Source organism: Patulibacter americanus DSM 16676 (assembly GCF_000420025.1).
GTDB lineage: Bacteria > Actinomycetota > Thermoleophilia > Solirubrobacterales > Solirubrobacteraceae > Patulibacter > Patulibacter americanus.
Genome location: NZ_ATUD01000003.1, coordinates 169,625 through 225,059, shown reverse-complemented (window position 1 = coordinate 225,059; position 55,435 = coordinate 169,625). Strand labels below are relative to the sequence as shown.

At 76.3% G+C, this 55,435-nt stretch carries 55 protein-coding genes, 2 tRNA genes and 1 pseudogene (2 of these 58 cut by a window edge); 34 read left to right on the top strand and 24 right to left on the bottom strand.

Features of this window, described 5'->3' with window-relative positions:
* A protein-coding gene (locus F593_RS0107470; RefSeq protein WP_022928137.1) for a TetR/AcrR family transcriptional regulator crosses the window boundary here: on the top strand, positions 1-515 show its 3' portion. It extends 178 nt beyond the left edge of the window; 515 of the gene's 693 nt are visible here — the last part of the coding sequence; the start codon falls outside the window, past its left edge; it ends in the stop codon at positions 513-515.
* A gap of 2 nt (positions 516-517) precedes the next feature.
* Here the strand turns inward: F593_RS0107470 and F593_RS0107465 are convergent, their stop codons facing one another.
* Positions 518-2,092, bottom strand: coding sequence for a zinc ribbon domain-containing protein (locus tag F593_RS0107465; protein ID WP_022928136.1), 1,575 nt, complete (start codon positions 2,090-2,092; stop codon positions 518-520).
* Positions 2,093-2,280: 188 nt separating this feature from the next.
* Here F593_RS0107465 and rpsD point away from each other — a divergent pair, with 188 nt between their 5' ends.
* The 3 genes from rpsD to F593_RS0107450 all read left to right on the top strand — a co-directional run bounded on the left by rpsD (position 2,281) and on the right by F593_RS0107450 (position 4,576).
* A complete protein-coding gene (rpsD, locus tag F593_RS0107460) occupies positions 2,281-2,919 on the top strand; it encodes a 30S ribosomal protein S4 (RefSeq protein ID WP_022928135.1) in 639 nt (212 codons plus the stop codon).
* A 272-nt stretch (positions 2,920-3,191) separates the two neighbouring features.
* Positions 3,192-3,674: a hypothetical protein gene (locus F593_RS0107455; protein ID WP_022928134.1), complete on the top strand. Its 483-nt coding sequence runs from the start codon at positions 3,192-3,194 to the stop codon at positions 3,672-3,674.
* A gap of 119 nt (positions 3,675-3,793) precedes the next feature.
* Positions 3,794-4,576, top strand: coding sequence for a YaaA family protein (locus F593_RS0107450; protein WP_022928133.1), 783 nt, complete (start codon positions 3,794-3,796; stop codon positions 4,574-4,576).
* 10 nt (positions 4,577-4,586) lie between these two features.
* Here F593_RS0107450 and F593_RS0107445 read toward each other — a convergent pair whose 3' ends face one another.
* Positions 4,587-5,243: a TetR/AcrR family transcriptional regulator gene (locus F593_RS0107445; RefSeq protein ID WP_022928132.1), complete on the bottom strand. Its 657-nt coding sequence runs from the start codon at positions 5,241-5,243 to the stop codon at positions 4,587-4,589.
* A 123-nt stretch (positions 5,244-5,366) separates the two neighbouring features.
* Positions 5,367-6,938, bottom strand: a complete 1,572-nt coding sequence (locus tag F593_RS0107440) for a glycerol-3-phosphate dehydrogenase/oxidase (protein ID WP_022928131.1) — start codon at positions 6,936-6,938, stop codon at positions 5,367-5,369.
* 32 nt (positions 6,939-6,970) lie between these two features.
* On the opposite strand from F593_RS0107440, the gene F593_RS23310 reads away from it, so the two are divergent.
* The 3 genes from F593_RS23310 to F593_RS23305 are packed head-to-tail and all read left to right on the top strand — an operon-like array spanning position 6,971 to position 10,170.
* Positions 6,971-8,731, top strand: a complete 1,761-nt coding sequence (locus tag F593_RS23310; protein ID WP_245540787.1) for an FAD-binding oxidoreductase — start codon at positions 6,971-6,973, stop codon at positions 8,729-8,731.
* A 10-nt stretch (positions 8,732-8,741) separates the two neighbouring features.
* Positions 8,742-9,239 carry a hypothetical protein gene (locus F593_RS0107430; RefSeq protein WP_022928129.1) on the top strand — a complete coding sequence of 166 codons (498 nt, stop codon included), beginning with the start codon at positions 8,742-8,744 and terminating at the stop codon, positions 9,237-9,239.
* Position 9,240: 1 nt separating this feature from the next.
* On the top strand, positions 9,241-10,170 hold the full coding sequence (locus tag F593_RS23305; protein ID WP_022928128.1) for a CpsD/CapB family tyrosine-protein kinase: 930 nt from the start codon (positions 9,241-9,243) through the stop codon (positions 10,168-10,170).
* A gap of 63 nt (positions 10,171-10,233) precedes the next feature.
* Here F593_RS23305 and F593_RS0107420 read toward each other — a convergent pair whose 3' ends face one another.
* Positions 10,234-11,202 carry a hypothetical protein gene (locus tag F593_RS0107420; protein WP_022928127.1) on the bottom strand — a complete coding sequence of 323 codons (969 nt, stop codon included), beginning with the start codon at positions 11,200-11,202 and terminating at the stop codon, positions 10,234-10,236.
* Between the two features lie 306 nt (positions 11,203-11,508).
* Here F593_RS0107420 and F593_RS0107410 point away from each other — a divergent pair, with 306 nt between their 5' ends.
* The 3 genes from F593_RS0107410 (at position 11,509) to F593_RS0107400 (ending at position 13,328) form a co-directional block, all read left to right on the top strand.
* Positions 11,509-11,955 carry a universal stress protein gene (locus tag F593_RS0107410; protein ID WP_022928125.1) on the top strand — a complete coding sequence of 149 codons (447 nt, stop codon included), beginning with the start codon at positions 11,509-11,511 and terminating at the stop codon, positions 11,953-11,955.
* A gap of 85 nt (positions 11,956-12,040) precedes the next feature.
* The gene (gene tadA, locus F593_RS23300) at positions 12,041-12,589 is read left to right on the top strand and encodes a tRNA adenosine(34) deaminase TadA (protein WP_051160455.1); all 549 of its coding nucleotides are present in this window, start codon (positions 12,041-12,043) and stop codon (positions 12,587-12,589) included.
* Positions 12,590-12,599: 10 nt separating this feature from the next.
* Entirely contained in the window at positions 12,600-13,328 is a 729-nt protein-coding gene (locus tag F593_RS0107400) for a hypothetical protein (RefSeq protein ID WP_022928123.1), read from the top strand.
* A gap of 71 nt (positions 13,329-13,399) precedes the next feature.
* Here the strand turns inward: F593_RS0107400 and cobT are convergent, their stop codons facing one another.
* Both cobT and F593_RS0107390 read right to left on the bottom strand, forming a co-directional pair.
* Positions 13,400-15,382 (bottom strand): nicotinate-nucleotide--dimethylbenzimidazole phosphoribosyltransferase, encoded by a 1,983-nt coding sequence (cobT, locus tag F593_RS27930; protein WP_022928122.1) that lies wholly within the window; start codon positions 15,380-15,382, stop codon positions 13,400-13,402.
* 59 nt (positions 15,383-15,441) lie between these two features.
* Positions 15,442-15,852 carry a RidA family protein gene (locus tag F593_RS0107390; protein ID WP_022928121.1) on the bottom strand — a complete coding sequence of 137 codons (411 nt, stop codon included), beginning with the start codon at positions 15,850-15,852 and terminating at the stop codon, positions 15,442-15,444.
* 101 nt (positions 15,853-15,953) lie between these two features.
* Here F593_RS0107390 and F593_RS23290 point away from each other — a divergent pair, with 101 nt between their 5' ends.
* The 4 genes and pseudogenes from F593_RS23290 to F593_RS23285 all read left to right on the top strand — a co-directional run.
* Positions 15,954-16,328, top strand: coding sequence for a winged helix-turn-helix transcriptional regulator (locus F593_RS23290; protein ID WP_022928120.1), 375 nt, complete (start codon positions 15,954-15,956; stop codon positions 16,326-16,328).
* 113 nt (positions 16,329-16,441) lie between these two features.
* On the top strand, positions 16,442-17,212 hold the full coding sequence (gene cobS / locus F593_RS0107380; protein WP_022928119.1) for an adenosylcobinamide-GDP ribazoletransferase: 771 nt from the start codon (positions 16,442-16,444) through the stop codon (positions 17,210-17,212).
* Positions 17,213-17,273: 61 nt separating this feature from the next.
* Positions 17,274-17,363: transfer RNA gene (locus tag F593_RS0107375), tRNA-Ser, on the top strand.
* 203 nt (positions 17,364-17,566) lie between these two features.
* Positions 17,567-19,411: pseudogene (locus F593_RS23285) on the top strand (acyl-CoA carboxylase subunit beta); the annotation flags it as partial.
* Positions 19,412-19,426: 15 nt separating this feature from the next.
* Here F593_RS23285 and F593_RS0107365 read toward each other — a convergent pair.
* On the bottom strand, positions 19,427-19,777 hold the full coding sequence (locus F593_RS0107365; protein ID WP_022928117.1) for a DoxX family protein: 351 nt from the start codon (positions 19,775-19,777) through the stop codon (positions 19,427-19,429).
* A gap of 115 nt (positions 19,778-19,892) precedes the next feature.
* Complete coding sequence (locus F593_RS23280) at positions 19,893-21,548, bottom strand: MFS transporter (protein ID WP_022928116.1); 1,656 nt, start codon at positions 21,546-21,548, stop codon at positions 19,893-19,895.
* A gap of 101 nt (positions 21,549-21,649) precedes the next feature.
* Between F593_RS23280 and F593_RS27925 the strand changes: the two genes are divergently transcribed.
* On the top strand, positions 21,650-22,270 hold the full coding sequence (locus tag F593_RS27925; RefSeq protein ID WP_022928115.1) for a TetR/AcrR family transcriptional regulator: 621 nt from the start codon (positions 21,650-21,652) through the stop codon (positions 22,268-22,270).
* 145 nt (positions 22,271-22,415) lie between these two features.
* Here F593_RS27925 and F593_RS0107350 read toward each other — a convergent pair whose 3' ends face one another.
* Positions 22,416-24,338, bottom strand: a complete 1,923-nt coding sequence (locus F593_RS0107350; RefSeq protein WP_022928114.1) for an ArnT family glycosyltransferase — start codon at positions 24,336-24,338, stop codon at positions 22,416-22,418.
* A gap of 96 nt (positions 24,339-24,434) precedes the next feature.
* On the bottom strand, positions 24,435-25,109 hold the full coding sequence (locus F593_RS0107345) for a metal-dependent transcriptional regulator (RefSeq protein ID WP_028721511.1): 675 nt from the start codon (positions 25,107-25,109) through the stop codon (positions 24,435-24,437).
* Between the two features lie 501 nt (positions 25,110-25,610).
* Between F593_RS0107345 and F593_RS0107340 the strand changes: the two genes are divergently transcribed.
* The 8 genes from F593_RS0107340 to F593_RS0107305 all read left to right on the top strand — a co-directional run bounded on the left by F593_RS0107340 (position 25,611) and on the right by F593_RS0107305 (position 33,438).
* Positions 25,611-26,048 (top strand): Ohr family peroxiredoxin, encoded by a 438-nt coding sequence (locus F593_RS0107340; RefSeq protein ID WP_022928112.1) that lies wholly within the window; start codon positions 25,611-25,613, stop codon positions 26,046-26,048.
* Positions 26,049-26,294: 246 nt separating this feature from the next.
* A complete protein-coding gene (locus F593_RS0107335; protein ID WP_022928111.1) occupies positions 26,295-27,521 on the top strand; it encodes an aminopeptidase in 1,227 nt (408 codons plus the stop codon).
* A 170-nt stretch (positions 27,522-27,691) separates the two neighbouring features.
* Positions 27,692-28,954: an NHL repeat-containing protein gene (locus F593_RS0107330; RefSeq protein ID WP_022928110.1), complete on the top strand. Its 1,263-nt coding sequence runs from the start codon at positions 27,692-27,694 to the stop codon at positions 28,952-28,954.
* 144 nt (positions 28,955-29,098) lie between these two features.
* Positions 29,099-29,185: transfer RNA gene (locus F593_RS0107325), tRNA-Ser, on the top strand.
* Positions 29,186-29,348: 163 nt separating this feature from the next.
* A complete protein-coding gene (locus F593_RS0107320; protein ID WP_022928109.1) occupies positions 29,349-30,002 on the top strand; it encodes a TetR/AcrR family transcriptional regulator in 654 nt (217 codons plus the stop codon).
* Positions 29,999-30,637 (top strand): histidine phosphatase family protein, encoded by a 639-nt coding sequence (locus F593_RS23270; protein WP_022928108.1) that lies wholly within the window; start codon positions 29,999-30,001, stop codon positions 30,635-30,637. Before F593_RS0107320 ends, F593_RS23270 begins: the two co-directional genes overlap by 4 nt.
* Entirely contained in the window at positions 30,634-31,623 is a 990-nt protein-coding gene (locus tag F593_RS0107310; protein WP_022928107.1) for a CobD/CbiB family cobalamin biosynthesis protein, read from the top strand. The genes F593_RS23270 and F593_RS0107310 overlap by 4 nt, the downstream gene beginning before the upstream one ends.
* Positions 31,624-31,767: 144 nt before the next feature.
* On the top strand, positions 31,768-33,438 hold the full coding sequence (locus F593_RS0107305; protein ID WP_022928106.1) for a cobyric acid synthase: 1,671 nt from the start codon (positions 31,768-31,770) through the stop codon (positions 33,436-33,438).
* A 35-nt stretch (positions 33,439-33,473) separates the two neighbouring features.
* Here F593_RS0107305 and F593_RS23265 read toward each other — a convergent pair whose 3' ends face one another.
* On the bottom strand, positions 33,474-34,772 hold the full coding sequence (locus F593_RS23265; protein ID WP_022928105.1) for a cation:proton antiporter: 1,299 nt from the start codon (positions 34,770-34,772) through the stop codon (positions 33,474-33,476).
* Between the two features lie 79 nt (positions 34,773-34,851).
* Here F593_RS23265 and F593_RS0107295 point away from each other — a divergent pair, with 79 nt between their 5' ends.
* The 3 genes from F593_RS0107295 (at position 34,852) to F593_RS0107285 (ending at position 39,604) form a co-directional block, all read left to right on the top strand.
* Positions 34,852-36,654 carry a nitrilase-related carbon-nitrogen hydrolase gene (locus F593_RS0107295; protein WP_022928104.1) on the top strand — a complete coding sequence of 601 codons (1,803 nt, stop codon included), beginning with the start codon at positions 34,852-34,854 and terminating at the stop codon, positions 36,652-36,654.
* 107 nt (positions 36,655-36,761) lie between these two features.
* Positions 36,762-38,102 (top strand): Trk system potassium transporter TrkA, encoded by a 1,341-nt coding sequence (trkA, locus tag F593_RS0107290; RefSeq protein ID WP_022928103.1) that lies wholly within the window; start codon positions 36,762-36,764, stop codon positions 38,100-38,102.
* 35 nt (positions 38,103-38,137) lie between these two features.
* Positions 38,138-39,604: a TrkH family potassium uptake protein gene (locus F593_RS0107285; protein WP_157251650.1), complete on the top strand. Its 1,467-nt coding sequence runs from the start codon at positions 38,138-38,140 to the stop codon at positions 39,602-39,604.
* A gap of 19 nt (positions 39,605-39,623) precedes the next feature.
* Here F593_RS0107285 and F593_RS0107280 read toward each other — a convergent pair whose 3' ends face one another.
* Positions 39,624-40,658: an MBL fold metallo-hydrolase gene (locus F593_RS0107280; protein ID WP_022928101.1), complete on the bottom strand. Its 1,035-nt coding sequence runs from the start codon at positions 40,656-40,658 to the stop codon at positions 39,624-39,626.
* Positions 40,659-40,755: 97 nt separating this feature from the next.
* Entirely contained in the window at positions 40,756-41,241 is a 486-nt protein-coding gene (locus tag F593_RS0107275; protein ID WP_022928100.1) for a MarR family winged helix-turn-helix transcriptional regulator, read from the bottom strand.
* A gap of 72 nt (positions 41,242-41,313) precedes the next feature.
* On the opposite strand from F593_RS0107275, the gene F593_RS0107270 reads away from it, so the two are divergent.
* Complete coding sequence (locus F593_RS0107270) at positions 41,314-42,276, top strand: EamA family transporter (RefSeq protein WP_022928099.1); 963 nt, start codon at positions 41,314-41,316, stop codon at positions 42,274-42,276.
* Positions 42,277-42,278: 2 nt separating this feature from the next.
* Complete coding sequence (locus F593_RS0107265; protein ID WP_022928098.1) at positions 42,279-42,920, top strand: NAD(P)-dependent oxidoreductase; 642 nt, start codon at positions 42,279-42,281, stop codon at positions 42,918-42,920.
* A 145-nt stretch (positions 42,921-43,065) separates the two neighbouring features.
* On the opposite strand, the gene F593_RS0107260 is transcribed toward F593_RS0107265, so the two are convergent.
* The 4 genes from F593_RS0107260 to F593_RS0107245 form a co-directional block, all read right to left on the bottom strand.
* Positions 43,066-44,334 carry an MFS transporter gene (locus tag F593_RS0107260; protein WP_022928097.1) on the bottom strand — a complete coding sequence of 423 codons (1,269 nt, stop codon included), beginning with the start codon at positions 44,332-44,334 and terminating at the stop codon, positions 43,066-43,068.
* Positions 44,331-44,798: a MarR family winged helix-turn-helix transcriptional regulator gene (locus F593_RS0107255; RefSeq protein WP_022928096.1), complete on the bottom strand. Its 468-nt coding sequence runs from the start codon at positions 44,796-44,798 to the stop codon at positions 44,331-44,333. Before F593_RS0107255 ends, F593_RS0107260 begins: the two co-directional genes overlap by 4 nt.
* Positions 44,799-44,940: 142 nt before the next feature.
* Positions 44,941-45,195, bottom strand: a complete 255-nt coding sequence (locus F593_RS29805; protein WP_157251648.1) for a hypothetical protein — start codon at positions 45,193-45,195, stop codon at positions 44,941-44,943.
* The gene (locus F593_RS0107245; RefSeq protein WP_022928094.1) at positions 45,188-45,655 is read right to left on the bottom strand and encodes a hypothetical protein; all 468 of its coding nucleotides are present in this window, start codon (positions 45,653-45,655) and stop codon (positions 45,188-45,190) included. Before F593_RS0107245 ends, F593_RS29805 begins: the two co-directional genes overlap by 8 nt.
* Positions 45,656-45,960: 305 nt before the next feature.
* On the opposite strand from F593_RS0107245, the gene F593_RS0107240 reads away from it, so the two are divergent.
* The 4 genes from F593_RS0107240 to F593_RS0107225 all read left to right on the top strand — a co-directional run bounded on the left by F593_RS0107240 (position 45,961) and on the right by F593_RS0107225 (position 48,531).
* The gene (locus F593_RS0107240; RefSeq protein ID WP_157251646.1) at positions 45,961-46,347 is read left to right on the top strand and encodes a hypothetical protein; all 387 of its coding nucleotides are present in this window, start codon (positions 45,961-45,963) and stop codon (positions 46,345-46,347) included.
* Positions 46,341-46,985 carry a hypothetical protein gene (locus F593_RS30300; protein ID WP_022928092.1) on the top strand — a complete coding sequence of 215 codons (645 nt, stop codon included), beginning with the start codon at positions 46,341-46,343 and terminating at the stop codon, positions 46,983-46,985. The genes F593_RS0107240 and F593_RS30300 overlap by 7 nt, the downstream gene beginning before the upstream one ends.
* 83 nt (positions 46,986-47,068) lie before the next feature.
* Complete coding sequence (locus F593_RS30295) at positions 47,069-47,629, top strand: RNA polymerase sigma factor (protein ID WP_022928091.1); 561 nt, start codon at positions 47,069-47,071, stop codon at positions 47,627-47,629.
* Positions 47,626-48,531 (top strand): hypothetical protein, encoded by a 906-nt coding sequence (locus F593_RS0107225; protein WP_022928090.1) that lies wholly within the window; start codon positions 47,626-47,628, stop codon positions 48,529-48,531. The genes F593_RS30295 and F593_RS0107225 overlap by 4 nt, the downstream gene beginning before the upstream one ends.
* 229 nt (positions 48,532-48,760) lie before the next feature.
* Here F593_RS0107225 and F593_RS0107220 read toward each other — a convergent pair whose 3' ends face one another.
* Entirely contained in the window at positions 48,761-49,615 is an 855-nt protein-coding gene (locus tag F593_RS0107220) for a S1 family peptidase (RefSeq protein ID WP_022928089.1), read from the bottom strand.
* 146 nt (positions 49,616-49,761) lie between these two features.
* Between F593_RS0107220 and typA the strand changes: the two genes are divergently transcribed.
* Positions 49,762-51,606: a translational GTPase TypA gene (gene typA, locus F593_RS0107215; RefSeq protein ID WP_022928088.1), complete on the top strand. Its 1,845-nt coding sequence runs from the start codon at positions 49,762-49,764 to the stop codon at positions 51,604-51,606.
* Positions 51,607-51,626: 20 nt separating this feature from the next.
* Here typA and F593_RS23255 read toward each other — a convergent pair whose 3' ends face one another.
* Positions 51,627-52,190 (bottom strand): OmpA family protein, encoded by a 564-nt coding sequence (locus tag F593_RS23255; RefSeq protein WP_084629642.1) that lies wholly within the window; start codon positions 52,188-52,190, stop codon positions 51,627-51,629.
* On the bottom strand, positions 52,187-52,624 hold the full coding sequence (locus tag F593_RS0107205) for a hypothetical protein (RefSeq protein ID WP_157251642.1): 438 nt from the start codon (positions 52,622-52,624) through the stop codon (positions 52,187-52,189). The genes F593_RS23255 and F593_RS0107205 overlap by 4 nt, the downstream gene beginning before the upstream one ends.
* Before the next feature lie 364 nt (positions 52,625-52,988).
* On the opposite strand from F593_RS0107205, the gene F593_RS23250 reads away from it, so the two are divergent.
* Positions 52,989-53,261 carry a DUF3253 domain-containing protein gene (locus tag F593_RS23250; protein ID WP_022928085.1) on the top strand — a complete coding sequence of 91 codons (273 nt, stop codon included), beginning with the start codon at positions 52,989-52,991 and terminating at the stop codon, positions 53,259-53,261.
* Positions 53,262-53,355: 94 nt separating this feature from the next.
* Here F593_RS23250 and F593_RS23245 read toward each other — a convergent pair whose 3' ends face one another.
* The 4 genes from F593_RS23245 to F593_RS27920 form a co-directional block, all read right to left on the bottom strand.
* Positions 53,356-53,562: a DUF6458 family protein gene (locus tag F593_RS23245; RefSeq protein ID WP_022928084.1), complete on the bottom strand. Its 207-nt coding sequence runs from the start codon at positions 53,560-53,562 to the stop codon at positions 53,356-53,358.
* Positions 53,563-53,636: 74 nt separating this feature from the next.
* Positions 53,637-54,632, bottom strand: a complete 996-nt coding sequence (locus F593_RS23240; RefSeq protein ID WP_022928083.1) for an SDR family NAD(P)-dependent oxidoreductase — start codon at positions 54,630-54,632, stop codon at positions 53,637-53,639.
* A 34-nt stretch (positions 54,633-54,666) separates the two neighbouring features.
* Positions 54,667-55,263 carry a dihydrofolate reductase family protein gene (locus tag F593_RS0107185; RefSeq protein ID WP_022928082.1) on the bottom strand — a complete coding sequence of 199 codons (597 nt, stop codon included), beginning with the start codon at positions 55,261-55,263 and terminating at the stop codon, positions 54,667-54,669.
* Between the two features lie 146 nt (positions 55,264-55,409).
* Positions 55,410-55,435, bottom strand: partial view of a cupin domain-containing protein gene (locus F593_RS27920; protein ID WP_022928081.1) — the end only. The gene runs 403 nt beyond the window's last position; only the last 26 of its 429 coding nucleotides appear in the window; its start codon lies off the right edge, out of view — the gene reads right to left on this strand; the stop codon is at positions 55,410-55,412.

The following is a 55,435-nucleotide window of genomic DNA, read 5'->3' as shown; positions in this document are numbered from 1 at the left end:
GGCACTTCAGCGGCAAGGACGAGCTCTTCGCGCTCGTGATCGTCTCCTACGTCGACGACTTCCTCCGCGACGTCGCCGAGTTGCCGGACGAGGGCTCCGCCACGGACCGGGTCGCCGCGTTCACGGAGACGTTCCTCGACTTCTGCCTGACCCATCCCGCGTTCCTCGACTGCGCGATGACGATGCTGCGCCAGCCCGGCACGGAGCTGCTCGAGCGGATCAGCGAGGGCGCGATGCTGCAGATGGGCCGCGCCGTGGCGAGCGCGCTGCACCGCCCGATCGAGCTGCTGCGCGAGGGCGACGCCGCGGGCGAGTTCCAGATCGCCGACCCGGACTACACGGCCAACGCGATGTACGTCCAGGTGCTCGGCCTGGCGCACCTCGCGCGCGTGGGCAGCGCCATCAAGGAGCTGCCCGGCGGGATGCCGTGGTTCTTCCCCGTCGAGGCGGACCAGATCCGGGCGTCGGTGCGCGCGCTCGTCCTCGCGGTCCTGCGGCCTACGAGCGTCGCGTAGCCCTACAGGCGGGCGCGAGCGGCCGGCAGCCCCGCCGCGGTGCGCACCGGGCGGTAGGCCGCGGCCCAGGCGCGCACGGCCCGCACCTCCGCCGCCGACTGCGGCCCCACGCCCTCGAGGCACTGGCGGGCGATCCCGTCCGCTCCCGTGTTCTGGAAGGACGCGATGCAGCCCGTGAGCTTGCGGGCCGTCGCCGCCCCGGCGTCGAACGCGGTCGCGAGGGTGCGGGTGACCTCGCGCTGGGCGGCGGTCGACGCGTCGATCTCCCGCGCCCGGCCGGCGGACGTGGCGCGGGAGGCCGCGATGCGGGTGAGCTCGCGCTCGGCCTGGTCGACGGCGGCGGCCGCCGAGGCCGGGCGGTCGCCGGGGCCGTCCCACGTCCCCACGCCGTCGCGGGCGGCGCGCAGCAGCGCGAACGTGCGCGTGACGCGGGTGCGGGCGACGGAGGCGTCGGCGACGGCGCGGTCGACGTCGCGGACGAAGGCCGGACGGGGCTTCGCGGCCGTGTCCCCGCCGGCGGACGGCGAGGCCGCGGCCCGGGCGCGGGCGTGGGCGCCGAGCGCGGCCGACCCGGCGATCGCGTCGTCCGTGTCGACGATGTCGTCCACCGCGTCCAGCGCGGCGACGGCGCGCGCCGACCGGCGGCCGAGCGCGCTGAGCTCGGAGGCGCGGGGGTTCGCCAGGATCGCGACGACGGCGTCGACGTACGCCCCGTCGGCCGCGACGGCGGCGCGGGCACGGGTGGTGGGGCCCGTCTCTCCCGTGGCGATGTCGGACGCCGAGAAGCGCCGGTCGACGCGGGCGATCGTGCGGTCGGCGGCGCGGGCCGCGTTGACCGCGGCGGCGGGCGAGGAGCCGGGGCGCAGCGCGGTCAGGCGGGCGGAGAGGTCGCGGTTGGCGGTCACGACGCTCCCCAGGCCGGCGGCCAGCTCGTCGCGGGCGTCGGCCGCCGGGTCGTGGGTGACCACGAGCAGGGTGGCGACGAGCACGCCGACGAGGACGACGGGCGCGCCGAAGCGGATCGGGGCGGGCGCGGCCCGGCGGGTCCGCGAGAGCGCGGCCGCCGCCTGCTCGCCCGAGCGCACGAGCGGCGTGCCGCAGCTCGGGCAGTAGCGCGAGCCCATGACGACGCGGGCGTCGCAGCGCGTGCAGCCGATGACGGGCGGATCGACGGGGTCGTCGTCGCCGGGGAACGGGTCGCGCGGAGCGACGCCCTCCGCCGGGGCGTCGTCGACGGCCGGGGCGTCGTCGACGGCCGGGGCGTCGTCGACGGCCGGGGCCGACTTCACGGGCGCCGCGGCTTCCACGGGCGCCGCGGCTTCCACGGGCGTCGCGAATTCCGCGGGCGACGCGGGCTTCACGGGCTCCGCGGATGCGTCGGGCGCCTCGGCCGCTGCCTCCTCCCGGACGGGCGGGCCCGGACGGCTCGTCGCCCCGGGCCGGCGGACGGGGCGCTCCGCGAGCGCGGCGGCAGCCCGCGCACGCAGGCGTTCGGCGAGCCCCTGGCGCGTTCCGGCGCTCGCGGGTTGCCGCGGCTCGGCGGTCTCGGGGAGGTCGTCGGTCGGGGAGTCGCGCATGTCGGCTGGCGTTCGCGGGGCGCGGGCTACGGGAGCGCGCGGCGGGCGTCGTCCTGCCAAGATTGGCCGCGGCACGGGGTGTTCCTCCCGTGCGCGACGGCCGATCTTCGCATGGCGCCCGACATCGGGTGGGCAAGCCCCGATAGGATAAGTCGTCGTTTCGTCGGAGTAGGACCACAGGAGGCCCAATGGGTCGTTACACCGGGCCGGTCGAACGGCTCTCGCGGCGCGAGGGCGTCGACCTCGAGTTGAAGGGCGCACGTCGCCTCGCAGGCAAGGGCGCTCTCGAGCGTCGGGGCGCACTGCCCCCCGGACAGCACGGCGGTGGCCGTCGCGTCAAGACGTCCGTCTACGCGCAGCAGCTGCGTGAGAAGCAGCGCGCCAAGCGCTACTACGGGATTCGCGAGAAGCAGTTCCGCAACCTCATGTCCGAGGCCAGCAAGCGCAACGCCGAGGGCACCGTCACGGGTGAGCGGATGCTGCAGCTCCTCGAGCTGCGCGTCGACAACATCCTCGTGCGCCTCGGCTTCGCGTCCACGCGGGCCCAGGCCCGCCAGTTCGTCTCGCACGGCCACGTCATCGTGAACGGCCACCGTCACACGGTCGCGTCCGCGCGCCTGTCGCCGGGCGACGTCGTGACGATCAAGGACGGCAGCCCCGTCCGGAACATCGCCACGGAGTCCACCGAGCTCATCGCCGTCGTGCCCGCGTGGCTCGAGGCCGACCACGACGGCCTCTCGGGTCGCGTCCTGCGCGTGCCGGACCGTCACGAGATCCAGGTGCCGATCACCGAGCACCTCATCGTCGAGCTCGCCGGCCGCGGCTAGCCCGCTCGGGGCCGCCCTGGCGGCCCCGGACCCGGAGCGCTCCGCGCTCCACCCCGGGGGTGGCCAACCCACCCCCACCCCACCGGAACCTCCGGTCACCCGATTCGACGACCCGCCCGCCGCGCTCCTCCCGAGCGCGGCCGCGGCGGGGTCGGGATCGACCCTCGCCGTCCGCCCCTCGGGGCAGCAGCGCGCCTCAGCACCCGCCGCGTCCCGCGCGTCCGGGCGGCCCGTGCGCGGTGACGCTCCATATGGCGTAGCGTGCGCGGTGCATGAGCAGCGACTCCGATCCCGTCCCGACGCACGAGCCGTCCGTGCCCCTGCACCTCGACCAGCTGCTGGAGCAGCGGGCCGTGGCCGCCGGGCTCGAGGCGTTGGCGCGGCGCAACGCCCACCACCTCGCCGACATGGACGACGAGGAGCGTGAGGATGCGCGCGTCCTCTGGACCGAGATGGTGGCCGAGATCCTCGGCTCCGTCCGCGACGCCCTCGGCGGCCGCGTGGTCCCGGACGGCCCCGGTCGCGCCGTGATCATTCTCTCCGACCATCCGCAGGAGCCCGGCGAGGTCCAGGCCGAGGCGATCTTCTCGCCTCAGATCCAGGAGGTCCCGGGCGAGGACGGCGAGAACCAGGTTGTCGCGACCTTCGCCCAGGTCCTCGGCATGCAGGTCGCCGACCTGCTGCCCCAGCTCGCCGAGCAGATGGCCTCCGACGTCCAGCAGGGCGAGGACGGCCCGGAGCTCGACCAGAGCTGAGGCTCGCGCCGGCTCCGGTCGGCGCCCCCGCCCCGCGGCGACGGGCGCCTCGCGCGCCCTCCCGCGGGTGCGCCCCCGCGCACACCGTCCGCCGCGAGCGGTCCTCTACCGTCTCCGCGGTGCTGATCCTGGTTCCGCCGTCGGAGGGCAAGACGGCCCCGGTCGCCGGCGCTCCCCTCGACCTCGAGGCGCTGGCCTTCCCGGCGCTCACCCCGGTCCGCGAGGCCACCCTCGCCGCGCTGCAGGAGCTCTCCGCCGGCGACGAGGCCCGCGCGCTGAAGGAGCTGAAGCTCGGCCCCAAGAGCCGCGAGGCGCTCCGCGACAACCACACCCTGCGCACCGCCCCGGCCGCGCCCGCTGCCGAGGTCTACACCGGCGTGCTCTTCGATCGCCTCGGCCTGGGCACGCTCGATCCCGCCGCGCGCGCCCGCGCCGACGCCCACCTGCTGGTGATCTCCGCACTCTGGGGCGCGCTGCGGCCGACGGACCGCATCCCCGCCTACCGCTTGGCCGCCGCCGCGCGGCTCCCCGGTCGCCCGACGGCGAAGCGGGTCTGGCGCCCGGCGCTCGACGCGGTGCTGCCGTCGGACGGGCTCGTCCTCGACCTGCGCTCTGGCGCCTACCGCGACCTGTGGGCGGGGCCGGCCCGGGGCACGACCGTACGCGTCGGCGTCGTCCGCGAGGCGGCGGGCAAGCGCACCGTCGTCAGCCACGATGCCAAGGCGACGCGCGGCGCCGTCGCCCGCACCCTGCTGTCCGACGCCGCCGCGTGGGAGGGCGGCCTCGAGACGCCCGAGGCGCTCGCGGCCCGCCTGCGCACCGAGGGCTGGGAGACCGAGCTCGGCGAACGCGGGCCCGCCGGGGCCCTCGACCTGACGATCGTGGAGCGGCCGGCGGACTGAGGTCCCAGCCTCAGGCCGCGGGGGCCGGGCGCAGCTGCGCGTCGAACATGTCCGACGCCACGTCGAGGATCGCGTCCTCCATCGCCGGGTCCTCGTCGGAGACCGCGCCGAGGGACACCACGAGGGACTGCACCTGCAGGAGCAGGAGCCGGGAGATGGCGCCGGGGTCGCCCGCCCGCACCGAGCCGTCGGCCTGACCGGCCTCGACCCCGCCGGAGAGCAGCGTGAGCACGACGCGCTGCGAGACGCCGAGGCGGGCCGTGACGTACGGGAGCACGAACTCGGGGTCGACGTCGAGGATCTTGCGGAAGAGCGCGTCGCGGCGCAGGATCCGGCAGCCGTTCACGATGGTGCCCGCGAGCCGCTCGCGCGCCGTCGGAAGGTGGTCGACGGCGTGCTTGGCCTCGAGCACGGCGCGGCCGAAGTCGAGCGTCACCAGATCGCGCAGGACGGTCTCGACGTCGGGGTAGTGCCGGTAGAGCGTGGTGCGGCTGACGTCGGCGCGGCGGGCGACGTCGCTCATCGTCACCCGCGAGATGCCGCGGTCGAGTGCGCAGGTGCGGGCGGCGGCCAGCAGCCGCAGCGCGACGGGCGGGCGGTCCAGGAGCGCCTGGACGACCGCCTCGGGCGCGTCGTCCAGCCGGGTGTGCTCGTCCGCAGCCGCCATGCGGAGCATTCTGGCGTGCGCGTCGGCGCTTCGCACGAGAGCACGACGACACCCACGACGGCGTGCGCCGCCGGACGGGCCGATCCGGGGCGGGCGACCGGCTTCGCGCCCGGGCCCGCAGACTCAGGTCGCCGCCACCACCGCGGCCTGCTCCAGCGCCCGCTCGGCCGCCGCGACGGCCCGCTCCCGCACCGCGGGGCGCAGGCCCAGGCGGGTGCGGCGGTCGAGCAGGTCGCCGACCGTGCGGGCACCCTCGTGACGGACGGCCCAGATCAGCTCGCAGGCCAGGACGTCCTCGCCCGGGACGACGGGAGCGTGCAGCTCGGGCTGCGCGTCGGCGAGGGCGGCGACCTGCGGGGCCTCGGCGCCGTGGCGGTCGACGAGCCGCGGCGGTTGACGCAGCGCCCGCAGCGCGTCGCACGGCGCGGCGCCGAGCAGGGGCAGGTCCGTCGTGCGGCAGGGCCGCGCCGACAGGCCGGCCGTGGCGACGGCCAGGTCGACCGCGTCCTCGGCCATCCGCCGGTAGGTCGTGAGCTTGCCGCCCGTGACGGTCACGAGCCCGCTGTCCGCCCGCCGCACGACGTGGTGGCGGGAGAGGTCGGCCGTGGCGTCCGCGCCCCCGGCCACGAGCGGGCGCAGGCCGGCGAACGCGCCCTCCACGTGCTCGGGCAGCAGCGGCCGGCGGAACGCCCTCGATCCACCCTCGAGCAGCGCGGCGATCTCGGCGTCCGCCGGCTCCGGCACGTCCGGGATCGGCCCGTCCACGGGCTCGTCCGTGAGCCCGAGGATGACCGTGCCGTCGGGCCGCGGGATCGCGAGCAGGAAGCGGCCGAACGCACCGGGGACCGGGATCGACACCTGGGCGCGCAGCGCGCCGCCGAACGCGGCGGGCGAGAGCACGAGGTGGCTGCCGCGGCTGGGCCGCAGCGCCACGCCGTCGTCCAGGCCACCGGCCCACACACCCGTCGCGTTGACCACCGCGCGCGGCGCGAGCGTCACGGTCTGCCCCGTCTCGGCGTCGCGCAGGCGGACGTCCCCCGGCGCCGCGTGCTCGACGGCGGCGCCCGTGATCACCCGCGCGCCGTGGGCGGCGGCGGTACGGGCGAGGGCGACGACGAGGCGGGCGTCGTCCTCGAGCCGGCCGTCCCAGCCCAGGAGCGCCCCGCCCCGCAGCGACGTCGCGAGCCCGGGCGCCAGCGCCTCGGCGGCCGCGGCGTCGATGCGGTGGCTGCGCGGCAGCGCCCGGCGGGGTGTGCGCGCCAGCGCCCGGAGCCCGTCGCCCAGCAGCAGACCCGCCCGCATGGCGGCGGCCTCGCGCCCGCCCGCACCGCCCGGCCCGCCGACGGGCAGCAGGTACGGCAGCGGATGGACCAGGTGCGGTGCGGTGCGGGTGAGCAGCACGTGGCGCTCGCGGGCCGACTCGAGGGCGAGCCCCAGGTCGCCCGACGCGAGATACCGCAGTCCACCGTGCACCAGCTTGCTCGACCACCGGCTCGTCCCCGACGCGAGGTCGTGGCGCTCGAGGAGGACGGTGCGCAGCCCACGCGACGCGGCGTCGAGCGCCACGCCGGCGCCCGTGACCCCGCCGCCGACGACCACGAGGTCCACGGGCGCGCCGTCGCCCAGGGCCGCGAGATCGCGGGCGCGCTGGGCGGCGTTCAGGGAGCCGGGGACGGCCTCGCGCGGGAGGGGCATGGGTCCAGCGTACAGTCAAGTTGACACTCTTCGTGCAACTGTTCACCTCCATGAGCTCGTCCCCCGGCCCGCCCCCCATCGCGTCGGCCACCGATCCCGCCGCGCCGACCGCCGCCCCCGTCGCCCCGGCCGGGCTCCCGGCCGCGCCGCCGACCGGGCGCGAAGCCTTCCCGGTCTCGTGGTCCGGCTGGGCCGACCCCGACCACGTCGAGCCCCTGGGCGCCGGCCTGCTCGAGCTGCTGCGTGGCGCGTTCGGCGTGACGGGCGAGACCGTCGCCACCCCCGGGGACCCGGACGCCGTCGTCCTCCCCGCCCCCGCGCTGCCCGCCGCGGCCCGCGAGGCGCTCACGGGGATCGTCGGGGACGACCACGTTCGCGACGACCACGCGACCCGGCTGGCGCACGCCGCCGGGAAGAGCACGCTCGACCTCCTCGCCGCCCGGGCCGGTCGGCTGCCCGAGGCGCCCGACGCCGTCGTCACGTCGGGATCGCCGGAGGAGACGCAGGCCGTGGTCGAGGCGTGCGCGGCGCTGCGGATCGCCGTCGTCCCCTTCGGCGGCGGCACGAGCGTCGTCGGCGGCCTGCGCGCGCTACGGGGTGACCTGGACGGCGTGGTCGCGCTGGACCTGCGGCGACTCGACCGCCTCGTGCGGGTGTCGCCGGAGGACCGGATCGCGACCCTGCAGGCCGGGCTGCTGCTGCCGCAGGCCGACGCGCTGCTCGCCGTCCACGGCCTCACCCTCGGCCACCTGCCGCAGTCCTACGAGCGGGCCTCGGTCGGCGGCTGCGCGGCGACGCGCTCCAGCGGCCAGGCGTCCTCGGGCTACGGGCGCTTCGACGCGATGGTGGTCGGCCTCCGGGTCGCCACCCCGTCGGGCGAGCTGCGGGTCGCCGAGCGACCGCCGAACGCCGCCGGCCCCGACCTGCTCGGCGTCCTCCTGGGCAGCGAGGGCACGCTCGGGGTCATCACGGAGGTCACGGTGCGCGTGCAGCCGGTGCCCGCGGCCGCGCGCTACGAGGGGTGGACCCTGCCCTCCTTCGCGGCCGGCGCCGCGGCGCTGCGCGACCTGGCGCGCTCGGGGGAGCGCCCGACCGTGATGCGGATGTCGGACGAGGTCGAGTCCGCGATGCGCCTGGCGACGGTCACGCAGGACGACGGCGCCACCGCGCCGCGCACGGAGCCCGTCGCGGGCCAGTGCCTCGTGGTCGTCGGGTGGGACGGGCCGGACGGGGCGGCGGTGAACAGCCGCGCCGAGCGCGCGGGCCGCATCCTCGCGGCGCACGGCGGCGTGCCGGACGGCCCCGCCCCCGGCGAGGCCTGGCGGCGCGGCCGGTTCGAGGCTCCGTACCTGCGCGACGCCCTGCTCGACCTCGGCGTGCTCGTCGAGACCCTCGAGACGACGACCCTGTGGTCGCGCCTGCCGGAGCTCCGCGCCGGCCTGACCGCCGCCCTGCAGGAGGCCCTGGCCGACGGGTCCGGCGCGCCGGTGATCGTCATGGGCCACGTCAGCCACGTCTACGCGGAGGGCGCCTCCCTCTACCTCACGGTCGTCGCCCGGGGCGGGGACGATCCGGGCGCGACGGCCACGCGCTGGGCCGGCGCGAAGCGGGCCGCCGGCGACGCGATCGCCGCCCGCGGGGCGTCCATCACCCACCACCACGCGGTCGGGACGGACCACGCCCCCTGGATGACGGACGAGATCGGCCCCCTCGGCGTGGAGGTCGTCCGGGCCGTCCAGGCGCGGCTGGACCCGGCCGGGGTGATGAACCCGGGGAAGCTGCTGCCGGGGTAACGTCCGCCACGTGACCGGACGCGCGCGCACAGCCCTCCGTCCGCGCGCGCTGCTGGCGGCCGTCGCCGTGACGACCGCCCTCGCGGGCTGTGGCGGCCAGGCGGCCGAGGTCCGCGACGCCGGGGCCTACGCCGACCGGGTCAACCAGGTGCAGACGCGGTTCGAGCAGGATCTCGCGGGCCTCGACAAGGCGGCCGTCGCGGCCCAGGACCGCCGTGACGTGCAGCGCGCGGTGCAGCGCCTGAGCGAGCGCATCGACGGGGTCCAGCGCGAGCTGCGGAGCATCCGCCCGCCGGCCTCCGTCGCCCCGAACCACGCCCGCCTGATCGCCGCCTTCGGGCGCTGGAACGCGCCACTGCAGGCGTTCCGCCGGGCGCTGCGCGATCGTGACTCCTCCGCGACGCTGCGCGCGAAGACGGCCTTCAGCACCGAGACCGCCACGGTCGAGCAGGAGGTCAACGCCGCCGCCCGCGCGATCAACGACCGCCTCCGCAGCCTCGCCGACTGACGTGCCCCGCCTCCCCGCCCTGCTCCTCGTCCTGTCCGCGGCGCTCGTCGGCGCCGCGATCGGTCTGCTGGTCGGCGACGACCGCGCCTGGGTGACCGGGGCCGGCGCCGCCGCCGGGCTCCTCGTCGGCGCCTTCGGCGCCTGGCTGCTGCTGCGCCGCCCGCGACGCCTGACGGGCGGGGCCGACGCGCAGGCCGTGGCCGACCTGCCCCTGGTCGCGCACGTGCCGCCGCCCGGGGGCGACGAGGCCGACCGCCGCCGCGCCGAGGAGGCGTTCCGGATGCTGCGGGCCGCGCTCTCGCCCGTGCGGGACGGGGACACCCCCGCCCGGCCGGTGCTCGTCACCTCGGCGGCGCCCGGCGAGGGCAAGACGACCGTCGCGGCGGGCCTGGCCCGCGCGCTCGCCCGGGCCGGCCGGCCCGTGGTCGCCGTCGAGGCCGACCTGCGGCGCCCCGGCCTGGCCGCCGCGCTCGGCCGCGACGACGCGGGCGGGGCCGGACCCAGCACGGTCGGCGCACCGCTGCGCGGCCTGACCGCCGCCATCGTCGGCGGGGTGCCCGTGGCCGACCTGCTCGTCGAGGTCGAGCCGGGCCTGCGGCTCCTGCCCGCCGGCGAGCTGCCGCCCAACGCGCCCGAGCTCCTCGGCGGACCCGACGCGCGCCGGGTCCTGGACGAGCTCCTGGCCCTCGGCGTCGACGTCGTCCTCGACACCGCCCCGCTGCTGCCGGTGGCCGACACCCGCGAGCTCCTCGCCCGCGCCGGCGACGTGCGCGTCGTGCTCGTCGCCCGCCCGGGCGTGGCCGACCGCGACGAGCTGCGGGGCGCCGCGGCCCTGGTCCCGGCCTCCACCGCACCGATCCTCGTCGTGTCGGGCCGCGCGAAGGCGCCGCGCTCCTACGACCAGTACCTCCGCGACGGCGCGGGGGTCTGAGGGACGGTCCGGCCGCGGCCGGACCGTCGGGCGGGTGCGCCTGGCCCGGGCGTGGAGCGGCGCTCAGCGCCCGAGGGCGGCCAGGACGGCGTCGGGGTCCGCCACGCCGTAGCCGTCGCGCAGCCGGCTGCGCACGCCTTCCGTGGCCATCCCGCGCGCCAGGAGCTCGCGGGCGACCAGGACCGCCGGACCCGACGGGCGGCTCCCGACCCGCGCCGGGGTCACGGTCGGAGGCGCGTCCGCGGCGGGCTCGGGAACGGGGGCGGTGGGCGCGTGCGCCGGTGTGACGGGCGCGTGCGTCGGTGTGACGGGCGCGTGCGTCGGCGTCGCCGGCATGGGCGTCGGTGTGACGGGCGTGGGCCTCGGTGTCGCGGGCTCGGGGACCGGAGCCGTGGCGGCGGGGCGCAAGGCCGCGATGCCTGAGGACGCCGCGGCCGCGAGCCCGGAGACCGCGGAGCCCCGCAGACCCGAGAGACCGGCCGAGGGGAGCCCCTCCCCCGTCTCGTCCTCGGCCGACGGGGCGTGCGGCACCTCGTCGGCGAGCTCGAGCAGGCCGTCGACGCGCTCGCGGAGCGCGTCGATACGGGAGACGAGGACGTCCGCGGGCTCAGGATCGGCGCGGCGGGTCGGCGTCCGGTCGGACTCGAGCGTCGGCGCAGGCTCGACCGTCGCTGCGGGTGCGGGCGTCGGCTCGGGCGTGGGCTCGGGCTCCGGCGTCGGCTCAGGCGGCGTGGGCTCCGGCTCCCGCACGGGCGCGGCGGGCGTGTCCGGCACGGCGGGCCGGGTCGGCTCGACCGCCTCCACGGGCGCGACCGCCTCCACGGGCTCGACGGTCTCCGCGGTGGGGGCCGGTGTCGGCGCGGCCGGTACGGACGCGGCGGCGTCGGCACGGCCGGGCGGGCGGGCGTCGCCCTCGGACGGGCCGTCCGGGGTGGGCAGGCCGAGGGCGCCGGCGAGGGCCTCCTCGGCGCGGCGGGCGGCCTGGCGCGCCTTGCCCTTGCCCTTCTTCTCCTTCTTGGCCGGACCGATCATCGCCGTCGGGGCCGAGGGGTCGCGGGGTCCGCGAGGGCTGGATGCCGTCCGTGCATGCGTCGCCGCCCATCCTCGCACGCACGCCGTACCCTTGCCCGATGCCGCCGACGTGGTTCTGGATGCAGGTCCTGCTGGTCGCGTGCGTGCTCGTGAGCATCGTCATCGCGGCCGTGAAGCTCTGGGCCTGACGCCACCTGGGACCCGCTGCCTCGGGCGGCGGGCCGTGTGCGATGATCGGCGCCGCCGCGCCCGGACACCGTCCGCAGCGGCAGAGACGCCAGTCTTCCACCCCGCCCAAGGAGTTCCATGTTCGGCTCGATCGTGGTCGGAACCGACGGTTCCGAGACCGCCAACCAGGCAGTGAAGGAGGCGATCGGGATCGCCAAGGCCCTCGGCGCGCGGATCGAGATCGTGTCCGCCTACGAGCCCGTCTCCGGCACCCGCCTGCGCGAGGAGGCCAAGCAGGCCCCGGCCGACCTCGAGTGGATGGTCAACGAGCGCGCCGACGTGGAGGTCACGCTGAGCGAGGCCAAGGAGCGCGCCACGAACGCCGGCGTCACCGACGTCCGCACGTACGCGCGTCAGGGCGACCCGGCCGACGCGATCCTCGACGTCGCCGAGGAGTTCGGCAGCGACCTCATCGTCGTCGGCAACAAGGGCATGACGGGCGCCAAGCGGTTCCTGCTCGGCTCCGTGCCGAACAAGATCAGCCACCACGCGCCCTGCTCGGTGCTCATCGTCCGCACCACCTAGGAGCGGACACCCCCTCCGTTGCGACGGGCGCCCACGGGCGCCCGTCGTCGTTCCGGGGCCGGGCGTCCCGCACCCGGCGCCTGGGATGATCGCCCCCGTGCCCGCCCCGGCCGCCACGCCCCCGGCCCTGCCGCCCCTCGACCACGAGCGGTGGATGCGCGAGGCGATCCTGGAGGCCCACCAGGCCGAGCGCCACGGCGACGTCCCGATCGGCGCGGTGGTCGTCGCGGACGACGGCACCGTCCTGGGCCGCGGGCGCAACGAGCGCGAGCACGACGAGGACCCGACCGCCCACGCCGAGATCCTCGCGCTGCGCCGCGCCGCCGCCGCACTGGGCACCTGGCGGGTGCACGACGCGACGCTCTACGTGACCCTGGAGCCGTGCGCGATGTGCGCCGGCGCCACCGTGCTGGCCCGCATCCCCCGCGTCGTCTACGGCTGCACCGACCCGAAGGCGGGCGCGTGCGGGAGCGTCCTGGACGTGACGGCCGAGCCCCGCCTGAACCACCGGCCGCAGGTGCTCGGCGGGATCCTGGAGGACGAGTGCGCCGAGCTGCTGCGCGCGTTCTTCCGCGCTCGCCGCGGTCGCCGACCCGCCGGACGGCCGGTCGTGGCCCCTCCCCCCGAGCGGTAGCGTCCAGGGAGTGTCGCCCAACCCCTTGAAGCAGATCCAGGAGGCCCTCGAGAAGGTCCTCCACGAGACGGGGGTCACCGACTTCGGTCGGAGCATGTCGTCCATCGACGACCTGACGGCCGAGGTCCAGCACGTCTACAAGCGCGTCGACGACATCGAGCAGCGGATGGAGACGATCGTCCCGTTGCTCGAGCGGCTCGTGAACGTCGCGGAGGGCCTCGAGCGCGAGATCCAGCCCATCAGCTCGCTCGCGGCCAAGGTCCCCGGCTCGGGCGAGCGCAAGCGCCGTCGCCAGGAGGCCGCGGCCGCCCTCGGCGCCGGGTCGGGTGACGCGGCCGCGGAGGACGTCGTCGCCGACGAGGCGCTGCACGGAGGGGGCGCCCTGCAGGGCGCCCCCGGATCGCCCGGCGTGGTCGCCACCCCGGGCCGGCCCGCGCCCCCCGGATCCACCACGACGCCCGCACAGGGCCCCGGGGGCGCGCTCACCCCGGAGAACGGCGCGTGGCCCGGCACCCGCCCGACGACGCCCGGGGCCACCGCCACGCCGGGTGCCGTCAGCGCCGGGCCGCCCGCGCACCGCGACGCGACGGCGGGCACCCCGCGGGTCCCGCCGGCCGTGCGGCCCGACGCCCCCGTCTCCCCCGGTCCGACCACCGACCTGCCGTCCGGCGGCGCCGTGCGGCCCGGGGCGACGGGCTACGCACCGCTGGGCAACCGGCCCCGCGACGAGCGCGGCTAGACCGCACGCCAGCCGCCGACCGCCCGGGAGCGGCCCCCCGCGCCCGCGACCCCGCGATCCGCCGAGTGGTGTCAGCGCGCGGGCATCGGCCCGTCGACGCCCGCCTCGGCGAAGGTCTCCATGTCGCGGTGCAGACGACCCGCCTGCTCGAGCAGCGGCAGCGCCAGCGCGGCGCCCGACGCCTCGCCGAGCCGCAGACGCAGGTCGAGCAGCGGCTCCAGGCCGAGCTGCGCGAGCACCGCGCCATGGGCCGGCTCGGCGGAGCGATGACCGGCCACCAGTCCTTCCCGCACGCCGGGAGCCAGCCGCACCGCGGCGAGCGCGCAGACGCCGACGGCGAAGCCGTCCAGCACGACCGGCACCCGTCGGCGGCCGGCCTCGAGGATCGCTCCGACGACACCCGCGAGCTCGAGTCCTCCGAGCTCGCGCAGCGCGGGCAGCGGCTCCGTGGGGCGGCCCGCCCGCTCCAGCGCGTCGCGGACGACGGTGCGCTTGCGTTCGAGCCCCGCGGCATCGGCACCCGCACCGCGGCCGACGGCGAGCTCCGGCGTCAGGCCCGTCAGGGCGCAGGCCAGCGCGGCGGCGCTCGTGGTGTTGCCGATCCCGATCTCGCCCGGCAGCAGGCAGCGCGCGCCGCGGTCCAGCAGCTCGCCGGCCAGGGCGGCCCCGGTCGTGATCGCGCGCTCGAGCTCGTCGGGCGTCATCGCCGGCCCGGCCCCGAGGTCGGCCGTTCCGCCGTCGCGCACCCGGGCCGGGCGGACACCGGGGGGCGTGGGGCCGCGCAGACCGAGATCGGCGACGGCCAGCAGGCCCGCGTGGTGGCGCGCCAGGACCCCGATCGCCGTGCCGCCGCGGGCGGCGGCCGCCGCGATCTGGCCGGAGACGTTCCCGCCGTAGAGCGAGGTGCCGCGGGCCACGTGGCCGTGGTCGGCGGCGAGGATCAGCATGCCGGGGCGCAGCGGGCTCGGGGGCACGTCGCCACTCCAGGCCGCCCAGCGCTCGACGATCGCCTCGAGCGCACCCAGGCTGCCCGCGGGCTTGACGAGCTGGTCGGCGCGGTCGCGGACGGCGACCGCCACCCGCTCGTCGGGCGTCGCGACGCCGGCCACGAGCGCGGCGACCGCGGGAGGGAGCGACTCGGCGTCGACCGGGGCCGCCCGGAGCCGGCCGGCGTCGGTCGGCGTCGGGCCGCCGGGGGCCGCGGTCACCGGGTGGCGGGCGGCGTCCGTCGGCGCGACGCCGAGGTGCGCGCGGGGAGGGCCCGCCGCACCGAGGTCCTCGGCGCCGGCGACCGGCACCGCCCCGCCCAGCGGGAGCAGGTCCTCGGCGGGCCAGCGGTCCTCGACCACGACGGCCGAGAGCGGCGCGCGCTGCGCCCAGCCCTGGGCCTCGAGGCCGGGCCGCACGGGGCGCTCGTCGGGCCAGCCGACGCAGAGCCACGCCATCGGGTCGACGCGGTCCGGGATCCCGAGCAGGCCGCGCAGGTCCTCGCGGCGGTAGAAGCTCACCCAGCCGACGCCCAGCCCCTCCGCGCGCGCCGCGAGCCACAGGTTCTGGATCGCGCAGGCGGTCGAGTGAACGTCGGTCTCCGGGATCGTCCCGCGGCCGAGCACCTCGACGTCGGGGCGCCCCGGGTCGCAGCAGACGACGATCCCCATCGGCGCGTCGACGATGCCCTCGATCTTCTGGTCGAGGAAGTGCCGCGCGCGGTCGGAGAACCGCTCCGCCTGCCGCAGGCGCTCGCGCTGGGCCAGGCCGCGCATCGCCACCCGGGTCTCGTCGTCGCGGACGAGCAGGAACCGCCACGGCTGCATGAGCCCGACGGACGGGGCGCGGTGCGCGGCCGACAGCACGCGCTGGAGCACGTCCGCCGGGACGGGATCGGGACGGAAGCGCCGGATGTCGCGCCGCGCGCCGATGATCTCGCTCAGCGCGTCGCGCGCGGCGTCGGGGAACCGCCAGCCCGTCGGGTCGTCGGCCCGCTCGGCCGCGCGCGAGGCGTCGAAGCCCTCCGGCGTGGCGGGCCGGACGTAGCCCTGGGTCCCCTCGCTCATGGCGACAGCTTGGCGGACCGGGGCGATCGCGGGCGGCTCGCGACGCGGCGGCGCGGTCGTCAGTCGAGCACGGCGTAGGCCTCGACCTCGACGAGGAACTCCGGCATGTTCAGGATGTCGACGCCGATGAGCGACGTCGGAGGCAGCGGCTGCGGGATCCCGAGCTCGGTGGCGACCGCCTCGACGCCCGCCAGGAATGCGTCGATCTTCTCGGGAACCCAGTCCGTGACGAAGAACCGGAGACGTACGACGTCCGAGAACGTCGCGCCGGCGCCGGCGAGGCCGCGGGCGGCGTTGCGCAGGGCCTGGGCGGTCTGGCCAGCGAGGTCGCCGGGGGCGACGACCGCGCCGTCGTCGTCCCACGCGATCTGGCCGGCGACGTGGACGTGGCGGGTGCCCGAGGCGACCGAGACGTGGTGGTAGGGCTGGGGCTGGAGCAGGCCCTCGGGGTTCAGGAACTGGACGGTCATGGGTGTCCTCGCTGCGTCGTCGTGTCGACGCGTCGGTGTGATTCGGGTGGTATCCGGCTTATACCTAGTATTCCGCGGGCACTTCAACGAGACTAGGTGGCGTGCGCGATACCGAGCAGCCCCATGTCGACCCGAGCGTCATCGCCCCGGCGCACCGGGAGCTGCTCGCGCAGGTGCTCGACCGCTGGTCGCTCCAGGTCCTCGACGAGCTCTGCGACCGGACGCTCCGGTTCAACGAGCTGCGGCGCGCGGTCCCGGGCGTCACACAGAAGTCGCTGACCACGACGCTGCGGCGCCTCGAGCGCAACGGCATGGTCCAGCGCGTCGTCACCTCCACCCGTCCGGTCGCCGTCGAGTACCGCATCACCCCGCTCGGCAGCACGCTGCAGGACCTGATCGACGCGCTCCTGCGCTGGACGACGGGCGCCATGCCGGCCGTGGACGACGCGCGGGCGCGGTTCGACAGCGAGGAGTGACGGACGCCGGCCGGCTCGCGAGACGTCGGTCCCGCCCCGTGGCGCCCGGGACGCCACGCGGGCGTCGCCGCGTCGCACCGCGGGCGGCCGGGCCCACGGCTAGCCTCCGCGCGATGCCGACCGCGCCGTCCCCGAGCAGCCCGCTGGACGGCCCCCGGCACGCGGTCGGGTTCCTCACGCGCGTGCCCGTGCCGTTCGGGCCGGACGAGGCGCCGCGCCTGGCCGCCGCGGCCCCGTGGTTCCCGCTCGTCGGCGCGGGCGTCGGGGCGGTCTCCGGCGGCGTGCTCGCGCTGGCCGCGCTGCTGCCCGGGGCCGGGGTCGCGGGCGTCGCCGCTGCGCTCGCGCTCGCCGCGGGCGCCGCCGTCACGGGCGCGCTGCACGAGGACGGCCTGGCCGACACCGCGGACGGCCTGGGCGTGCTCGGCGACCGCGAGCGGCGGCTCGCCGTCATGCGCGACTCACGGCTGGGCACCTTCGGCGCCCTCGCCCTGCTCGTCTGGCTCCTCGTGGCCTGGAGCGCCCTGCGACCGCTGCCCACGGGCGAGGCGGTCGTGGCCCTGGTCGCCGCCGGCGCGCTCTCCCGGTGGGCGATCCTCGTTCACGCCACCCTGGGCCGGCCCGCGCGGCCCGACGGCGCCGTCCACGCCCTGCGCGTCGGGCCGGTCGCCGCGGTCGCAGCCACCGCCGTCGCGCTCGCGGCCGCGCTCCTGGCCCTCGGCGTCGTGGCCGGGCTCGTCGCGGCCGGCGTCGCCGTGGTCGTGGGCGCCCTCGTGGCCGCCGGCGCGCGGCGGGCGATGGGCGGAATCACGGGCGACACGTGCGGCGCGACCGCGGCGCTGACCCAGGCCGCCGTCCTCGTCGTCGCGCTCGCGTTCGCCGTCTGACCGGGGGACGTCGCCTTTGCGCGCGACGCGATATCCTGCCCGTTCCGCCACGGCGGACGTTGGAGAGGTGCCAGAGCGGTTGAATGGGGCAGTCTCGAAAACTGTTGTAGGGGTACCCCCTCTACCGAGGGTTCGAATCCCTCCCTCTCCGCTGCGCGTCGCATGACGCACCACGACGGGTCGCCCACGGGCGGCCCGTCGCCGTTCCCGGGGCCGTCGCCGTTCCCGGGCCTCTCGCCGTTCCAGGGCCCGTCGCCGTTCGGAACCCCGGGCCGCGCGCACCGTCGTCCCCGCCCTGCGGGTCGGTACGGCCGGCGCTCGCCGCCGTCGGCCGCCCTTGCGACACTGCGGCCGATGAGCAACGGCACGGACGCGCAGGACCTCGGAGCCCCCGTCGACGGCACGCTGTCGCGGATCGACGTGGCCGTCGGCGACCGCGTCGCGCCCGGGGACGACCTCGGGGCGGTGCACGCCGACGGGACCGAGGTGCGGCTCGTCGCGGCGGTCGCCGGAGCGGTCGCGGCGCTCCGGGCCGAGGTCGGGCAGGCCGTCCGGGCCGGGGAGCCCGTCGTCCGCGTGACCCCCGTGGCCGGCGCTCCCTCCCCCGCCCTGCGGAACGTCGACCTCGACGCGGTCCGCCCCGACCTCGCCGAAGTCCGCCGCCGTCACGACCTGACGCTCGACGCCGCGCGCCCCGACGCCGTCGCCCGGCGCCACGCTCGGGGTCAGCGGACGGCGCGGGAGAACCTCGACGACCTCTGCGACCCGGGCACCTTCGTGGAGTACGGGGCGCTCGCGCTCGCCGCGCAGCGCTCGCGCCGCAGCCTCGAGGAGCTCATCGCGAAGACGCCGGCCGACGGGCTCGTCTGCGGCGTGGCCGAGGTCGGGGGCGCGGTCGTCGGCCGCGACCGGGCGCGGGCCGTCGTCCTCTCCTACGACGCCACGGTCCTCGCGGGCACGCAGGGTCACCGCAACCACGCGAAGACGGACCGGATGTTCGACGTCGCCGCCCGGCGGCGGCTGCCCGTCGTGTTCTTCGCCGAGGGCGGCGGCGGTCGCCCAGGCGACACGGACATCCCGAGCGCGTCGTGGCTCGACGTCCCCACCTTCCACGCGTTCGCGCGGCTCTCCGGGTCGGTCCCGCTCGTCGGGGTCGCCTCGGGCCGCTGCTTCGCCGGCAACGCGGCGCTGCTGGGCTGCTGCGACGTCGTCATCGCCACGGAGGACGCGACGATCGGCATGGGCGGGCCGGCGATGATCGAGGGCGGCGGCCTCGGCGTGTACGCGCCGGAGGAGGTCGGCCCGATCGACGTGATGGAGGAGAACGGCGTCGTCGACGTGACCGTGGCCGACGAGGAGGAGGCCGTCGAGGTCGCCCGCGAGGTGCTCGGGTTCTTCCAGGGTCCCGCCGCGACGTGGGTCGAGCCGGACCCACGACTGCTGCGCCACGCCGTGCCGGAGAGCCGCACGCGCGCCTACGACGTGCGCCGGGTGCTCGACGGCCTGGCCGACGTCGACACGGTCGTCGAGCTGCGCCCGGCGTTCGGCACGAGCATGGTCACCGCCCTGATCCGCGTCGAGGGCCGGCCCTACGGCGTGATCGCGAACGACCCCTCGCGCCTGGGCGGAGCGATCGACTCCGTGGCGGCGGACAAGGCCGCGCGGTTCCTCGGCCTCTGCGACGCGCACGGCCTGCCCGTGATCGCGCTGTGCGACACCCCCGGGTTCATGGTCGGGCCCGAGGCCGAGCGCTCCGGGACCGTCCGCCACGTCTCGCGGATGTTCGTCGCGGGCGCCAACCTCTCCGTCCCCCTCGTGACGGTCGTGCTGCGCAAGGCCTACGGGCTCGGCGCGATGGCGATGGCCGGCGGGAGCATGAAGGCGCCGCTGGCCACCGTCGGCTGGCCAACGGCCGAGATGGGCGCGATGGGCCTCGAGGGCGCCGTACGGCTCGGGTTCAAGGCCGAGCTCGAGGCCGCGCCGGAGGGCGAGGAGCGCCAGGCCCTGTTCGCCCGCATGGTCGAGGCCGCGTACGAGCACGGGAAGGGCCTGAACGCCGCGACGATGTTCGAGCTCGACGACGTCATCGACCCCGCCGACACCCGCCGCTGGATCGCGGCGACGCTCGGCGACCACGAGCCGCGCCGGCCGGGGCCCGGCGGCGGCGAGGACCGCCGGCCCTTCGTCGACACCTGGTGAGGGGCGGGCCCTGCGCTACGACGCGCGCCGCGCCCAGAGCACGAGCAGCCCCTGCAACGGCAGGCGCGCGATCAGGGTCCTCCGGCCGCCCGGGACGGGGTGGCGCTCCGGGTGCAGCGCCATGTTCACGTTCGACGGGAACACCCCGATCAACGTGGCGACCGACAGCAGGCGGCCCCAGCGCCGCGTCCGCGGGTGCATCGTCGCGGCGCCCGCCACGATCTCGACGACGCCCGAGATCTGCACCAGCTCGCGGTGCGCGGGCAGGTAGTCGGGGACGATCGACTCGAACGGCTTCGGGATCGCGAAGTGCAGGACCCCGGCCGTGATGAACATCGGCCCGAAGAGACGGCGCAGCGGCGGCATGGGGCGGGACCCTACCGCCGGTCGCGACCGGCGGTAGGCCGCGGGCGACGGGGCCCGTCGCCCGCCCGGGCCCGCGGCCGGCCCGCCGCCGATCCCGGATCGGCGGCGGGTCCCGTTACGCCGCGCCGGCCTCGTGCGCCTCGACCTCGCGGCCGCGCGTCACGAGCAGGCCCAGCAGCGCCGCGACGACGGCCAGGCCGACGCCGACGTACATCGCGGCGTGGAGGCCGTCCATGAACGCCCCGTAGCTCGCGTCCGACACCGCGCGCGCGACCTCGGGCGTGAGCTCCCCGCCGTTGGCCTGTGCCAGGCCGGCGGTGAGCTCCTGCGGCGCGCGGGCCGCGTCGGCCGGCGAGACGCCCTGCGAGACGAGCTCGCCCGTGCGGCTCACCACGGCGGCGACGGGCGCCGGCACGCGCTCCGCCGCCAGGTTGTCGGCCAGGTTGCCGGCCACGGAGGACGCGATGATCGAGCCGAAGACCGCGGTGCCGAGCACGCCGCCGAGCTGCTGCGCGGTGGACTGCAGGCCGCCGGCCACACCGCCGCGCTCGACGGACACGTTGCCGACGATCGCCTGGGTCGTCGACACGATGATCAGGCCGAAGGAGAGGCCGATGATCAGGAAGTACGGCCACTGACCGTTGTAGCTCGTGTCCGTCTCGAGCATCGTCAGCCCGAAGAAGGCGACGACGAGCAGCAGCATGCCGAGGATGAGCGGCGGGCGGGGACCGTAGCGCTCGGTGAGGAAGCCGCCCAGCGGCGCCGAGATGACGAAGACGGCGGTGAGGGGGAGCATCCGCACGCCGGTCTGGACCGGGCTGTAGCCGTGGGTGTTCTGCAGGTAGAGGCCGATGAAGAACAGCACGCCGAAGAGCGCGAAGAAGCCGACGATCACCAGCAGGGTGCCGGCCCAGACGGAGCGCTCGCGGAAGATGTCCAGCGGCAGCAGCGGGTCCGCCGCACGGTGCTCGCGCAGGACGAAGAGGCCGAGGACGATCACGCCCGCGAGCCCGAAGAGCAGCACGTAGGCGGAGCCCCAGCCCTTGTCCTGCGCCTTGATGAGCGCCCAGACCAGGAGGAAGAGGCCGCCGGAGAGCAGCGCGACGCCGGGGACGTCGAAGCCGCCGGCGTGCGACTCCTCGCGGGACTCCTTGACCCAGGCGACGGCGACGACGGTCGCGAGGAGGCCGAGCGGCAGGTTCAGCAGGAAGATGGACTCCCAGGAGACGTGCTCGACGAGCAGGCCGCCGATGATCGGGCCGGACGCGACGGCGAGCGCGGAGGAGCCGCCCCAGATGCCGACGGCGCGGTTGAGCTCGTTCGGCGGGAACGCCGCGCGGATCAGCGCGAGCGTGTTGGGCATGAGCAGCGCGCCGGCGACGCCCTGCAGCACGCGGAAGAAGATCAGCGCGCCGATCGACGGCGAGAGCGCGCAGCCCAGCGACGTGATCGCGAAGCCGACGATGCCGATGATGAAGACCTTCTTGCGGCCGAAGCGGTCGCCGAGCTTGCCGCCGAGGATCAGCAGGACGGCCAGGGCGAGCAGGTAGCCGTTCGTGACCCACTGCAGGCCGGCGAGGGACGCGTCGAGGTCGGCCGCGATCGTCGGATTGGCGACGCCGACGACGGTGCCGTCGAGGCCGACCATCATCACGCCGAGCGCGACGGCGACGAGCGTGAGCCACGGGTTGCCCTGCGCCTGCGCGCGGCGGGCGGCGCGGTCGCCGGGCGGGACGGAGGCGCCGGTCGGCGCGGTGGATGGTGCGTTCATGAGGGGACCGCCGGGGGCGTCGAGGAGGGAACGGGCGTCGACCGATCAGGACGAGGCGCCCGAGAAACGGTACGGTATGGCCCCGCTTACCCGGAGCCTCTGTGACCGATTCCACGAAACCCCGCCGCGCCGACGCCCGCCGCAACCGCGACGCCGTGCTGGCCGCCGCGGTGCGGGTCCTCGCCGAGCGCCCCGAGGCCTCCATGCGCGAGATCGCGGAGGCCTCGGGCTTCGGGCGGACGACGCTCTACCGCCACTTCCCGCACCGCGACGACCTCGTCCGCGCGCTCTACGGGCGGGTCTTCGAGACGGCGCATGCGATCGTGGAGTCGGCCGTGGAGTCCGGCCGCGCGGCGTGGGCCGCGGGCGACCCGGAGGACCCCGACGCCGACGCGCTCGAGGTCCTCGTACGGATGACGCTCGTGCTCACCGACCTCGGCGAGCAGTACCGGTTCCTCGGCGCCCACCGCGAGACCGGGCAGCAGCAGCTCGAGGCGATGGCGGCCGAGCAGGGCGTCGAGCCGCTCGCGTCCTACGTCGCCGAGGGGCAGAGCCGCGGGCAGCTGCGGGACGACCTCACGGTCGCCTGGATCACCGACGTGATCCACGGCCTCACGATGATGGGCGCCCAGCACGTGCGTAACGGGGCGGCGTCGGCGCCCGAGCTGCGCGAGATGCTGTCCCGCACCGTGCGCGGGGCGATCGGGCCCGGCGCGGCCTGAGCGGGGCCGGTGAGGCCCGAACGGCGCCGGTGCGGCCCGAACGGCGCCGGTGCGGCCCGAACGGCGCCGGTGCGGCCCGAACGACGCCGGCGCCCGCACGCTCGCTGTCCGTACGCCGCCGTGGTCCCGCGCCCAGCCGCGGACCTCAGCGCCAGGGCGCGTTCGGCACCACGGCGGGCATCGCGCCCGGCGGCGTTCCCGCGCAGCGTCCGCCGCGCAGGCGGTAGACGGAGACCATCGGGCCCGGGCGCTCGTAGTCCAGCTCGTACGTCGTCGCCTGGCGGTCGATCTGGTACTTCACGGGCGCCGTCGTGGGCAACCAGGGACCCCGGCCGTCGGGGAACGTCGCCTCGCGGGAGAACGGGCTGAGCTGCCAGACGAGGTCCGCCCGGCGCGTGAGCTCGCGGTAGTAGCGGCGGGCGGCGGGGACGAGCTCCGGGGTGCGGCCCGCGCGGCCGGCCTGGTACGAGCTGGTCACGACGGTGCAGTACCCGTAGCGCTCGAACTCGTCGATGAGCTCGGGATAGAGGATCCGCACCCACGACGAGAAGCCCGCCTTCAGCCGCAGCTGCGGGTGCTTCCTGCGGTCGCGCCGCTGGACCGCGGCGATCGTGTGGTAGATCGACCAGCGGTTCAGGCTGAAGTACGCGTTGTTGCCGTCGAACGTCGGCATCCACGCGCCGGGCGACATCGACTCGAGCACGACGCCGGACTTCGGCGGCACGTGGGCGACCATCCAGTCGCGCAGCACGGTGCGCGTGTCCTCCCGCCCGACGACCGCGGCGGTGTGCGTGCTGTGGAGGAGGGACTGCGCGCCGAGCCCGAGCGCCAGCGCGCCGGCCAGGGCGATCCGCACGCGCCGCGGCCGGCGCGCCAGGAGGCCCACGACCTCCTGCACCGCGTAGCCCGCGGCGATCACGAGCACGGGGACGATCGGCAGCAGCCAGCGCGCGAAGAAGCGGTCCTGGAACCCCATCACGACGAGGTAGCCCGCGACCATGGGGAGGAGCAGCAGGGCGATCCGCGGCCGGCGGACCGCCAGCAGCAGGGACCCGACCACGGCGGCGACCAGCGGCGCCCAGCCGACGCCCCAGCCCGCCGCCCAGGTGTAGAAGACGAACCCGTTCGTCATCGGCTCGCCGACGTAGCGCCCGCTCCCCGACCAGTTCGCCTGGTACTCGATCGCCCGCAGCACCTCGTGCGGGTCGATGAGGACGTACGGGTTCGAGAGGACGAACGCGGCGAGCGCCACGACGCCCATCAGGACGGTGCGCCGCGCGACGGTCCCGAACCCGTCGGGCCGCACCCGTAGGACCGCGGCGGCGAGCGCGACGAGCACGACGATGCCGGCGTTGTACTTGAACCCCGCGGCCAGGCCGACGGCCACGCCGGCGAGCAGGAACCCGCGCCGTCGCCCGGCGTCGTCCTGCAGGATCCACGCTGCGCCGAGCAGGCCCAGGGCCACGAACAGCAGCGTCGGTCCGTCCGCGAGCGCGACCCGCGCGTAGGCGACGGGCAGGAACGCCACGGCCAGCAGCCCGGCGGCGACGAGCGCCGCGGTCCGCCCCGTCAGCTGGCGTGCGGCGGCGTAGAGGACGGGCACCGCCGCGACGGAGAGCAGCGCCACGACGACCCGGCCGAGCAGGTACGCCTCGCCCGGATCGCGCACCAGCGCCTCGCTCGGTGAGAGCCCCTGCGGGCGGAACCAGAGCTGCTGGAGCACCCCGAGCAGGCCCATCATCCCCGGCGGGTTGACGAGCTCGCGGTAGCCGAGGCGCTGCGAGAAGACCGTCGCCGCGTCCGGGACGAACCGCGCGGACTCGTCGATGTTGTAGACGAGCGGGAGGTTCTGGCCGAGGTTCCAGAACCGCAGCACGAGCGCCACGAGGACGATCGCGCCGACGAGCGCGAGCTCCCAGCCGGGCAGGCCGGCGAGGGACCGGCGAACGCGACCGGTCCGCGCTCCACGCCGGGACGGGTCGCGGCGGGAGCCGCCGCGCCGGGCGGCGGGGCGGCCGGACCGGGGGGTCTCGGGGTCGCCGGTCGGCGCGGGGGTCGCGTCGGGCATCGGCCCGACAGCGTACGGACCGCCCCCGGGGCGCCGCCGCACCGTCACCCGGCGCGCCTGCGCCGACCCCGCTCCGCGCCGTCGCCCGCGGCGGGCTCAGCCGGCCATGCGCATCGCCGCGGCCAGCTCCGGCCCCAGCGCGTGCTCGACCCCGTCCAGGCGGACCGTCAGCGGCCCGCCGAACGGCTGCCGGTCGACGAGCGCGAGCGTCACGCCCGGAACCACCCCGCGCGCGGCGAGGTAGCGCAGCATCGCCGGGTCGGCGTCCGAGACGCGCTCGAAGCGCGCGGCGTCCCCCACCTCGAGGTCGTGCAGGCTGCGGGTGACCGGCTCCTCGAGCTCGAGCTGCCGGTCGGGGATCGGGTCCCCGTGCGGGTCGAACGCCGGCTGCCCGAGCTTCGCGGCGATCCGCTCGGCCAGGTCGTCCGACAGCGCGTGCTCGAGCCGCTCGGCCTCGTCGTGGACGCGATCCCAAGGGACGTCGAGGATCTCGACGAGGAACAGCTCGAGCAGCCGGTGGTTGCGCAGCGTCCGCAGCGCGACCCGCCGGCCCTCCGCCGTCAGCAGCACCCCGCGGTAGGGCTCGTGCGCGAGCAGCCCCAGATCGGCGAGCCGGCGCAGCATGGCCGAGACGGACCCCGGCGTGATCCCGAGGCGTCCGGCCAGCGCGGTCGTGGGCACGGCGCCGCCGAGACGGGTCTCGAGCGCGAAGACCGCCTTGAGGTAGTCCTCGACCGCGGTGGAGGGGGGCGTGGCCGGCGCGGAGGCCATACCCATGGAGAGTAGGGGGCCCCAGGCGCGCCAGGGGTTCGGCCGAGGCCGGCTGCCGCGTCCGGCGGAGCCACTGGCCGGGCCCGTCCGCCGCGGCTCGCCGGCACGCCCGGGGCGGCGCGCGTCGGCCGGCGAGGGCATCGGCCGGCCCGCGAGTGCGGCGCGGCCGTCGAGGGGGATGGGCGTCCGGGGGCGGAGCGCCTTGGTGGGCAAGGGCGAAGGCCGGCCCGCGGATGCCGCGCGGCTGACGAGGCGGATCCGCATCTGGAGGCGGATCGCGCCTTCGAGGCGGATCGGCGTCCGCATGCGGCGACGATCCGCCTCGGCGCGGCTGGCCGGTGCCGGCGAGGCGGATCGGCGTCGCCGGATGACGCCGATCCGCCGCGACCGACACCGGCGGTGCCCGCTCGCCTCTCGACCGCTCCGCCCCCGCCTTCACGGCCCGCATACCCCCGCGCGCTACGTTGGATGGAGCAACAGTTTCAGCAACGAGGAGTTCCCATGGCCAGCTTCAAGCCCGTCTACGCCGCCCACGCCACCGTCACCGGTGGCCGCGACGGCTCCGGCAAGACCGACGACGGCCGCCTCGAGGTGCAGCTCGACAAGCCCGCCGCGCTCGGCGGCCCGGAGGAGAGCACCGGCACCAACCCGGAGCAGCTCTTCGCGGTCGGCTGGGCCGCGTGCTTCGAGGGCGCCATCGGCGGCGTCGCGGGCGACACCGACGTCTCGGGCGTGTCCATCGACGCGACCGTCGAGATCGGCAAGGCCGCCGGCGGACTCGCGCTGCAGGCCACGCTCGACGTGACGCTCCCGGGCGTCGACGACGACACCGCGAAGGAGATCGTCCGCAAGGCGCACGGCGTCTGCCCGTACTCCCGCGCCACGAGCGGCAACGTCCCCACCACGCTCATCGCCAACGGCCAGCCCGTCGAGGCCTAAGGGCCAACGCGCACCCTCGGGTGCGCCGGCGTGGCGCCGCGGCCCGGGCCCGGCCAGTCGCCCCGCCGGACGTGGCGGCCGGACCCGGCCGGAGTCCTGGCGCGCCAGAGGTCCCCATCCCTCGGGTGCGCCGGCGTGGCGCCGCGGCCCGGGCCCGGCCAGTCGCCCCGCCGGACGTGGCGGCCGGACCCGGCCGGAGTCCTGGCGCGCCCGAGGTCCCCACGCTCCTGAGTTAGCGTGGGAGGGGTGAGCGACCGTCGCGACCCCCTCCAGCCCGACCCCGCCCTGCTCGAGCGCCTCGCCGCGCTCGCGGTGCGGATCGGCGCCAACGTCCAGCCCGGCCAGGTCGTGACGGTGAACGGCCAGGTCGGCGGGCACGAGCCGCTCGTCCGGGCGATCGCCGCCGAGGCGTACCGCGCCGGCGCGAAGTTCGTCGACGTCGCCTGGTTCGACCCGCTCGTGAAGCGCGCGCGGCTGGAGCACGCGGCCGAGGACTCTCTCGACTTCGTCCCCCCGTGGCTGGGCGCACGCATGCTCGCGCTCGGCGAGAGCCGCGCGGCGGCGATCTCGCTCGTCGGCCAGACGACGCCCGGCGTCTTCGCGGGCATCGACCCCGCCCGGATCGGCAAGGACCAGCTCCCGTCGCTGCGCGAGACGTCGCAGGTCATCAACGAGCGCCAGCTCAACTGGACCGTCGTGCCCGCGCCGAACGCCGGCTGGGCCGGGCTGGTGTTCCCCGACCTGAGCCCGGAGGAGGCCCTGCGGCGCCTGGAGCAGGACGTCGTGACGGTGCTGCGCCTGGAGGACGACCCCGTCGCCGCCTGGGAGGCCCGTTCGGCCGAGCTCGTGCGCAGCGCGGAGGCGCTGAACGCCCGCTCGTTCGACGCGATCCGTCTGGAGGGCCCGGGCACGGACCTGACGGTCGGCCTGCTGCCGTCCTCGGTGTTCATCGCCGCCGGCATGGACACCGCCGAGGGCATCACGCACCAGGCGAACGTGCCGACGGAGGAGGTGTTCACGACCCCGGACCCGACGCGGGTGGACGGCGTGGTGCGCGCGACGAAGCCGCTGACCCTCGGGGGCACCACGGTCGACGGCATCGAGGTCGAGTTCCGCGGCGGCGAGGTCGTGCGCGTCGACGCGACGACCGGCGTGGAGATCCTCCGCGGTTGGATCCAGCGCGACGCCGGCGCGCGACGCCTGGGCGAGCTCGCGCTCGTCGACGGCGACGGCCGCGTGGGGCAGACGGGAACGGTCTTCCACGAGACGCTGCTGGACGAGAACGCCGCCAGTCACCTGGCCCTCGGCTCCGCGTACACGATGTGCCTGACCGACGAAGCGGACCACGCGCGGGCGAACCGCTCCGCGATCCACGTCGACTTCATGGTCGGGTCGAACGACGTGTCCGCGATCGGCATCGCGAAGGACGGCACGGAGACGCCCGTGCTCGTCGGGGGCGCCTGGCAGGCCTGAGCGGCCGGGGCCCGGGTCCGGATCGGGGCCCGGCACGGGCCAGGGCCGGGACCGCGTCGGTCTCTCACGGAGCCGACCCCCTGGCTCGGCGGGTCGCGCCGAAACCGGATCCCGCGCGGGGTGACGGCCCATAGACTCCGCGGATCAGCCCCCTGCCCCCGGAGGATGTCGTGATCCGCAGCACCCGCCCCGCCCCTGCCGGTCGCCGGAGCGCGCGCCGCGCCCCGGCCCTGCTCGGGCTCGCCGTCGCCGTGGCCGGCGTGGCGGGTGCCGCGGTGCCGTCCGGCGCGGCGGCCGCGGAGTACACGGCGGTCCGGGCGTGGGAGGTCAAGGCCGGCCAGGGGCTCGCCGTGGGGGCCAAGGGCGACGTGTACGTGGCCGTGAGTCCCTCGGGCGCCGACGGCGTCGTGCGGTACTCCTCGACGGGGCGCCAGACCGCGCGTTGGGGCACTCCCGGGCGCGACGCGGGCCAGATCGACTCCCCGTTCGGGATCGCCGTCGACGGCGCCGAGAACGTCTACGTCACCGACATCGCGGCCCGGGTCTCCGTCTTCTCGGGGTCCGGCGAGCTGCGGGCCGCCTCCCCGCTGTCGGGCCCGGGCGGCGCGACCGTCATCGGCAACGACATCGACGTCGACCGGGCCGGCGAGCGCTGGATCGCCCACAACGGGCGGGGCTCGCTGGCCAACGGCGTGCTGCGGTTCGGGAGCGACGGCACGGGCCTCGCATCCTTCGGGGGCCAGGGCGGAGGCGACGGGCAGTTCACCACCCCGGGCGGCGTCGCCTCGGACGGTCGCGGCAACGTCTACGTCTCCGACGTCCGCAACCACCGGATCCAGCGCTTCACCGCCGACGGCACGTTCGTGCGGGGCTGGGGCCAGGCCGGGAGCGGTCGCACGCAGCTGCGCGAGCCCCGGGGGATCGCGGTGGACGCGCGCGGCGACGTCTTCGTCGCCGACCACGGCAACCACCGCATCCAGCACTACCGCCCCGACGGCACGCACGTGACGAGCATCCCGCTGCCCGACGTCGATCCGTACGAGGCCGCCCCCTGGGACCTCGACGTCGACCGCGCCGGCAACCTCTACGTCCTGCAGCGCAAGAACGCCGCGATCGGCGCCGTGAACGTCCTGCGCCCGGTGACCGGCGCGGTCGTCCGCTCGTCCCGCCTGCGCGTCTCGTCCGGCCGCATCCCGGTCGAGCTGCGCTGCGCCGACCGGCGCGCGTGCCGGGGCACGGTGTCCGTGCGTCGCGGCGGGACCGTCGTGGCCAGCGGGGCATTCCGCGTCTCCGCCCGCCGGTCCGCCACGGTGCGCGTCCGGACGACGGCCCGCGGCCGGACGGTGCTGCGCCGCGCGTCCTCCCACGAGGTGCAGGTCCGCGTGAAGCCCGCCCGCGGGCGGGCCGTGAGCACGCCGCTGATCCTGCGGTGACGGCGCGACGGGAGGCCCGCACCGGGGCCGCCCGACGGAGCGTCCCGGCGGCCTGTCGGGACGCTCCCCGGACCGGTGCGTACATCCTCCGGCGGAGGCGGACGGCGGGGAGGGCCCGGGCTTCGTTATCTTCTCCGTTCCGCTGGAGAGGTGCCAGAGCGGTTGAATGGGCACGACTGGAAATCGTGTAACGGGGAAACTCGTTCGGGGGTTCGAATCCCCCTCTCTCCGCCTTCGACGGACCGACGGCCGCCCCACGGGGCGGCCGTCGTCGTTCCGGGGTGGGGCCGGCGCCGGGTTGGCGCGTCGCCGCTCGCCCGCGGCCGGCTCCGGGCACCGCCCGGGGTGTCGATGCGGACGGCGACCACGTCGGCCGGGCTGCGATGATCGGCCGGTGACGACTCCGTCCCCCGAGGAGCTGCTCGCGCGTGCCCTGACCGTTCCGGCCGAGGACGCCGACGACGAGGTGCGCACACGCATCCTCGACGCCGCCGCCCAGGGCTTCCGGGAGGGCGGCATCCGACGCACGAGCGTGAACGACATCGCCAGGCGCGCCGGGGTCGGCCGCATGACGGTCTACCGGCGATTCCCGCACCGGGAGCAGCTCGTGACCGCCGCGCTCCTGTTCGAGGCCCGCCAGGAGCTGCGGGCGCTGGGCCGGGCCCTGAGCGCGCTGGACGACATCGAGGAGCAGCTCGTCGAGGGGTTCGTCCGCGGCGTCGAGACGTCCCGCGGCCACCCGCTGTTCGTCCGGCTGCGAGAGACGGAGCCGGAGGACGTCGCGCTGCGGCTCACGATCCGCGGCGCCTCGACGCTCGACCTCGTCCGCACGTTCGTGGTGACCCTCCTCGACGCCGGCGTCGCCACGGGCCGCCTGCGGTCGATGGACACCCACGCGACCGCCGAGATCCTCGCCCGCGTCGCGCTCTCGCTCGTGACGATGCCGGCGACCGCGCTGCCCGTCGACGACCGGGACGCGCTGCGCGAGTTCGCCCGTGCCCACGTGCTCCCGCTCGTCGCCGGCCGCACCCCCGTGGGCGCCCGATGACCGCGCGCCTGCTGCTCCTGCGCCACGGGACGACCGCGGCCGTGCGCTCGGCGGCGTTCCCGCTCGACGAGGGGCTGGACGACCGCGGCCGCGCCGAGGCCCGTGCCCTCGTCGCCCACCTGCCGGCCCACCGCGACGTACTGCGCTCACCGGCCCGGCGCTGCGCCGAGACGGCCGCGGCGCTCGGGCACGCGGACGCCCCCGTCGACGACGGGCTGCGCGAGGCGGGCTTCGGTGGCTGGGCCGGCCGCACCCTGGCCGAGGTGCACGCGGAGGACGAGGCACCCGTCGTGGCGTGGATGACCGACCCCGCCTTCGCGCCTCCGGGTGGCGAGTCGCTCGACGCCCTCACCGCCCGGGTCGGCGCGTGGATGGCCACGCGCGCCGAGGGCGACCTGCCGCTCGTCGCCGTCACCCACGGTGGCGTCGTGCGCGCCGCGATCGCCGTCGCGCTCGGCGCCCCGGCGTCCGCCGCCTGGCGGATCGACGTGGCCCCCGGCTCCCTCACCGAGCTGCACGCGCACGACGGCCGCTGGCGGTTGATCCGCGCGAACTGGACGCCCTCCCGCGGCGAGCTCCGCGAGGCACGGGCCACGCTTGGCCTGCCCGACGACGCGGACGACCTCGACGGGTGACCCGCAGCGACCGCGCCTCCCGTCGGTCCGTCGCGGCCGGCCTGCTCCTCGGCTGGGCGGCGGACCGGGCGTTCGGCGACCCGCGCCGCGGCCACCCCGTCGCGCTCTTCGGCAGCACGATGCTCGCCGTCGAGGCCCGGCTGTGGCGCGACGACCGCGCCGCCGGGATCGCGTACGCGGCGACGGGCGCCCTCGTCTGCACCGGCCCCGTCGCGCTCCTCGACCGGGCGCTGCGCTCGCGCCCCGTCGGCCGCGCGCTCCTGACCGCGGCCGTGACGTGGGCGGCCCTCGGCGGACGGTCCCTCGCGGGCGCCGGCCGCGACCTCGGGGCCCTTGTGGCCCGCGGCGACCTCGACGGTGCGCGGGCGCTCGCCCCCACCCTCGTCGGCCGCGACCCCGCCACGCTCGACGGCGCCGGCCTGGCCCGCGCCGGGCTCGAGTCCGTGGCCGAGAACACCTCGGACGCCGTCGTCGCCCCCTTCGTCTGGGGCGCGCTGCTCGGCGCGCCCGGCGTCGCGCTGCACCGGGGGCTGAACACGATGGACGCGATGGTCGGCCACCACTCGCCGCGCTACGAGCGCTTCGGCTGGGCGGCGGCCCGCGCCGACGACGTCGCGGGCTGGCCGGCCGCCCGCGCCTCCGCCGCGTTGACCGTCGCCGCCGCGTCCTCCGTGGGCGGGAGCGCCGCCGGGGCGCTGCGCACCTGGCTGCGTGACGGGGCCCGGCACCCCAGCCCGAACGCCGGCCGGGTCGAGGCCGCGTTCGCCGGCGCGCTCGGCGTGCGGCTCGGCGGCCGCAACGTCTACGGCGGCCGCGTCGAAGATCGCCCCGTCCTCGGCGGCGGCCCCGACGGCCGGCAGGGGCGCGAACCGTCGGCCGCGGACCTGGAGCGGGCGGCACGGCTGTCGCTGCGGGTCGGCGCGCTGGCGGCCGTGCTGGCGGGCGCGGTCGCTCGCGGGGTCGGACGCCGCGGCCCGGCCCGCTAGGTCCCCCGGCCCGCGCACGCCCCGCGGGTGCGCCGGCGAGTCAGCGCGGGCGGACCCGGTCGGTCCCGCCCGCCGGACGCGGCGGTCCGGCCCGGCCGACGCCCTGGCGCGCGCGAGGTCAGCCTCTCCGTCAGGATCCGGCGGGTGCCCGCCCCGCGCACCCGTCCCGCCGACCCCTCCGCGCCCGCCGGCTCGCTGCTCGTCGCCGGGACGACCTCGGACGCCGGCAAGTCGCTGATCACCGCGGGGATCTGCCGCTGGCTGCACCGCGAGGGCGTGCGGGTCGCGCCCTTCAAGGCGCAGAACATGGCCCTGAACGCGGCCGTCACCCCGGACGGCCTGGAGCTCGGCCGCGCCCAGGCCGTGCAGGCCGCGGCGGCCGGGATCGAGCCCGAGGCCGTGATGAACCCCGTGCTGCTCAAGCCCACGGGCGAGCGGATGAGCCAGGTCGTGCTGCTCGGCCGCCCCTACGGCACCGCGGGCGCGCGGGACTACCGCCGGATGCGCGACGAGCTGCGCGGCGCGGTCCTCGAGAGCCTCGCCGACCTGCGCTCCCGCTACGACGCCGTCATCTGCGAGGGCGCCGGCAGCCCGGCGGAGATCAACCTGCGCGAGGGCGACTTCGTGAACATGGGCCTGGCGCGCGACGCGGGGCTGCCCGCGATCGTCGTCGGCGACATCGACCGCGGCGGCGTCCTCGCCGCCCACTACGGCACGATCGCGCTGCTGGACCCCGCCGACCAGGCGCACGTGGCCGGCACGATCATCAACAAGTTCCGCGGCGACCCCGGCCTGCTCGAGCCGGGCGTTCGCGCCCTCGAGGGCATGACGGGCCGCCCCGTGCTCGGCGTCGTGCCGTGGGCCGACGGCCTGGAGCTCGAGGCCGAGGACAGCCTGGGGCTGCGCACGATGGGCCGCTCCCGCGGGCCCGGGGCGCTGCGCGTGGCCGTCGTCGCGCTCCGGCGGATCTCGAACTTCACCGACCTCGACGCGCTCGGGGTCGAGCCGCACGTCGACCTGCGCGTGACCCTCGACCCCGACGTGCTCCGCGACGCGGACCTCGTGGTGCTCCCGGGTTCGAAGGCGACGGTGGCCGACCTGGCCGACCTGCGCGAGCGGGGCCTGGACCGCCTGCTGGCCGAGCGCGCCGCGGCGGGACGGCCGATCCTCGGGGTCTGCGGCGGCTACCAGATGCTCGGCGAGGCGATCGAGGACGACGGCGTCGAGACCGGGACGGGGACCGTCCCGGGCCTCGGCCTGCTGCCCGTCGCCACCGCGATGACGCCGCAGAAGATCACCCGCCGCCGCACGGGGCGGCTGCTCGTGGGGTCCGACGGGACGCTCGGCGGGGACACGGCCGGGAGCGGCGGTCCGGCCGGCGGGCACGACGACGGGACGGCGCCGGGCGACGCGGGCCTCTCCGGCTCCGTCGTCGCCGGCGGCTACGAGATCCGCCACGGCCGCGTCGTCCGCCACGGCGCGACGGCCCTGCTGCGCGGCGACGCGGTCGCCACGGCCGCGGGCGAGCCCGACGCCACCGACGAGGGCTGCGTGCGCGGCGCGGTCGCCGGCACCTCGTGGCACGGCCTCCTCGAGCACGACGGCGCCCGCGAGGCCGTGCTGGCCTGGGCGGCGCGCCACGCCGGGCGCCCGTACGTCCCCGGTGGCGCGCGCTTCGCGGAGATCCGCGACCGCCGCTACGACGTGCTGGGCGACCTCGTGGAGGAGCACCTCGACACGCGCGCGCTGCTGCGGCTGCTCGAGCACGGCGTGCCGGCGGGCCTGCCGACGCTAGCCTGCGGCCCGCTGGGCTGAGCCGCCGTGGGCAACGGCCCGCCGGGGCCCGAGGGCTAGCCGACGCCGCCGGTGACCGCGGGCTTCTGCAGCCGGCGCTTCGCGGGCTCGCCCGCCAGTCCGTGGACGACGATGGAGACGGCCGCGAGCACGACGACCGTCCAGAGGACCACCGCGGCCTCCTGCTCCGGGAGCGACTCCGACGTCACCACCACGCTGGCGTAGAAGAGCGAGCCGACCCCGCGGACCCCGAAGAACGCCGCGAAGACCCGTTCCCGCCAGGGCAGGTTGGTGCCGATGAGGGCGATGAGGCCCGCCGCCGGGCGCAGGACGAAGATGATCAGGAGGACGAGGGCCCAGCCCGCGACGCCGGGGGTGCCGAGCCCGTCGATCGTCAGCATCGAGGCGACGAACAGCACGACGGCGAGCTCGCCGAGGCGCTCGAAGATCGAGGCCCCGCGGTGGGTGCCCTGCTGCATGTCGTGGCCACGCTCGTAGCGGCGGAACCCGATCCCGGCCGTGAAGGCCGCGATGAACCCGTAGGCGTCGGCGATCTCCGTCAGGCCGTAGACCGTGAGGACGACGCCGATCCCGACCCAGGCGTCGAAGTACTCCTGCATGTAGCCGCGGTCGCGCGCGCGGCGGACCAGGGCGGCGGCGTAGCGGCCGATGAAGTAGCCGACGACGACGCCGACCAGGATCGCCCAGAGCACGTCGCCCGCGATCCAGGTGAGGACGTTGCCGTCGTCGCCGTGGTGGGCGAGCATGATCCCCGCGAGCACGAAGGGGTAGGCGAGGCCGTCGTTGAAGCCGGCCTCGGCGGTCAGCGCGAAGCTCGTGTCCTCGTCGTCGGGCTCGCCGGGCGGGCCGATCCCGAGGTCGCCGGCGAGGACGGGGTCCGTCGGCGCCGCCGCGCCGCCGAGCATGAGGGCCGCGCCGAGGGACAGTCCCATGGCGCCCCAGCCCCACAGCGTCACCGCGGCGATCGTGAGCGGCATCGCGATCAGCAGCAGCCGCAGCGCGTGGCTCCACGCCCGCCAGTGCAGCGCGCGGTCCACCGCCAGGCCCGTCCCGAACAGCGCGATGATCACCACGACCTCGGTCAGGTGCTCGAGCACCGCCGCGTCCTCGATCGGATCGAACGGCGTGCCCCCGACGAGCGGGATCACCACGGCCGCGACCGCGCCGAGCGCGAGGTAGACGATCGCCGAGGTGAACGTCCTCCCGGACTGGTTGCTCAAGGCGATCGTGGCGACGAGCAGCCCGACGCCGGCGAGCACGTAGACGAGGACGTCCACCTTGCCCGGGTGGAACCCTGGTTCGGCGGCGAGGGGGGACAGCACGAGGTCGAACAAGGCACATGCGCATACCCGCGCCCACGGGCGGCCATCCGCCGCTCCGCGCGACGGGCCCGCCTTCCCTACCGTCGGAGGGGTGAGCGCGCTCCGCCTCGGTCTCCTGCAGTTCCATCCCGTGGTCGGCGACATCGCCGGCAACCGGGACCGGATCGCGGCGATGCTGCGCCGGGCGGCCGACGCCGGCGTCGAGCTGGCCGTCTGCGGCGAGCTCGCGCTGTGCGGCTATCCGCCCCAGAGCCTGATCGTCGACGAGGGGATGCTGCAGGAGGCGCAGCGGGCGCTCGAGGAGCTCGCCGCGGACCTCCCGCCGGACCTCGTGGCGCTCGTCGGCGCCCCGCACCCCACCGCCGACCGCCGCGGGGTGCAGAACTCGGCCGCCGTCCTCACCCGCGGCGGCGTCGCGGGCTGGGCGGACAAGCAGCACCTGCCGACCTACGCCGTCTTCGACGAGGGTCGGTACTTCGTGCCGTCCCGCCACGCGTTCGTCGCCGAGCTCCCGAAGGCCCGGGTCGGCGTGATGATCTGCGCCGACCTCTGGGAGCCCGAGCCCTCCGCCGCCTGCGCCGCGGCCGGCGTCGATCTGCTCGTCGCGCTCAACGCCTCCCCCTATTCCCCGGGGATGCAGCGCCGCCGCGAGGCCACGACGATCGCCCGCGCGCTCGAGCACACGGTGCCCGTGGCGTACGTCAACCTCGTAGGCGGCCAGGACGGCCTGGTCTTCGACGGCGGGTCCCACCTCACGGACCACACGGGCTCCGTCCTCGCGCGCGGCCCCGCGCTCGAGGAGGACGTCGTGGTCTGCGACGTCGACCTCTCCTGGTCCCGCCGCTCCGCCCGCGCCGAGCCGCACCGCCGCGCCGCCGTCCGCCCCGCCGCGGGCGCCGTGATGGTGCTGCCCGTGACGAGCACCGCGGATCCGGCGGTCGTCCCCGCCGAGGAGCGGCCGCGCCCGCCCGCCGACGGCGTCGCCCGCTGGCCGGGGAACGAGGAGCACCGCTGGCTCGCCGTGCAGGTGGCGCTGCGCGACTTCACCGCCGGCCTGCGGATCGAGCGCGTGCTCGTCGGCCTGGACGGGACGCTCGGCGCCGGCCTGACGGCCCTGGCGGCGGCCGAGGCGCTCGGCCCGGAGAACGTGGTGCTCGTCGACGCGCTGCCCGCGTCGGTGGCCCACGACGACGACCGGCGCGCCTGGGCCCGGGCCGTCGTGCGCGCCGCGGGCTTCGCCGAGGCCGCCGACCCGGAGTGGACGGGCGTCGAGCTGCCCCTGGTGCACGTCGCCGCGCCCGACCCGACCGCCGAGCCGGGCGACACCGACGCCGACGCCCTCCCCCTGGAGCACGTGGTCCCGGACGAGGACCCGGCGGTGCGGCTCATCGCCAGCCGCGCGACCCTGCTCGGGCTCGAGCTCGCGGCCGACGCCCACGAGGCGCTGCTGCTGGCGACCGCCGACCGCACGATGCGGGCCCTCGGCGGCGGCTGGCCCCACGAGCTGGCGGGCGGGTTCGCCCCCATCGGCGACCTCACCCGCGGCTGGCTCGTCCGCATCGCCGGGTGGCTCGCCGCGCGCGAGCAGGCCCCCCTGGCCGCACCCCCCGAGCTGCTGACCCGCGCCGCGGCGACGCTCGGCGGCCCCCGCCCGCTCCACGAGCCGTGCGCCCTGCTGGACCGCGTGGTCGAGGGCTACATCGACGCGAACCACCCCACCGAGGTGATCGTGGAGCGCGAGGGCCTCTCCACCGAGATGGTGCTCGCGCTCGCGCACCGCATCGACCGCGCCGAGCTGACCCGCCGCTCGCAGCCGCTCGCACCCCGGATGTCGGGCCGGGCGCTCTCGGACGACCGCCGGATCCCCGTCGTCTGGCGCCGCGGCTGGCCGTAGGCCCGCCGCGCGTCCACGGACCGGGGCGCGGCGCGTCGGCGGCCCCGTCGCGGTCGCTCCGAGCGCTGCGGCGCCGTCCGCCCGCCGCATGGGTCATGCTCGTCCGGATGCGTGCGCTGATCGTCGGAGCCGGTGAGGTCGGGTGGTACCTCGCGGGCCGCCTCGCCCGGGAGGGCCACGAGGTCGTCGTGATGGACCAGAACCGCGAGCTGCTCCAGCAGCGTGCGCGAGCCGGCCTCGACGTCCGCATGGAGCGGGCCGACGGCGCCAGCCCCCGGGATCTCAACGAGCACCGCGCGGGCGACGTGGACCTCTTCGTCGCGGTGACGGCGAGCGACGCCACCAACCTCATCGCGTGCCTGCACGCGCGCGCCCAGGGCGCCCCGCGGACGATGGCCCGCGTGCGCGACGCGGACTACTACCCGCCCGGCGAGGACACCGCCACGGACATGCTCGGGATCGACCTGCTCGTGTCCCCCGAGCTCGCCGCCGTCGGCGACCTCGAGTCGGCGCTGCGGATCCGCGGCGCGGTGCGGGTCGAGTCGTTCGCGGACGGCCGGCTCTCGCTCGCGGAGTGCATGGTCACGGACAACTCTCCCGCCGCCCGGCGTTCCGTCGGCACCCGTCCGCACGCGACGCACTCGAAGATCGGCGCGCTGCTGCGCGACGGCCGGGTGCACCTGGCCACGAAGGACTCCACGCCGCTCCCCGGCGACCACCTCGTGGTCGCCTGCCACCGCGACGAGCTGAAGGAGGCGTGCCGCGAGATCGACCCGGACGCCCGCCAGGTGCGACGCGTCGCGATCTTCGGCGCGGGCCAGATCGGCGTCTCCCTCGCCGCCCGGCTCGCCGCCCGCGGCCGCGAGATCGTGCTGCTCGAGGCCGACGAGGCCCGCGCCCGCGAGGCCGCCGAGGTGCTCGACGACCGCTCCATCGAGGTGCTGTGGGAGGAGGGCGCCTCCGAGACGGCGATGCGCGAGGCGGGCGTCGACACCTGCGACGCGTTCGTCTCGTGCGCCGGCGACGACCGCGCCACCCTCCTGGCCTGCACCCACGCCGACCGCCTGCAGATCGGGCTCGTCCTCGCGGTGCTCTCCCGCGAGGAGTTCGCGCCGCTCGCCGAGGCCCTGGGCGTCGACGGCATCGTCGCGCCGCGCCTCGCCGCCGCCGAGCGGATCCTGCGCACCTCGCGCGGCACCGGCGCGCAGAAGAGCACGCTGATCGTCGACGGGCTCGAGGCGCTGGAGTACAAGATCGCCGACGACAGCGACCTCTGCGGCCGCCCGATCGCCGCCTCGCTCCCCCACGACACGTGCCTCACGGCCGTCGTGCGCGACGGCGCCGTCAGGTTCCCGGGCGAGATCGACCGCTACCAGCGGGGCGACATCGCGCTCGTGCTCGCCACGGGCAACGGGGCCCAGAAGCTCGCCGCGGTGCTCGGCGGGTGAGCGCGCTCGCCCGCCTGCGCCGGACGCGCCTCGGCATGCCGCGACGCCCCCGCATCGGGGCGCGGATCGGCCCGCTGACGCGCCGGGCGCTCACCGCCGGCTTCGTCGCCCTCGCCGTCGCGGCGCTCGTCTGCACGATCACCGCGCTCGTCTCGGACGGCCGCTCCGTCGGCGCCTTCGCGAGCGCGACGGTGGTGGCGGGACTCCTCGCCGCCGGGCTGCGGAGCACCTGGGGCGGGCGCGCGATGCCGCCGCCGACCGGCCGCGACGGCCTGATGGCCGCCGGGCTCACCTGGGTGGCCACCAGCCTCTTCGCCAGCGTCCCCTTGTACCTGTCGGGCAGCTTCCCGGGCGTCGCGGCCGCGATCTTCGAGGGCACCAGCGGCATCACCACCACCGGAGCCACCGCGCTGGTCGAGGTGGACGGGCAGCCCAACGCCGTCCTCCTCTGGCGGTCGATGACCCACTGGATCGGCGGGATCGGCATCGTCGTGCTCCTCGTGGCCATCGCCCCGGCCGCGGGCGGCGCGGCCCGGCGCGTCCTGCTGGGCGAGACGAGCCGCGCGCAGGAGGAGACCGTGGCGCCGCAGATGATCGACACGGCGCGCATCACCGCCGGCATCTACCTGACGGTCACGGCCGTCGCGTTCGTGCTGCTGCTGATCACCGGCGTCACGCCGTGGGACGCCGTCAACCACGCGATGTCGGTGGCGTCGACCGGCGGCTTCTCGACCCACACCGCCTCGGCCGGCGCGTTCGAGTCGACGCCGACGGAGATCGTCCTGACGCTCCTGATGCTCGCGTCCGGCGTCTCCTACGTGCTGTGGTGGCGGCTCATCACCCGGCGGGGCCTGGGCGTCCACGCCACCGAGCTGCGGGCGTTCGTCGTCTTCGTGGTGGCGATCGGCGTCCTGCTCGCGCTGAGCGCCCAGGGCAGCGAGGCGCCAGGGACGATCTTCGACGGCATCTTCACCGCCGCCTCCATCACGACGGGGACCGGGTTCACGACCGCGGACCCCGACGCGTGGGGCGAGGAAGCCCGGCTGCTCGTGCTCATCGCCACCGCCTCGGGGGCGATGGTCGGCTCCACCACCGGCGGGTTCAAGGTGCGCCGCTGGCTCACCATCGGCGGCGGCATCCGCTCCGAGATCCAGCGGCAGATCGCCCCGCAGCGCGTCGTGGTGGTGCGCATCGGCGGCCGCCCGGTGTCCGACGACGCGGTCCGCGCCGCCTTCGGCTTCATGGCCGTCGCCTCCGTCGCCCTCGTCTTCGGCACGGGCCTGCTGGCCGCCTGCGGGCTCGACCTGCTCTCCGCGTTCTCCGGCGCGCTGGCCTGCCTGTTCAACGTCGGCCCGGCGCTCGGCAGCCTCGGCGGCGTGGAGTCCTACGCCGAGGTGCCCGACGCCGGGCTGCTCGGCCTGAGCGCCCTGATGCTGCTCGGCCGCCTCGAGCTGTTCACGATCCTCGCGCTCTTCACCCGCGGGCTCTGGCGCGCGCGGTAGGCGGGGCCCCGTCCGGCGCTCAGACGGCCACGAAGCGCACGACGCCGTCCCGCCCGGCCCCCAAGACCGCGACGCGCCCCTCCGCACGGAGGAGCCCCAGGCTGCCGAGGATCCCGCTCATGAGGACGTGCGCGAAGCCGTCCGGGGCCCGAGGCCACCGCTCGCGGACGATCGCGGCGGCGGTGACGGGCGCGGCGTCCATACGGGCGAGCAGCCCTGCGGCATCGCGCTCCTGCCGCGCCAGGTGGCGGGCGACGACGCCCGCGTGGTCCCCGAACGCGGCGCCGTGGCCGGGGAGGACGACGTCGAGGCCCAGCGCGGCCGTCGCCCGGAGGGAGTCGCGGTAGCGGACCATCGCGGCGATGTCGTCCCCGGGCGGGTCCGGCGGCACCTCGCCGTCCCCGCCGGGCAGCGGCCGGTCGCGGACGGGCACCGACGGCACCGCGCCGAGCAGGTGGTCGCCGCCGAAGGCCAGGCGCCGCTGCGCGTCGACGAGCAGCACGTCGCTCTCGCTGTGCCCCGGACGGTGCAGCACCTCGAGCGTCCGGTCCCGCAGGGTCAGTCGCGCGCCGGCCGTGAGCGGCACGGTGACCGCGCACGGCTCGGCGACGCGGTGGAAGCGCGCCCAGCCGTCGACGTTCGTCGTGACCGTGGCGTCGTCCCACCCGTGCCGCCGGAGGACCCCGGCCATGTACGCGCGGTCGCGGGCCGCCTCCGCGGGGAAGTCGCCCAGGTACGGAGCGATCGGGGCGAGCGCTGCGACCTCGGCACCCGACCGCCGGACGACCTCGGCGGCGAGCCCCAGGTGGTCCGTGTGGTGGTGCGTGAGGACGACGAGCCCGACGTCCTCCAGGCGCCGACCGGCGGCGCGGAACCCCGCCTCGAGCCGCTCGACGGCCCCGGGGGTCCGGGTCCCGGCGTCCACGAGCGTGAGCGGGTCGTCGTCGATGATCCACGCGTTGACCGTGCCCATCTCGTTGGCCGCGGAGAGCTCGACGCGGTGCAGGCCGGCAGCGGCGGGCGCGAGGAAGGCGTCGTCGGAGGTCGCGGCCATCAGCCCAGTCTTCCAAGGACGGTCCGACCGCCGCCGCCTCGTGAACGAGGATTCACCGCGACGGCGACCCGCGACGGCGACGCGCACCCTCGCCGGCTCACTCCAAGGACACGAGCAGCGCGCTCAGCAGGGTCGCGAGCTCGGCCCGCTGCTCGTCCGAGAGGGCGGCGAGCAGCCGCTCCTCCGTCGCCAGGTGGTCCGGCAGCGCCCGGTCGACGAGCGCCTTGCCCTCGTCGGTCAACGCGACGTCCGTGCCGCGTCCGTCGGTCGGCCGCGGCCTGCGGACCACCAGACCGCGGGCCTCGAGGCGGTCGAGGCGCTGACTGATCGCACCGGAGGTGACCATGGACGAGCGCGTGAGCGCCGTCGGCGACAGCGCGTAGGGCGGCCCGGCCCGCCGCAACGTCGCCAGGACGTCGAACGATGCGTGGTCCAGGCCGTGCTGCGCGAACGTGCGGGCCGTCTCGGCCGCGAAGCGCCGCGAGACCCGCGACACCCGGCCGACGACCGCCATGGGCGAGACGTCCAGGTCCGGACGCTCCCGCGCCCACTGGTCGAGCACCCCGGCGACGTGGTCGGTCATGCCCGCACCGTACCGATGTCTCAGCGCTGAGCTTGTTAGCTCAGCGCTAAGACAGTCTGGTACGTTGGCTTAGTGCTAAGAGATCGCCTCCCCACCACCCTCCTGCTCACGGCGGCGGCCCCGGCGGTGTGGGGCACGACCTACGTCGTGACGACGGAGGCCCTCCCGCCCGATCGCCCGCTGCTCGCCGCCCTGCTGCGGGCGCTGCCGGCGGGCCTGTTGCTCGTCGCGCTCACCCGCCGCCTGCCGTCCGGCGACTGGTGGTGGCGGTCCCTCGTGCTCGGGACGCTGAACATCGGCGCGTTCTTCGGCCTGCTGTTCGTCGCCGCCTACCGGCTTCCGGGGGGCGCCGCCGCGACCGTCGGCGCGGTCCAGCCGCTGTTCGTGGCCGTGCTCGCCGTGGGCCTCCTGGGCACGCGGCTGCGGCCGCGGACCCTGGCGGCGACCCTGGTCGGCATGGTCGGCGTCGGGCTGCTCGTGCTCCGCGCCGACGCCCGGCTGGACCCTCCGGGCCTCGCGGCCGCGCTCGGCAGCGCGGCGGTGATGGCCACGGGCGTCGTCCTGAGCAAGCGCTGGACCACCTCGGCACCCGCGCTGGCCGTGACGGGCTGGCAGCTCACGGCCGGCGGCCTCGTCCTGCTGCCCGTCGCCCTGCTGATCGAGGGCGGGCCGCCGCCCACGATCACGACGCTGAACGTCGGCGGCTACGCGTACCTCTCCCTCGTCGGGACCGCCGTCGCCTACGCGTTGTGGTTCCGCGGGCTGCGCGGGCTGCAGCCGACGAGCGTCGCGTTCCTCGGACTCCTGAGTCCGCTCGTCGCGACCCTCGTCGGCCTCGTCGCCCTCGGCGAGTCGCTCAGCCCGGCACAGGTGTTGGGCGCCCTCGCCGTGGTCGGGGCCCTGGTCGCGGCCCAGACGGGCCTCCCGCCCCGGCCCCAGGACCCGTCGCTCGACCCGCGCTCGCCCCGGACCGCCCCCACGGCCGACGGACCCGGACCCCTTCCCGTTCCCCCCACACCCCTCGAGAGGACCTGATCATGCGCATCTCCATCATCGGTGCCGCCGGCCACGTCGGCCGCCGCGTCACCGCGGAGGCCGCTGCCCGCGGCCACGACGTGACCGCCGTCGCCCGCGACACCACCCGACTCGGCGACCTGCCCGCGGGCGTCACCGCGCGCGCGGGCGACGCGGGCGACGCCACGTTCGTGGCCGCCCTCGCGGCCGACCACGACGTCGTGGTGCTCGCGATCCGTCCGGGGCCGGGGCGCGAGGGTGGGCTCGCGGACACCACCCGAGGGGTGCTGCGGGCCCTGGACGGCCTCACCGCCCGCCTGCTCGTCGTGGGCGGGGCAGGCGGCCTCACCGTCTCCGGCACGTCCACCCGGGTCGTGGACGACCCGCGCTTCGTCCCCACGGCGTGGCGCGACATCGCCCTGGGGTCCGTGGCCCAGCTCGACGCCTGCCGAGCGTCCGTGGGGGTCGACTGGTCCGTCGTCTGTCCGCCCGCGATCCTCGAGCCGGGGGAGCGCACCGGCCAGTACCGGCTCGGCGGCAGCGAGCTCCTCATGGACGCCGACGGCGTGTCCCGGATCGCCACGGAGGACCTGGCCGTCGCCCTGCTCGACGAGGCCGAGCACCCGCGGCACCGCCGCGGGTCGTTCACGGTCGCGGCGCGCTGACGGGCGGGCGTGCGCTCCCACCGGTCGGGTGCCCTCGGGGGCTCGACCGGCGGCGCGATGCTCGGCCACCCCCAGCGGGCTGCGCGACCCAGGCGTGGGGGCCCTGGCTGGCGGCACCGCGGGTGTCCGCGGCGGGTCGAGCGCCCTAGGCGTGCCGGACCACGCCGGCTGCCCGCGGGGGCGCAGCCGCCTCGGACCCGGCGGCCCGCGACGCCACACGCCGGTAGGCCCAGGCAGCACCCCCGGCCGCGGCCAGGGCGGCGAGGCCACCGATGGCCATGCCCGTGCGCGGTCCCGCCCATCCCGCGATCCAGCCCACCAGCGGCGCGCCGATCGGCGTCGACCCGAGGAACACGAGGGAGTAGAGCGCCATGACGCGGCCCCGCATGGCGGGGTCCACCTGCAGCTGCAGCGTCGAGTTGACGCCGGCGGAGAACGTGACGGACGCCATGCCCAGCAGCACGAGCGGCAGCAGCTGCAGCGGGAGGGTGGGCGCGAACGCGGCGAGCAGCTGGAAGACCCCGAACAGGGTGGCGGAGCCGACCAGCAGCCGCGGGGTGATCTCGCGGCGGTTGCCGGCCACGAGCGCTCCGACGACGGAGCCGACGGCCATCGTCATCGTCAGCAGGGTGAACGTCGTCGCCGTGCCCTTCCAGGTCTCGTGCGCCATGAGCGGCAGGACGATCTGGAAGTTGAAGGAGAGCAGCCCGATCACGCCCATCATGGCCAGCGGGATCAGCAGCGCCGGCGCCCCGCGGACGTAGCGGACGCCCTCGCGCAGTGCGCCCTTGTGCCGGGCGCTGCGGGGCGCCTCGCCCATCTGCGTCGGGTCGAGCCGCAGGAGCGCGACGATCATCGCCACGAAGGAGAGGGCGTCGACGACGAAGCACCAGGCGATGCCGACGACCGCGATCAGCAGGCCCGCGATACCCGGGCCGATGATTCGCGAGCTCTGGATGACGACGCTGTTGAGCGCCACCGCGTTCACGACCCGCTCCGGGCCCACGAGCTCGATCGGCAGCGCCTGGCGCGCAGGGTTGTCGATCGCCATCGCGGTGCCCCGCAGGAACACCATCACGTAGATGATCAGCGGGGTCACCGCGCCGGCGAAGGTCGTCACGGCGAGCACGATCGCCGGGATCATCAGACCGATCTGCGTGCCGATGAGCAGCCGCCGCTTGTCGACGCGGTCGGCGAGCAGGCCGCCCCACGCGCCGAACAGCATCAGCGGAAGGAACTGCAGCGCGGCCGTCAGCCCGACGGCGAGCCCGTCGCCCGTGAGCTGGACCATGAGCCACATCGCGGCGACGTTCTGGATCCAGTTGCCGGAGACGGACACGACCTGCCCGGCGAAGTAGCGCCGGTAGTTCGGGACGTGCAGCGAGTCGAAGGTGCGGTGGATGGCGCGGGTCAACGGCGCTCCTCTCGGTCGGGGTCCTCGAGCACGCGCTCGAGGAGGTCGGCGGCGCGGTCCAGGACGGCGCGCTCCTCGGGCTGAAGCGCGGCGATCCGCTCCGCCAGGAACGCGTCCTTGCGGGAGCGGACCTCGCGCAGGTGCTCCGCGCCGGCCTCCGTCGCCGCGACGCGGAACGAGCGGCCGTCGTGCGGGTCCCGCTGCCGGGCGACGAGCCCCTCCTCCTCCAGCCGCGCCACCAGGCGGGTGGCGGAGGGACGCTGGATGCCCTCGCGCTCGGCGACCTCGCTCGGCGTGAGGGGACCGAACCGCTCGATCGTCGCGAGCGCGGCGCCGAGGGACGGACCGAGGCCGGCGCTCGCCTCCGTCCGCAGGCGCCGCGCGGCGCGCGTGATCACGAGCCGCAGGTGCGCGGCGATCTCGGGGGTGCCCTCGCGGGCCGGGACGGTCGAACTGGTTTGCACTGCTAATTACTTTAGCAAACCAGTTTGGGGTCGCCCAGGGGTCCGCACGCGGCGGGACGGGCGCGCGCCGCGTGCGGACGGTGGTGGGGTGTCGCCGGCCGGGGGGATCAGCAGCCGACGACACCGGGGTGGCCCGGGGGGATCAGTCGGGCCGGCCGAGCAGTGACCGCGCCAGGCGGCCGGGGAGGGTGCGGAGCGGTCGACGCTTCGCTGTGCGCTCGAGATGCCCCTCGAGCTGCTCGACGTAGTGGTGCATCGGCTGCTCGCTCGCCATGGGCGACCAGCCGTTGCCGTCCACGACCGGGAGGTCGGTCGGCTCGACGCCCTGCCAGGCGGAGCGCGGTCGTGGAAGGGGTGATGACCGGCGTCCCGCCGGCGCGCTGACGCGCTCAGCCACGCGCGTCCTCGGTGCGATGCGCACGCCAGCTGCGCGGGGCGGGGCGCCGCGAACGGGGGCGCTCGGCCAGGACGTCCAGGACGTCGAACGGGCCGAAGGCGAGGGTCGCGTACTCCACCCGGTCGCGCACGTCGAGCTCCACGTGCGGGACGCGGCGGGAGCTGAGGGCGCGCTGGAGCCGGCCGCCCGCCCGGGTCTCGCGCGCCAGCTCGGCGCACGCGAGGGCGTGGAGCCAGGGGGCGGCGGTCTGGCGCGTGGCCCCGACGCCGTAGCGCCCACGCAGCGCGGCGGCGAAGACGGCGGCGGTCAGCTCGGCGGCCCGGGTCGCGTCGACGTTGCGGCGCGCGTAGAAGGCGAGCACGCTCGTCGCGTGGCGCCGGTAGAAGGCGATGAAGGTCGCGTCGGGGTGCTCCGTGTCGGCCAACAGCCGCGCGTCGTCCCACGTGTGCCGCTCGTCCATGCCCCCTGTTCGCAGCAGGATCCGGATTTGTGACCGCGGCGCCGAAAGTCGTTCATCGGCCGCCGGCCGAGAACCTGAAGATGACCATCCACGCCGCTTCGCGCGCGCGGCGGCGGGCGCCCGCTCGGCAACATTCCGGCCACGATTCGCCCGGATCCGTCGGACGTTCGTCCGCTCGGAGGGACAGACACAATGCCATCCGTCGACAGAACCGCACGTTCGTCGAGTTCTGCGGCTCGGGGCGTTTGGAGGACCCTACTTTCGTCCCCGCACGTGACCCCCAGTCTCCGATCAGAAAGCCCCAGATGACCATCTCGACTTCCCGAAGGCTGCAGCACCTTCTGGTCTTGGCCGCCTCGACCTTCACGCTCGTGCTGGCCGGAGCATCCACGTCGCACGCGGCGTACGACGAGTTCGCCTGCTCCTTGCCCTCCGGCCACGGCTGCGCCGGTCAGCGGCATTCGCTCCGGGCCGTCTCCGTGTGGAACGACACCAACACCTGGGTGGGCGCGGGCGCCAGCCCGACCGGCTCGTTCGACAACCTCACCGCCGGCGGGGTCCTGTGGGGCCCGGGGTACACGTGCAAGGGCTTCACGGGCGCGCTGCTCTACCCCCTCATCGTGAACGGCGCCTCGCAGGCGCTGCGGATCGAAGGACTCTCCTCCTACGGCGAGAGGACCGAAGGATGCTGACGCGTCGAGTCACCACGCTGCTCGCGACGACGAGCACCGCTGCCGTCCTGGCCGTCGGCGGATCGGCCATCGCGTCGAACGGCGTCGACGACGCCCCCGTCGCCTCCCCGTCGCCACTGGCGATGACGCCGGTGATCGGAGCCATCGAGCCGGCGCAGGCCGCCGCGTTCCAGGTGATGCGTCGCCCCCAGCGACCGAGCGACGCCATGCCGGCCGACATCGCTGCGGCCATGGCCGGGCCGAGCCGCTTCGGCCGCAACGCCGGGCTCTCCCGCGCGATCCGGACCCCGACGGGCAAGGGCTGGGTCGTCCCGGGCCGCGGGGTGATCTGCCTCGTGGTCCCGGACGCCGCCGGGGTCTACGGCACGACGTGCCAGACCACCGCCGCCGCGGCCGAGGACGGCGTGACCCTGCAGCAGGTCGGGTCCGACGAGTCGTCGAGCTCCACGCTCCTGCCCGACGGTGGCACGCTCGTCGTCACTCAGGACGACGCCTCCACGGACGTCGTCCAGCCGGACGCCTCGGGCGTGGCGTCCGCCGATACGACCGACGCCGAGCGCGTCACCGTGGTCTCGGAGGACGGCCGGTCCACGACGCCGGTCCCCGAGCCCGACGGTACGGTGGCCCCGACGGGCTGACCCGCGCGGGATCCGGCGGCCGTCGCCGCCGGATCCGCGGATCGCCGGTCACAGATCCGGCGTTCCGCGCGAAGTACCCCACAGTGAGCCGCGAGAGAGATCGCAGCGACGAAGCCCTCGTCGCAGAGAAGCGCCTCGACCGCGCGACCCCCGCCTTCGCGGAGTTCTACGCGCGGTACGAACCCGCCGTGCTCGCGTACCACCGTCGGCGCGTCGGCCTGCCCGAGGTGGCGGCCGACCTGACCGCGGAGACCTTCGCCCGGGCGCTCGCGTCCCGGTCGCGGTTCAAGCCGAACCGGGGCACGGCCGTCGGCTGGCTCTTCGGCATCGCACATCACGTCCTGGTCGACAGTGCCCGTCGTGGCACCGTCGAGCAGAAGGCCAGGGAGAAGCTCGGCATGGCCCGCATCGAACTCGACGACACGGACCTGGCCCGCATCGACTCGCTGGGCGAGGACGACCACCTGCACGACGCGCTCGACGCGCTGCCGGTCGAGCAGCGCGAGGCGATCATGGCCCGCTTCGTGCACGAGGAGAGCTACGACGAGACGGCCGAACGGCTGGCGCTCTCCTCGAGCGTCATCCGCAAACGCGTCAGCCGCGGGCTCACCCGCCTGCGGCAGGACCTGGGAGACATCGCATGATCCTGCCGCAGCTGCAAGAGGCGCTCGTCGTCGCGAGCGACCAGATGGTCGCGCGCCGGCGCCGCCGCACCCAGCGGTTCCGGCTCGGGGTACTGACCTCGGCCGCCGTCGTCTCCCTCGGGGGCGGGGCCGTCGCCTCGCAGTCGCTGTGGGCTCCCCTGCTCGGCTGGGAGGACGGCAACCGCGCAACGGTCTCCCGGGGCGCCGTGCCGGCCGCACAGACGTCCATGCTCGGAGTGCTGCGGCGTCCGCAGGAGCCTGGGGATCGCGGCCCCGCGGCGCGCTCCGCACTGTCCTGGTTGTCGAGCCGCTACGTCGGCGTGAAGCTTGAGGGCGTCCGCGTCGTGCCCGCACCGGACGGCACCTCCTCGGTGGTGGTGCCGGTGGCGACCGTGCGCGGTCGGGCCGTCGACGCGCGCACCGCCACGAGCGCCGACGCGCTGTGCCTGCAGATCGCGCTCCGCGATCCGACCGCGGATGACGGGGGCCGACAGTGCTACTCCACCGCCGCGCTCAATAGCGGTGAGGCGGTGCTCGTCGCCGGCCAGACCGTCCGCGGCCTCGTGCCCGACGGCGTCTCGCGCGTCCGCTTCCACCGTCCGAGCGGCGGCGCGTACGACACTGCGGTTCGAGAGAACGTCTTCGTCGCTCCCCTAGCCGCCCTCGCGGGCACGGATCACGTCTCATGGCTGACGTCGACCGGCGCCACGAGGCGGTTCGCGAACGGCACCACGACTCGCGCGATGACGCTGCCCGTCGTCACCGTCCGCACCCCCGCCGGAATGCACGACTGCGGTCGCTCGCGCGGCGGGGTCGTCCCGAAGCGGATCTCGTGCGGCGCCGAGTCGAAGCGGTACCGCCCGGCCCTCGGGGTGCCGCAGGCCCCCTCCCAGAAGCCGTGAGCCCGCACGGCTCGTCGCCCCACCGACAGACGCCGGCGTTCTCGACGGGCGCGCCGGGGGCGAGCAACGTCCCCGCGGGTCCCGGACGCCGGGTCCGTGTGCCGCGCCATGACCCCCATCGCGGTCGGACGACGCCGCCAACCCCCACCCGCCAGCCGCTTCCCGGGGCTGCCGGGCGCCCACGCCCCTGACCCTCGGCGGCGCGGGGCCGTGTCGGCCGCCGCCTCCCCTAACGGGCCGGCGGTCCCGGCTCGAGCGGCTCGGGGATCCGCCGCGTGGTCCAGCCCGGGTCGGCGGCCCGGATGAACGCCAGCTCGGCGGCGGCGCGGGAGAAGACCTCGGGGTCGCCGCCACGGACGCCGCAGGCCACGCCCCAGGAGTCGACGCCGACGATCACCTGGCGGCCCGAGGGGGTGCGGCGCAGGAGCGGGGCGCCCGAGTCGCCGTTGCATCCCGAGGCGTAGGGCGCCCGGCCGTCCGGGTCGCCCGTGCAGAGCATCACCGCGGGGCGGTATTGGTTGCCCTGGCCGGCCGCCGCGCGATCGAGCCCGGTCCGGCAGGCACCGTCGGCGAGGACGACGAGCCGCACGGAGCGCAGCACCCCGAAGTTCCCCGGGCGGTCGGCGTCGCCCGTGCCGAAGCCCACGAGCGTGACGTCGGCACCGGGGCGCACCGCCCGGCCGGACACGCGCAGCGGTGTGACGCGGGTGGTGGGCGCCTCCAGCTCGACGAGCGCGACGTCGCGGTACGGCTCGGCCGGGATCTCCGGGGTGAGGTACTGGAACCGGGGGTGCCGGGCGATGCGCGACACGCGAAGGCGCTCGCCCCCGACGAGCACCGACGTGCGGCCGGGCACAACGTGGCTGGCGCAGTGCCCGGCGGTGAGCAGGCGGTCGGGCGCCACCAGCGTGGCGGTGCAGGCCTGGGCGAGCGTGACCACCGCCGGGTGGTCGGACCGGTCCTCCGGCGTGCCGGCGATGATCGCCCCGGCGGGCGTCGGGGCGGCCGCTCCCGCCACTCCCAGTGCGGCCGCCGCGGCGAGGGCAACGGCCACGCCGCGGGGCCGTGCGGTCGCCACCGTCATGGACGCGAGCGTACTGCGGCGACCGGCGGCGCACGTCGGGAGGAACCCGCAGACCTGCGCGAACTACCCGCAAACGCGGACGCTGTCAAGCACCGGCGGACGGGGTCGGGTACCCCGAGGCCCGCGGTCCGTATCCTTCGTCGGGAATGCCTTCCGCACGTACAGACCTCCGAACCGTCGCCATCGTCGCCCACGTCGACCACGGGAAGACCACCCTCGTGGACGCGATGCTGCGTCAGTCGGGTGCTCTGCACCGCGGCGAGGACTCCGACCGCATCATGGACTCGGACGACCAGGAGCGCGAGCGCGGGATCACGATCCTCGCCAAGCACACGGTCATCCAGTGGCGTGACACGACGGTCACCATCGTCGACACCCCCGGCCACGCCGACTTCGGCGGCGAGGTCGAGCGCGGCCTGGCCCTCGTCGACGGCGTCGTCCTGCTCGTCGACGCCGCCGAGGGCCCGCTGCCCCAGACCCGCTTCGTGCTCCGCAAGGCGCTCGAGGCCGATCTGCCCGTGATCCTCGTGGTCAACAAGATCGACCGTCCCGACGCGCAGATCGAGCAGGTCGTCTCGGACGTCGAGGAGCTCTTCCTCGAGCTCGACGCGAAGGACCACCAGCTCGAGTTCCCGGTCCACTACGCGATCGGCCGCGACGGCCGCGCCGGCCCCCGCCCGGACGAGCTGGCCGACGACCTCTCCCCGCTGCTCGACGGCATCCTCGAGGCCATCCCGGCCCCGACGTACGACCCGGACCACCCGCTCCAGGCGCAGGTCGGCAACCTCGACGCCTCCCCGTACCTCGGCCGCCTGGCGATCTCGAAGATCGCCCACGGCACGCTGCGCCGCGGCGAGCAGGTCCTCTGGGTCAAGCGCGACGGCACCGAGACCAAGGCGAAGGTCGGCGAGCTCTTCAAGACGGAAGGCCTCGACCGCGTCCCCGCCGACGAGATCGGCCCGGGCGAGATCGCGGCCATCGCCGGCTTCGCAGACATCGAGCTCGGCGACACGCTGACGAGCATCGAGGATCCGCGCCCGCTGCCGCCCATCACCGTCGACGAGCCCTCCCTCGCGATGACCATCGGCGTGAACACCTCGCCGATGGCCGGCCGCGAGGGCGAGAAGCTCACCGCGCGCATGATCGAGGCCCGCCTCGAGGCCGAGCTGATCGGCAACGTGTCGCTCAAGGTCGAGCCGACGGAGCGCCCGGACACGTGGGAGGTCCACGGCCGCGGCGAGCTGCAGCTGGCCGTGCTCGTGGAGAACATGCGCCGCGAGGGCTTCGAGATGACGGTCGGCAAGCCGCGCGTCCTCGTCCGCACGAAGGACGACGGCAAGCGCGAGGAGCCCTACGAGGCCGTCACGATCGACACCCCCGAGGAGTACCTCGGCGCGATCACGCAGCTCATGGCCGAGCGCAAGGGCCAGATGCTCGGCATGTCCGGCCACGGCACCGGCTGGATCCGCATGGACTTCCGGATCCCCGCGCGTGGCCTCATCGGCGTGCGCACGGAGTTCCTGACCACGACCCGCGGCGCGGGCATGATGCACTCGATCTTCGACGGCTGGGGCGACTGGGCCGGCGAGATCCGCTCGCGCCAGTCCGGCTCGATGGTCAACGATCGCTCCGGCAAGATCACGGGCTACGCCGTGATCTCGATGCAGGACCGCGGCGACCTCTTCGTCTCCGTCGGCGACGAGGTCTACGAGGGCTCCGTCATCGGCGAGAACAAGCGCGCCGAGGATCTCGACGTCAACGCCGTCCGTGAGCGCAAGGTCACGAACATCCGCTCCGCCACGTCGGAGGAGCTCGTCAAGATCGTGCCGCCGCGCGAGATGACGCTGGACCAGGCGCTCGAGTTCATCGCCGACGACGAGTGCGTCGAGGTGACGCCGAAGAACGTCCGGCTGCGCAAGAACATCCTGAACACCTCCGAGCGCCAGAAGTTCGCGAAGCAGAAGAAGCGCGGGGACGCCCCGAAGGGCTGATCCCCGCGGGCCCGGCCGGCTCACGGCCGGGCCCAGCGCAGCTCGACGCGCCGGTTGCGCGCGCGAGCCGCCGGATCGTCGTCCCCGCCGGGCGTCGTCTCCGGCGCCACGGGGTCCGCGGAGCCGCGCCCCGCCGTCTGCACCCGGACGGCATCGGCCAGCGCGCCGCGCAGGACGTCCGCCACCGCCCGCGCCCGCTGGCGCGACAGCCGGCGGTTGTACCCGTCCTTCCCCAGCCCGTCCGTGTGCCCCACGACGCGCAGCGTCCCGGTCCGCCGCCGGCCGGCCCGCGCCACACGCAGGACCTGACGCCGCCCCGCCGGCCGCAGCACCGCCCGGTCGAAGTCGAACAGCACGTCGGTTGCGAGTCGCTCCGTGCCGTCGCGCGTACGTTCGTTCATCGGCACGATCGCCCCGGGCCCGCCCAGCGCCCCGACCGGCCCGGTCAGCGGTTCCACGGAGTCCGCGAGCTCGCGCGCGGTGGGCACGGCAGCGGCCGTCGGGACGAGGAGCAGCGCTCCGGCGGCGACACCCAGCACCGCGCCCCTGCGGGTCCCCGGGCGGAAGCCTGCGACCGTCCTCATCGGCGCGTCACCGGGACCTCGCGGAAGATCGGCCAGCTGCCGATCTGCACGTCCATCGCCTCGACGTCCGGCGGAGGCGCGGCGAACACCCAGCTGGCGTCGATGGGCCGGCCGTCGGAGACGTTGCCGGCGTAGTTCATGCCGGCGATGGCCTCGCCCTCGTCATCCTGCAGCGGCAGATGCCGGCGCAGGTGCTGGACGTCGATGAGCTGCGCCGAGACGAACTCGCTGTTCGGACCGGGGTTGAGCTCGTAGAGCGTCGGCCCGCCCGTGGCGTCGCGCGCCCGCCCCCACCCGCGGGGGATGGCGGTGAACCGCAGGGTGGCGGTGCGGCCGCGGACCGTGAGCCCGCGGATGAGCAGGTCGACGGTGACCCGCGTCTCCGCGGTCGCGTCCTCCGGCAGGGGTCCGTACACCCGGCGACGCGCGACCACGTCGCGGTCGTCGCTCGCCCCGGCCCACCGTGCCGATCGGTCGCCGGTCGGCACCGCTCGGGCCGCCGTGGGAGCGGACCGCCCGGCGGTCGCGGTCGCCGTGTCCCGGCCTTCGTCGCCGCCACAGCCGGCGACGGCGAGCCCCACCAGCGCGACGCCGAGGGCGACGGGCCGGCGGCGGCAGGGCGGCGGGGGATCGGCGTGGTCGTGGGCAGGCCGTGGCATGGAGGCGACGCTACGGGCGTCGTCGTTGCACGTGGGAGCCCGGCTGTACCGGATGGGCACCGGATCCGTGACGACTTCGTGCCGGACCCGCGCCCCCACCCGCCCCGGAGCCGGGGTGGCACGGCGCTACCCTCGATGCGTGGCCACCCCGCCGGACGCCTCCATCACCGACGCCCGCATCCGCGAGACGATCCACGCGCTGCTGGACGCCCGCCGCGAGGGCGCGACGATCTGCCCGTCCGACGCCGCGCGGGCCCTCAGGCCCGAGGGGGACTGGCGCGCGCTCATGGACGACGTGCGGCGGGTCGCGGGGGCCGAGACCGAGGAGGGGCGGCTCGAGGTGCGCCAGCAGGGGCAGCGCGTGGACCTCGGAGCGGTGCGGGGCCCGATCCGCCTGGCGCGGCCCGACTAGCTCGGCGCCCGGCGACCCGCTCGCGCCCGGACCGCGAGCCGACGCGGCGTGCGCGGGGCCCCCGGTTCCCCGACACGGTGCCCCGGCAAGTCGGTCAGTAGCCGGCGGGCGGCCCCGCCGGCGGCACGGGCGGCTGGCGGCGGCTGAACATGATCGCCAGGCCGACGATCAGGCCGACGACGCCCACGACCATCAGGATCACCCCGACGGTCTGGATGTCGACCCCGGCGACCGTCGCGGTGACCGCGAACTTGAGGATCGCGCCGACGGCGATGAGGAACAGGGAGCTTCCGATGGTCACGGTGGCGTGCAGGTTCCCATGTCCGCCCGACGTCACACCTGGGCGGCTGCGCCGGACGCCTGGGCGCGGGGACGTCAGTCCGGCGTGTTGCGCCCGAACCGCCGCCGCAGGGCCCGCGACTCGCGATCCATGCGCGGGATCAGCCGGTGTCCGAGGACACCCATCGCGGTCTCCCCCGCGCGGCTCGTGAGCACCGGGCGCGTCCACCGCAGGAGCCCCAGGCCGGCCGGCACCATCGTGCGCCGCGACCGCGCGGCGAGTCCCGCGGCCAGCGCGGCCGCGGCGCGCTCCGGCGTCGTGGTGGCCCGCAGCGGCCACGGGAGGCGACGGCGCAGCAGCGCCAGGCTCGGCATGAGCTCGTCCACGTCGCGCACGAGGTCGGTGTCGACCCAGGAGAGATAGGCGCAGCCGACGGTCGCGCCCGTGGGCCGCAGCTCCTGCGAGAGCGCGTCCGCGAACGCCTCGACCCCCGCCTTGCTGGCGGTGTAGGCCGCCATCCCGGCCGTCGGTCCCAGCGCCGAGGCGGAGGAGACGACGAGCACGTGGCCGCGGGCCGCCACGATCGGGTCCAGCGCGGCACCGACGGTGCGCACGACGCCCTGGAGGTTCACGTCGATCGTGCGCAGGAGGTCCTCCGTCTCCGACCCGGCGACCGTGCCGAGGTTCACGATGCCCGCGTTGGCCACGACGACGTCGAGGCCACCGAAGCGCTGCACGGTCCCGGCGACCGCGGCCCGCACGGCGCCGAGGTCGCGGACGTCGGCGACGAACCACGCGTGCCGGCCGGCTCCGCGCGGGGCGCTCGCGGCCCCGACGGCCGCGTCCGCGGTCGTCGGGGCGACGTCCGGAGCCCCGGAGGCGTCCAGCGCCCCCGCGGCGTCCGGAGCCCCCGCGGCATCCAGCTCGGCGGCGAGGGCGGCCAGCCGTTCCTCCTCGAGGCCGACGAGGGCGACGCGCGCCCCGCGGCCGGCGAGGTCGCGGGCGAGGGCGGCACCGATCCCGCGGGCCGCCCCCGTGATCAGGACCCGGCGCCCGGCGAGGTCCCTCAGCGACGGCGTGCGACGGAGCATCGCCCCGGCCTCGCAGGCCGGTGCGCCCCGTCCGTCAGCGGACTACGCGGAACCACAGCCGCGAGGGCCCGACGTCGCCCGGGCGAAGCGGCTCCAGACGCACCCGGCCTCCGCCGGGGCGGGCGAAGAGCGGCGTGCCCTCGCCGAGCAGCACGGGCGCGATGAAGACCAGCACCTCGTCGAGCAGCCCGGCGTCGACGCACTGGCGGGCGACGTTCGCCCCCAGGACGTTCACGTAACGGCCACCGGCCGCCTCCTTCGCCCGGCGGACGGCCGTGTCGAGGTCCGTCGCGAAGGTCACGGCTCCGTCGGCCGCGGCGGTCGGGTCGCCCCCTCCGGCGCCGCCGGTCCCTCCGGCGGGGGCGTCGTCCGGGGCCGGCGGGTCGTGCGTCAGCACCACGGACGGTCCCTGCCATGCGCCGCCGAACGCGCCCTCCTTCTCCGTCCCGCGGTTCGGGTCGTCGCCGTCGAACGTGCGCCGACCGATCAGCAGCGCGCCGATCGACGCCATGAGGTCCTCGACCTCGGGTCCGGGGTCGCCCAGGTGGTCGGCGAGCCACGACATGTCGCCGCCCGGTCCGGCGATGTAGCCGTCCAGGGACATGGTGGCGGAGTACAGGAGCGTGCTCATGGGGGCCTTCGGTCGGAGGTGCCGTCACCCCTGAGACGTCCGCAGGCGCTCCGGCTCATCGCGCGGCCCCGGGGGGCCGGGGAACACCGTCCGGCCGGGCGGAGCCCTCGGAGCCGCCTCGTGTGCCGCCCGCGGGGGGCCCTCCCCTACCCGCGCCGCTCGGCCTCGGGCA

Excerpts from the sequence above, each read along its gene's own strand:
- F593_RS0107465 (WP_022928136.1), bottom strand. The coding sequence starts at position 2,092 with ATGCGCGACTCCCCGACCGACGACCTCCCCGAGACCGCCGAGCCGCGG.
- rpsD (WP_022928135.1), top strand. The coding sequence starts at position 2,281 with ATGGGTCGTTACACCGGGCCGGTCGAACGGCTCTCGCGGCGCGAGGGC.
- F593_RS0107455 (WP_022928134.1), top strand. The coding sequence starts at position 3,192 with ATGAGCAGCGACTCCGATCCCGTCCCGACGCACGAGCCGTCCGTGCCC.
- F593_RS0107445 (WP_022928132.1), bottom strand. The coding sequence starts at position 5,243 with ATGGCGGCTGCGGACGAGCACACCCGGCTGGACGACGCGCCCGAGGCG.
- F593_RS0107440 (WP_022928131.1), bottom strand. The coding sequence starts at position 6,938 with ATGCCCCTCCCGCGCGAGGCCGTCCCCGGCTCCCTGAACGCCGCCCAG.
- F593_RS0107420 (WP_022928127.1), bottom strand. The coding sequence starts at position 11,202 with ATGATCGGTCCGGCCAAGAAGGAGAAGAAGGGCAAGGGCAAGGCGCGC.
- F593_RS0107410 (WP_022928125.1), top strand. The coding sequence starts at position 11,509 with ATGTTCGGCTCGATCGTGGTCGGAACCGACGGTTCCGAGACCGCCAAC.
- tadA (WP_051160455.1), top strand. The coding sequence starts at position 12,041 with ATGATCGCCCCCGTGCCCGCCCCGGCCGCCACGCCCCCGGCCCTGCCG.
- cobT (WP_022928122.1), bottom strand. The coding sequence starts at position 15,382 with ATGAGCGAGGGGACCCAGGGCTACGTCCGGCCCGCCACGCCGGAGGGC.
- F593_RS0107390 (WP_022928121.1), bottom strand. The coding sequence starts at position 15,852 with ATGACCGTCCAGTTCCTGAACCCCGAGGGCCTGCTCCAGCCCCAGCCC.
- cobS (WP_022928119.1), top strand. The coding sequence starts at position 16,442 with ATGCCGACCGCGCCGTCCCCGAGCAGCCCGCTGGACGGCCCCCGGCAC.
- F593_RS0107365 (WP_022928117.1), bottom strand. The coding sequence starts at position 19,777 with ATGCCGCCGCTGCGCCGTCTCTTCGGGCCGATGTTCATCACGGCCGGG.
- F593_RS23280 (WP_022928116.1), bottom strand. The coding sequence starts at position 21,548 with ATGAACGCACCATCCACCGCGCCGACCGGCGCCTCCGTCCCGCCCGGC.
- F593_RS0107350 (WP_022928114.1), bottom strand. The coding sequence starts at position 24,338 with ATGCCCGACGCGACCCCCGCGCCGACCGGCGACCCCGAGACCCCCCGG.
- F593_RS0107345 (WP_028721511.1), bottom strand. The coding sequence starts at position 25,109 with ATGGCCTCCGCGCCGGCCACGCCCCCCTCCACCGCGGTCGAGGACTAC.
- F593_RS0107340 (WP_022928112.1), top strand. The coding sequence starts at position 25,611 with ATGGCCAGCTTCAAGCCCGTCTACGCCGCCCACGCCACCGTCACCGGT.
- F593_RS23270 (WP_022928108.1), top strand. The coding sequence starts at position 29,999 with ATGACCGCGCGCCTGCTGCTCCTGCGCCACGGGACGACCGCGGCCGTG.
- trkA (WP_022928103.1), top strand. The coding sequence starts at position 36,762 with ATGCGTGCGCTGATCGTCGGAGCCGGTGAGGTCGGGTGGTACCTCGCG.
- F593_RS0107285 (WP_157251650.1), top strand. The coding sequence starts at position 38,138 with ATGCCGCGACGCCCCCGCATCGGGGCGCGGATCGGCCCGCTGACGCGC.
- F593_RS0107280 (WP_022928101.1), bottom strand. The coding sequence starts at position 40,658 with ATGGCCGCGACCTCCGACGACGCCTTCCTCGCGCCCGCCGCTGCCGGC.
- F593_RS0107275 (WP_022928100.1), bottom strand. The coding sequence starts at position 41,241 with ATGACCGACCACGTCGCCGGGGTGCTCGACCAGTGGGCGCGGGAGCGT.
- F593_RS0107265 (WP_022928098.1), top strand. The coding sequence starts at position 42,279 with ATGCGCATCTCCATCATCGGTGCCGCCGGCCACGTCGGCCGCCGCGTC.
- F593_RS0107245 (WP_022928094.1), bottom strand. The coding sequence starts at position 45,655 with ATGGACGAGCGGCACACGTGGGACGACGCGCGGCTGTTGGCCGACACG.
- F593_RS0107240 (WP_157251646.1), top strand. The coding sequence starts at position 45,961 with ATGACCATCTCGACTTCCCGAAGGCTGCAGCACCTTCTGGTCTTGGCC.
- F593_RS30300 (WP_022928092.1), top strand. The coding sequence starts at position 46,341 with ATGCTGACGCGTCGAGTCACCACGCTGCTCGCGACGACGAGCACCGCT.
- F593_RS0107225 (WP_022928090.1), top strand. The coding sequence starts at position 47,626 with ATGATCCTGCCGCAGCTGCAAGAGGCGCTCGTCGTCGCGAGCGACCAG.
- F593_RS0107220 (WP_022928089.1), bottom strand. The coding sequence starts at position 49,615 with ATGACGGTGGCGACCGCACGGCCCCGCGGCGTGGCCGTTGCCCTCGCC.
- typA (WP_022928088.1), top strand. The coding sequence starts at position 49,762 with ATGCCTTCCGCACGTACAGACCTCCGAACCGTCGCCATCGTCGCCCAC.
- F593_RS23255 (WP_084629642.1), bottom strand. The coding sequence starts at position 52,190 with ATGAGGACGGTCGCAGGCTTCCGCCCGGGGACCCGCAGGGGCGCGGTG.
- F593_RS23240 (WP_022928083.1), bottom strand. The coding sequence starts at position 54,632 with ATGCTCCGTCGCACGCCGTCGCTGAGGGACCTCGCCGGGCGCCGGGTC.
- F593_RS0107185 (WP_022928082.1), bottom strand. The coding sequence starts at position 55,263 with ATGAGCACGCTCCTGTACTCCGCCACCATGTCCCTGGACGGCTACATC.